The following is a 57671-nucleotide window of genomic DNA, read 5'->3' as shown; positions in this document are numbered from 1 at the left end:
CCCGCATAACGAAGGATGATCGTGTCTTCAAACGCTCGGCGCGGATCTCCCCAGTACGTTCCTTCGTCGAGCATCCCCAGATGCCCATCCGCGATGATGAAACCGTTGCCGATCACGTAGCCTTGGCGGCCTGCGCTTATGCTCAGATCTTTGTACTGGGCGCCTAGATAAAGATCTTCCCAACTGGTCTTGCCATCTCCCCCACGCGTGTATCCGCCGGCATCGCCGTCGCCACCGGTGTGGGTTGTGATGAATGATAGGCCCGAGAAAAATTTCACGGAATCATTCAGGTCGTATTTAAGTTCAAGTTTTGGTTTCAGGAATGCTTCAAACCAGTCTGCACGATCTCCGTGATTCTCTCCGTTACGGAAGTCAATCTGGCCAAGACCAAAGTTGACTCCTTTTGTCGAGAGTGCCGCTCCGCCTAGCAACACGCTGGTGCTGCCACTCAGGTCGCCGTAAGTAAAGTTGTATTCGGCTTTCGCTACTGGAAGTTGTGTTACCGCTATAGCGGTAAGCGTGACGCCACTGATATTTTTGAAAAAACTTGGCCACAGCCCGCTGCTGTTCCCCATAACACTCTCCGAACTTTTGTTGGATGGGTAGCAATACCCTTTTTATGAGAAGTGCGAGGCGACCGTTAACGCTATGTTTCAAGCCCTAGCATCTGCGAATAGCAGTTTCCTCCTTGGCGGTCGCACTAAATAACCTTACTGGAGCGATCTGGTAGGAGGACATACCCCTATCGGGGCACTTTGCTGGAAAAAGCCTCAGTTTGCGTCGGGCACTCGGGAACCCTTCAACGACTGCATTCAAGCAAGTTGATTGAAGACGGTTATTTCAACTAACCACGGCATCTACATAGGAACAATCTACACCGCTTGATGCCTCATGACTTCTATCGAGTCGGCGATGGCGCCTGCCATGAGCAGACGGTGTGAGGGGGTAAGTTCAAGGGGAAGGATGGCCTCTACCACGTACCAGGGCCCGTGTATTCGGGAAGCTTGGTACCGCCCTTCAAGGCAGCGCGGCGGGCGAGGCCAGAGGAGAGTATCGACCTGGGTGGCTTGCGGGTCCGCTTGCTGAGCGTACCAGGACAGATCAAGGACGAAGTGGCTTTGTGCGATGAGGCACAGGGCAGCCTACTGGCTGGTGAGCAAGCGCTATCGGCAGCAGAAATCGGGTCGTTAGCGCTCGCTCCATCAAGCCACGTGTTTGGCGTTTCCCACGTAAGGGGAGGGAAGTACCGTCGCGGCAAACAGGCTGCACAGTTGCAGTTCAGTATTGACGCCCAGCTTGGCATAAATGTTTCTGCGATGGACCTTGACGGTCTGTGCACTGATCTCCAGCAAACGAGCAATTTCTTTGGTGCACTTGCCTTGTAGCATCCAACGAGTGATTTCCCGCTCCCGCACGGTCAGCAGATCCTCACCGAACCTGGCCAGACGTGTTTCGATAGAATGCGGCACAAGGTCTTGCTTCGCCGATCGCTGCTTCCAGAAATTTTTCAGCAAACACTCGATCAGTGGATAGACGCTGCTCAACGTTGCCAGTTCGTCTTCATGGGCAACACCGCCACGTCGGCCAATCGATAGCACCAGGGATTGGCGAGGCGCCACTGGCAACAAGATATCGATCTCGTCATGCAGGTGTAGATCCTCATAGTAGGTTCGGTAGTACGCAGAGTTTTTCAACGCGCAAGTACTTGCATTGATTTGAATCACGCTACCCGTGCCATCGTATCGAAGCTTATCCAGCAGCGGATCTTCTTTGTATGCCGATGCGAAGTAATTTTCGAAATACTGATAATGCCGATGCGCTGGGATGTCATGAGAAATGATTATTGGCAAATCGCTGCCATGGTCGTACGCCTTGAGGATGAAAGTATCGTGTTCGATAAAATGTTTCATCGCATCGGAAAGCAATCCCGGAAGGCCATTCTCCAATTGTCTGTCAAACAGACTGGCAAGGACCATGTTCCAGTTCACAACTTCCTGGAGCGACAATATCTGATTGAGTGCCATGTTCAATACCGCTAGTTCGAGAACGATTGCAGGGAGAAATCAAGCAAAAAATACGCCAGAGGAGTTGTGTGCGGACCTTTGTGGACTGGACCACCAGAGTTGCACCATCAGGCAGGGGTCCTTGCTCACTCTGGGTCCAGCGAATCTGCCTAAATCACGTCAGGGCGTGTTGAAGACAGTGGGAATGGCTGTCCTGAATGTTACTCCACGTATCGCAGCTCTTTCTAAACAGTTGGAGAGTGTCTCGATTTTCCACACCGGTCAGTAGAGGGGCACTTCCGTTGCCGACTGGTAATGGGTTAATGACCTACCCCGATAGTTGTATGTACAGCCACCGGTCTACTTTTTACTCTTCTCTCAGTCCTGCTCCCAATGCCTGACCGTACTAGGTGTGGGGCGATTTAAACATGATTAAAGCCTTGATTACTGTGAGGGGCGCTATGGTTCCGCATGTAAGTCACTGCTCTTGTCTTTCCTGAAGGTAATAATTAGAAAGTTAGCTCACTACTCATTTACACGTCATGGTGCCGTTGCTACAGACAACGCAAGCACCATGAAAAATGCTGGCAAACGTTTACCTTTCGGATGCGAGTGCGGCGCGGCTAAAGGCGTTTTTACATAAAGGCATCGCTTTACTTGAATCAAGAATCCCGATGTAAGAACGCCCTTGGTCGAAAGCGCTTCAAGCTAGTGCTTGGGAAATTTCCTACAAGTTGCCGGGATAAATCCTTCGCTTCCAGTGAAATGGAATTGCCAGAATTTTCCCCTCAAGTCATTGGCAGAGTAACTGGCGAGATGTGCTCCCCTAGCGTCCTGGTTTTAGAAGAACAAACGTTTCAGCGTGGCGCGTTAGTTACGGCTCTCCAGCATCTGGGTGTCGACGATATTTTGCAGGCGGATGACAGCGAGCGGGCCCTGACGCAAATATACCGGGCGGGAGGCGTTGACATTGTGCTTTGTGACCTGAGCAATACGGCCGTCGACTGTCTGGACTTTCTGACCCAGGTCGCAGAGAACGGCATGGCTCGTGCTGTTGCGCTGTGCAGCGAGCTGAAGCCGGAATTGCGCCGTGCAGTCGAACAGATGACCTGCCTTTCGGGGTTGCAGATGCTCGGCGTCATGAGCAAACCCACGCAGCTGTATACATTGCAGGAAATCCTCAGTCGCTATTCTCGCCGGCGGCCGGCACCGGACGTCGAGTCGTCGCCTCACTCTAGGCTCCCGAGCGAGGAGGACGTGCGGCGGGGCCTGGCCCATAGGGAGTTCAAGGCCTGGTTCCAACCCAAGTTCGATTTGAAAACTTCCGCGGTGGCCGGGGCAGAGGCGCTGGTGCGTTGGCAGCACCCGGTCAGAGGCCTGTTGTTGCCCAAGGACTTTCTGGCGGCCGTATTGGCCTATGACCTGATCGACGAAATGCTCAAGCAGCTGCTGGAGCAAGGGATGAGTTTGCTGAATGCCTTGCGCCGATCCGGTCTGAGCCTGGAGTTGGCGTTCAACCTTCACGCCTCGCAATTGGCCCGCAACGACCTGATCGAGCACATTGAACATCTGTTGAAGCGTCACGGTTTCCCAGGATGGACGTTGTTGTTCGAAGTGGCTGAAAACGGCTTGCTGGATGTTCCTCGCACGACATGGGAAAACCTCCAACGCCTGCGCCTGCTGGGGTGCGGTCTGTCGATTGATGATTTCGGCATGGGCTTTTCATCGTTGACGTTGCTCAGCCAACTGCCGTTCAACCAGCTCAAGCTCGACGGCCAACTCGTCCGATCCATCGAGGACCCACGGACCCATGCGATGGTCACCAGCACCGTGGCACTGGCCCGCGCGCTGAACATGAGCCTGGTGATCGAAGGCGTCGGCAGCCACGTTATCCGCGACGGATTGGTGGAAATGGGGTGTTCATTTGGCCAGGGCTTCCACCTGGCGCGTCCGATGGAGGCCCAGAGGTTCCTGCGGTGGTTGCAGGAATCCGATTCACCCGTTTGAAAGCGTCAGTCTCGGTTCCTCAAACAACTCGATATAACTGCCTGATTACTGAGTGATCCGGGCGGCATAAACCGGTGATTTGTTCCATACTTTTTTGATGCATGGCCCATTTCGTCACTGGTATTTTCCTGTGCGTATTGCAGTGAGGTTCAAATGCATAAAGCGTTGATTGTAGACGATCATCCATTCATTCGGGCGACGGTGAAGGTGTTGCTTGAGCGTGAGCAATTCGAAGTCGTTGCCGAGGCCGACAATGGCGCCGATGCCGTGCAAATGGCTCGCAAGTATGAGCCGGAACTGATCCTGCTGGATATCGTCATGCCCAGCCTCGACGGTCTGGAAGTCATCAATCGGATCAGTGCTCTGAAACTGTCGAGCAAGATCCTGGTGTTGACCTCTCAGTCCGCGGCGTTTTATGCCATGCGCTGCATGAAAGCGGGCGCTGCCGGTTACATTTCGAAAACCGATGAATTGAGCGAACTGAGCAAAGCGATCAAGGCGCTGATGGCCGGCTATACCTTTTTTCCCAATCTTGCCGGAAACTCCGTGCGCCGCAGTGATATCGACTCCACCGAGCTGGAGATGATCCGCGGACTGTCTGATCGAGAATTGGTCATTTTGCAGCAACTTGCCCGGGGCCTGAGCAACAAGGAAATCGGTGATGCCATGTTGTTGAGTAACAAGACCGTCAGTACCTATAAAACCCGCCTCATTGAAAAACTCAATGTGAAGTCGGTGGTGTATCTGGCCGACTTTGCCAAGCGCAATAACCTGATTTAGATGAAAATTCTTCTGCGTTGCTTTGGGCTGACCGTCTGCCTGCTCGGTCAGTTGGGGAGTGTTTCGCCGGTACAGGCTGCGGTGCAAACCCTGAACCTCTTCGGTCGCTCGAACGGTGAACTGCCTGCGATCGTTCTGGATGAAGCGGACTGGCGCTGGTTGCGCGATAAAGGATCACTGCGCCTGGGGGTATCGCTGCCGGACAGCGCGCCCTTCGGCATGATCACCGGGGGCCAGGATTACGAGGGCATCACGGCCGATTATGCCGCGCTGCTGGCCAGCATGTTGCACATCAGGATCGAAGTGCTTCGTTATGATTCCCGGGCCGAGGCGATGCAGGCGCTCAGGGACGGTGAGCTGGATCTGGTGGGCACCGTCAACAGTTTCGATGGGACAGATCCGGAGCTGGCGCTCACCAGTCCCTATGTGCAGGCACCGTCGGTGCTGGTGACGCGCTGTGGCACCAGCAAGGTGTTGGCGCCTGACCTGGCTGGCAATCGCCTTGCCGTCGTTGATCACGTTCAGCCGACGGATGCGGTCACCGCGAACTACCCCAAGGCAGCGCTACAGCTGCACCCATCGGCCCAGAGCGCGATCGGTGCCGTGGCATTCCATCAGGCGGATGCGTATCTGGGCGATGCCGTCAGTACCCATTATCTGGTCGGCAAATACTTCCACAATGACGTCTACCTGACGACGTTGTCGGGGGTGTTCAGCACACATTTCTCGTTCGCCCTGAATCAGCGCAACCGTCAGCTCCTGCAGATCATCAATGCGGCGCTGGAGGTGATCCCGATCAGCGATCGCATGACGATCCTGCGTCGGTGGGGAGCAGGGGACCTCAACGTTGCCGGCCTTGACCCGCTCCAGTTCACAGAAGCCGAACAACGCTGGATGCACAAGCACCCTCGACTGACAGTGGCCGTCAACGACGGTCTTCCGCCGGTCTCCTTTTTTGATGGGCAGGGTGAATTCCGGGGTATCGGCGCCGAGGTGCTGGCCAAGGTCAGCCAGCGCACCGGTCTGAAATTCGATGTCCTGCGCAGCAGCTCGATGGAGAAATTGATCGAGCAGGTCCGGGCCGGCAATGCGGATCTGATCGCGGCCTTCACCCCCAGTGCCGTCCGGGAAGGCGAGCTGCGGTTCACCCGGCCTTATCTGACCAGCCCGTTTGTCCTGATCACGCAGGAGGGGGCAGACAGGCCGCAATCGCTGGAAGGCATGGTCGGCAAACGACTGGCGATGCGGCGCGGCAATGCGCTGAGTGAGTATATTCGTGGGACATTCCCGGGTATTCAACTGGTCGAGACAGCGACGTCGGCCGAAGCCTTGGCGTTGCTGGACAAAGGCGAAGCGGACGGTGCCCTCAATTCGCTGATCAACGGGCGCTACATGATTCTGCGGCAGTACCGCGACCGTCTGCGGGTGGCCAGTGTTGTCGGTCCTCTGTCGGCACCGACTGGGTTCGCCACCGATCGTGGGGCGTTGGAGCTGTACTCGATTCTGGACAAGGCCCTGCAAAGCATTCCTCCGGAAGAACTGGATGAACTGACGAGCCCTTGGCGCCACGACGTGGTGATCGATAACGACAGCTGGCTGCACCATCGCTCGGCGGTCATCCAGGGGTTTGTCATTTTCGCGCTGTTGCTGATTCTGGCGCTGGTGTGGATCGCTCATCTGCGCAAACTGGTGTCTATCCGTGTGAAGGCCGAACGGGCGCTCAACGATCAGATGGAGTTCATGAGGGCCTTGATCGATGGCACGCCCCATCCGATTTACGTGCGCGACCGCGAAGGGCGACTGATCAGCTGCAACTCGGCCTACCTGGACGCGCTGGGCCTGCCGCGCGAAGCCGTGATGGGCAAGCGTCTGATCGACAGCCCGGTGGTTGGGCGTTCCGATGCTCAGACGTTCCAGGCCGAATACGTCAAGGTCATGGAGAGCGGCACGCGATGGCTCCAGGATCGCACCTACATCCACACCGATGGCGTGGTGCACACGGTGTATCACTGGATGCTGCCGTATCACACCAGTGAAGGCGTGGTGATGGGCATCATTGCCGGCTGGATCGACATCAGCGACCGTCAGCGCCTGATGGAGCAATTGCAGAATGCCAAGAAAAGCGCCGACGACGCCAACCGGGCGAAAACCACCTTTCTGGCGACCATGAGCCATGAAATCCGCACGCCGATGAATGCCGTGATCGGCATGCTCGAACTGGCGATGAAGAAGGCCGATCAAGGCATCATGGACCGGTTCGCAATCGAAGTGGCCTCAGGTGCGGCCCGGGGGTTGCTGGATCTGATCGGCGACATTCTCGACATCGCACGAATCGAATCCGGCCGCCTGTCCCTGACCCCGGAACGGGCCAGCCTGCGTGAGTTGGTCGAATCGGTGGTGCGCATGTTCGAAGGGGTGGCACGGCAGAAGGGGGTGCGGCTGTTGCTGGATTTCGACCTCAAGGCCTGTCGCGATGTCCTGATCGATCCCCTGCGTTTCAAACAGATCCTGTCCAACCTTCTGAGCAACGCGATCAAGTTCACCGACGAAGGCGAAGTGCGCTTGAGTGTTCAGACGGTACTCGGCGTGTGCGGCGAGCGCCTGGCGATTCATGTCCAGGTGAAGGATTCGGGCATTGGCATTTCGGCCGAAGATCAGGCGCTGTTGTTCAACCCGTTCGGCCAGGCCCGCAGTAATCATCAGTCGGCGCGGGGTGGTTCGGGGTTGGGGCTGGTCATCAGCCGTACCTTGTGTGAAATGATGGACGGGCAATTGCACCTGACCAGCGTGCCGGGCAAGGGCACACAGATTGATATCCGCCTCGATCTTCTGATCCTGCAACCTGTGCCCGCCGCCGAGTCGCCTGCGGCCGTGCTCACGGATCAGGCGAGTGTGCTGAATATTTTGGTGATCGACGATTACCCGGCCAACCGATTGCTGCTCTCTCAGCAACTGTCTTACCTCGGTCACAGCGTCAGCGACGCCGAGGACGGCGCCCATGGCCTGCGCGCCTGGCGCAATGGCCATTTCGATGTGGTGATCACCGACTGCAACATGCCGGTCATGAACGGTTATGAATTGACGCGGGCCATCCGTGACGAAGAAAAGTCATCGGGGGCCGAGCCTTGCTTGATCCTCGGCCTGACCGCCAATGCCCAGCCAGAGGAAAAAGACCGCTGCCTGGCAGAGGGGATGGACGATTGCCTGTTCAAACCGACCAGCCTGGGTGACCTGAGTGCCCGACTTGCCTCGGTGCAGTCCGGTTCGGAATCATCTACGCATGGCGCCCTGAGCCCTGTTGTCGAGGGCGACATCGATCTGAGCAGCCTGCAGCAACTGACCAGCGGCGATCACCGCGCGATCAGGAAGTTGCTGGGGGATCTGGCCTGCAGCAACGAAGAGGATATGTTGCGGCTCATCAAACTGTTCGGCGAGCACGACTTGTCGGGGCTTTCCGATCTGGCCCACCGGGTCAAGGGCGGGGCGCGGATCATCAAGGCAGACAGTCTGATCCTGTGCTGCGAGCAGTTGGAAACCGTCTGTATGGGGGCTGACGCTGCCGCGCTGACAGAGGCGGTGGATGCGTTGCAACAAGCGATGGAGCGATTGGCGCAGACGCTGGAGCAACGTATCAGTGAGCCGGCATTGTAGTTTTTTCAATCACTACCGTATTTGTCGGGGTAATGGTTCCACACCGAATGCAGTTGGCCGACCAGGTCGAGGTAGCTTCCGTTGTCGGCATAACTAATGTGTGTGATACGCACCCAGAGCGGCCATCTGGCGTCCAGATTCAGGTGTTGTGCTTCCGTACCCATGCCTGCTCTTCGGACGCTTTCGCATCGCAGCCGCAGCCATCCCATTTGAGCGTCTGTTGCTCGCCCATCCGCGGGGGCAACGTGCCGGGCAGGCCCGAGCCCGCCACGGCGGGGCGCAATATGAGGGTAGGAGAGGGGCGCGGTGCTGTGGGTATCGAGGACTGTGGCGTCGACGGTGTCGTCGCCGGATAGATGCTGCTCAGATAGACGCTGTTGGCATCGCCGGCGTGCAGTTGACCGTCGCGCCGGCTGCGGCAGTGCAGCCAAACTTCAAAGTTTTAATAAAGTTGTGTGATCAACGAGGCCGTTGTTGATGGCGGATAGGCGTGTGAGTGGAATGTTTTCGGGGGCGCCTGATATGAAGTCATGTACTACACGCGGTTGAACATGATGTTGTTTTCCTTGGCGATCAGTTGTGCTCGATCCACTTTCAATTTCAGGGCGTTTGCAGCCGCCCGCAGGGATCGTCCGGATTCAGCCAGTTCCCGCAGGGCGGGTGCGAGTTTCGCACGCTCGGCCCGCTGGACTTTTTGATGACCCGTGACAGGCCCCTCGGAAAGGAAACCGCTGTGGCCTGACGGGATGTTCTGGATCGTTTTTCCGGCGGCAAGAAACGCCTCTTTGGATTTTTCCAGGTCAGAAATAATGGCTGCGCGTGGGTCGGACATGGGTTCGCCAATCACTGCAAATCTCCTATCGGTTTTATACCCTGCTTTTGGAGAGATAAACTTGAGGGTCTCGCCAAAATAAATATCGGAAAAGCAAGTTCAGAACGCCAAGAACGGCGTCAAGCTTCTGGTTTGCGTTCCCGTCACTTGTTAAGTTGTTTCAATAACTGTTCGATCTGTAGCGTCAGATTCTGGCGGGTGGCGCTACCCCTTTCGCAATCTTCGCCTTGCCACGATTTACTGTGCGCGATCAGTAATTCAAGATTTTTTTTGTGTCGCCTAAGCAGGATTCGTAGTTGTCTTCGATCTTTAGTCATGTCCGACCCGGTCTGGAGAGGTTGGCCGATATCCACAGTCAATTGATGCGCAAACGTTAATGAAGGTCGCAATGCACTGTCTGTAGGAAATTTCGCAACGATCAAACACGATTGCGGTGTTAGGCGTCAGTAACTCCCCGGTATTGTGTTCGGAAATTTCCTACTTTCAGAAGGAAGTTTCCTAGAGATACCTGCTGATCAAGTCCGGACAATTGGCTCATTCCTTTCAGAGTGAGCTGCTTCCATGCCCATGCTCCCGCTACGCATTCTGGTTCTTGGCGACATGGCCTCCCATTGTTTGAGGGTGGCCAACGTGCTACGGCAATCTGGATGCCAGGAAGTCTTCGTTGCCGTGGATGAGGGGCAGGCACTCGCGAGTCTCGAACAGATCGGTCCGGTGGATGTAACGCTTTGCGTCTTGCGCAAGGAGGGCGGGGGCATCCTGGACCTTTTGCAGGCCATGGGCCGTTCCGGGCTGGCAGGGTCGATCATCATCAGCAGTACGCTGTCGGCCGATGCGCGCAGTGTGCCGGGGCAACTGATTTCGCTGTTGGGCATGGCGCTGCTGGGCGATGTCAGCAAACCTTTGCAACCCGGGGCATTGCAGCTATTGCTGGCCAAGCACTTGAACGAGCCCATCAACGAATCGGGCGTGCTGCCTGTCGTACCGGCCACTGAAGAAGAGGTTCGTCGGGCGCTCGCCGGCCATCAGTTGCACACGTACTTTCAGCCCAAGTTCAACCTGCAGACGGGGGACGTGTGCAGTATCGAAGCGCTGGCGCGCTGGCACCATCCGTTCAAAGGTGTCTTGCCGCCCTCGGTGTTCATGCCGGTTATCGAGCGTTGCGGATGGCTGGATGAGTTGCTGTTCCTTCAGCTGGAACAAGGCCTGAGGCTCCAGCGCCAGGCCCTCAATCAAGGGTTTGCCCTGAATGTCGCGTTCAATCTGCATGCGGGGCAACTGGTCAACCCGGACCTCACGGGCCGGATTCAGACCATATTGGCGGCTCATGATCTACCCGGTTCCGGGCTTACCTTCGAGTTGACAGAAACGGGGTTGCTCGAGGCACCGGCCATCAGCCTGGAAAGCCTGGTGCGCCTGCGAATGATGGGGTGCAGCCTGTCTATCGATGATTTCGGCGCCGGTTTTTCATCACTGCAGCGGCTGTGCCAGTTGCCGTTCAATGAAATAAAACTCGATGGCGAGTTCGTGCGTGGTCTCAAGCACGAGCCGCGCCGTCGCGCAGTTATCAGCAGCACATTGGCACTGGGCGAGGCGTTGGGCATGTCGGTGGTGGTGGAAGGAATCGAAACCGAAGAACAACGCAAAGTGCTGCTGGAACTGGGTTGTAAACAAGGGCAGGGCTACTTGTGCGCGCGACCGATGTCGGCGGCCAGTTTGTTGAATTGGCTGGATCTTCAACGGGGGGCAGAGGCCAGTTATTGAGAGGCTTATTCAAGTGCGCAATGCATGGGTTCATTTGGAAAACGCATAACGCCAAAGACATTGATTACATGTTCTTTGGCGTTTTTTTTATGGGCGTCGGGAGGGACTTTATTGATGTTTGTTGGTTGGGAAATTTCCTACAAACAGCAGGAAATTTCCTAACTTAATCCGCAGAGGCAGTCGAGAAAATACGCTCACTTGATTCCATTGTGATGCCTGTTCGCTACGTCAAGCGAAGTTCGATTCTCGCCGTTTACGGACGGGATTCGATGTTTGTCGGCGAGGTTCTGTATCCGTAATCGAATTAAAGGCGGAAGTCATCACGCCATGGATGACGCAGATTTCGGAGGTTGGCTCAATGCCAGTTGAGTGATGAATAGAATATTTTCGGTTGTCTGGAACACGTCGTTACGCTGCTGGGTAGTAGCGTCAGAACTTGCTGATAAAAAGACCAGGTGTGGCACGATAGGGCGGCAGGAAGTTGGTTTTAAACCACTTATCGCTATACAGGGCTGCACGCATACGCTGAGTGTATTGGCGGTGGGGTTAAGTCTGACCCTCGGATGGTCTGAGTCAGGGCATGCATCCCTCTTTATACCAAATAGTGCTTGCGGTCCAAGTGGTCACAATGACGTAGGCCGAATAACTGATCCTGGTAGTACTGCTGATGCAACGGGCAACGCTGGTACTTATTCGAGTATTGCCGGTTGCAGTGCTAACGGTGGGAGCGTCAGTGCGGCCACTGTTTTTGGGGCTTTTGGCAAAGTTACGGGAGAAGGCGGATCGGCGTTCGGCTTTTTTGCCAGCTCCGTGAAGTGGGGTACGGCATTGGGATTGAATACCGTTGCATCGGGTATCTCAAGTACTGCTGTGGGGTACGGTAGCAATGCGCAGGGGGTCAATAGCGTGGCCATCGGTGGTTCGGCCGCCAACTCTGCCGGCACTGCATCGCTTACTGTGGCCAACTCCACCACTGCGTCCGACGAAGGTGCTATTGCCATCGGGAGTAATACAACCCGCGGAGCCCAGGCCGGAGCGAAAAATTCCATCGCTCTTGGTGCCGAATCAACGGTGGCGGCTGCTGCCAGTTCCGCTGTTGCAATCGGGCAGTTGGCATCCGCGACCGTCGCCAATAGCGTGGCACTGGGTTCGAACTCATCAGCCACCGGCTCCACGCTGAGTACTCTCGCTTATGGTGTCGGTGGCTCGGCGACGGCGGGCGGTGAAGTGAACATCGCCAACGGCGCCAGCGGTCGTCGTATTACCGGTCTTGCCGCCGGAGCCAATGCGACTGACGCTGTCAATGTCAGCCAACTGAATAAAACTGGCCAGGACACGGCAACGGCCCTGGGCGGTGGCGCGGCGGTCAACGCGATAACCGGTGCATGGACGGCGCCGAGCTATTCGACCAACAGCATCAACGCGACCGGTGCCAACACCGGCCCATTGGTCAGCAACAACGTCGGTGCAGCGCTGACCAATCTCAACACCAGCGTGACCAACACGGCAGCCGTGGCGGTGAAGTACGACGATGCCGCGACGAAGAATCAGGTGACCTTCAACCCGGCGGGTACGGCGGTCAAGTTGACCAATGTCGCGGCTGGAACCTTGAACGCCACCAGTACCGACGCGGTGAATGGTTCGCAGTTGTTTGCGAGCAGCCAGAACACTGCGGCGGCCCTGGGTGGCGGCGCGGCGGTCAACTCGACAACCGGTGCGTGGACGGCGCCGAGTTATTCCACCAACAGTATCAGCGTGACCGGCAGCAACACTGGCCCGCTGATCAGCAATGACGTTGGCGCAGCACTGACCAACCTCAATACCAGCGTGACCAACACGGCGGCTGTGGCGGTGAAATACGACGATGCGACGACTAAAGCTCAGGTGACTTTCAACCCGGCGGGCACAGCGGTGAAGTTGACCAATGTCGCGGCCGGTGCCTTGAACGCTACCAGCACCGACGCGGTGAACGGCTCGCAATTGTTCGCGACCAACCAGACCGTCGACAACATCGTCAACAACGGTGCCGGCATCAAGTATTTCCACAGCAATTCGGTTCTCGCCGACAGCACCGCGACGGGCCAGGACAGCGTGGCCATCGGCCCGCTCGCGAGCGCGACCATTGCCAATGGTGTGGCGCTCGGCTCCAACTCGTCCGCCACGGGCGCGACATTGGCCAACGCGGCTTATGGTGTCGGCGGGGCGGCGACAGGTGGTGAAGTGAACATCGCCAACGGCGCTGATGGCCGGCGCATCACCGGTTTGGCGGCCGGCAGTTCGGCGACAGACGCAGTCAATGTCAACCAACTGAACAAAGCAGGCCAAGATACCGCGATCGCCCTGGGCGGCGGCGCAGCACTTGATGCGACCACCGGAGCATGGACAGCCCCCAGCTATTCCACCAACAGCATCGGCGCAACCGGTGCCAACACCGGTCCATTGGTCAGCAACAACGTTGGCGCGGCACTGAGCGACCTCAACACCAGCGTGACCAACACCGCTGCTGTGGCGGTGAAGTACGACGATGCTTCCACCAAAACTCAGGTGACCTTCAACCCGGCGGGCACGGCGGTGAAGTTGACCAATGTCGCGGTGGGTGCCTTGAGCGCCACCAGCACTGACGCGGTGAATGGCAGCCAGTTGTTTGCGAGCAGCCAGGACACAGCAGCGGCATTGGGTGGCGGTGCGGCGGTCAACGCGACAACCGGGGCATGGACGGCACCGAGTTATTCGACCAACAGCATCAGCGCAACCGGTGCCAACACCGGCCCATTGGTCAGCAGCGACGTCGGTGCAGCGCTGAGCAATCTCAACACCAGCGTGACCAACACGGCGGATGTGGCGGTGAAGTACGACGATGCTTCCACCAAAACCCAGGTGACCTTCAACCCGGCGGGCACGGCGGTGAAGTTGACCAATGTCGCAGCCGGTGCGTTGAACAGCGCTAGCACCGATGCAGTTAACGGCTCGCAACTGTTCGCCACCAACCAGACCGTCGACAACCTCGTCAACAACGGTGCCGGCATCAAGTATTTCCACAGTAATTCAGTTCTCGCCGACAGCACCGCGAGCGGCCAGGACAGCGTAGCCATCGGCCCGCTCGCGAGCGCGACCGTTGCCAATGGTGTGGCGCTGGGCTCCAACTCGTCCGCTACAGGCACAACGTTGGCCAACGCGGCTTACGGCGTCGGTGGCGCCGCGACGGGTGGTGAAGTGAACATCGCCAATGGCGCTGATGGCCGTCGCATCACCGGTCTTGCCGCCGGTTCCAGCGCAACGGATGCGGTGAACGTCAGCCAGCTCAATCTGATCGGGCAAAGCGCGGCACTGGCTTTGGGCGGTGGTGCTCAACTCGATCCAGCCACCGGTGTGTGGACGGCACCGAGTTATTCGACCAACAGCATCGGCGTGACCGGCAGCAACGCTGGCCCGCTGGTCAGCAACAACGTCGGCGCGGCACTGAGCGACCTCAACATCAGCGTGACCAACACCGCTGCCGTGGCGGTGAAGTACGACGATGCTTCCACCAAGACCCAGGTGACCTTCAACCCAGCGGGTACCGCGGTGAAGCTGGCCAATGTCGCGGCCGGTAACTTGAACAGCACCAGCACCGACGCGGTGAACGGCTCGCAGCTGTTCGCAACCAACCAGACCGTCGACAACCTCGTCAACAACGGCGCTGGGATCAAGTATTTCCACGGCAATTCGACCCTCGCTGACAGCAGCGCGACGGGTCAGGACAGCGTGGCCATCGGCCCACTCGCGAGTGCGACCGTTGCCAATGGTGTGGCTCTCGGCTCCAATTCGTCCGCCACTGGCACAACTTTGGCCAATGCGGCTTATGGTGTTGGCGGTGCGGCGACAGGTGGTGAAGTGAACATCGCCAACGGCGCCGATGGTCGTCGTATTACTGGCCTTGCCGCCGGTTCCAGCGCGACCGATGCCGTCAACGTCAGCCAACTGAACAAAGCAGGCCTAGACACCGCGACCGCCCTGGGCGGCGGTGCAGCGCTTGATTCGAACACCGGTGCATGGACGGCGCCGAGTTATTCGACCAACAGCATCAGCGTGACCGGCAGCAACACCGGCCCGCTGGTCAGCAACAACGTCGGAGCAGCGCTGACCAACCTCAATACCAGCGTGACCAACACGGCGGCTGTGGCGGTGAAATACGACGATGTCACGACTAAAAATCAGGTGACCTTCAATCCGGCGGGTAGCTCGGTGAAGTTGACCAATGTCGCGGCCGGAACCTTGAATGCCACCAGCACCGACGCCGTGAACGGTTCGCAGCTGTTCGCGACCAACCAGACCGTCGACAACCTCGTCAACAACGGTGCTGGGATCAAGTATTTCCACAGCAACTCGACCCTCGCCGATAGCAGTGCTACCGGCCAGGACAGCGTGGCAATGGGGCCGGCCGCTGTTTCCGGGGGCATCAACAGCGTTGCGTTGGGCAATGGCGCCACGGCCGGTGTCGATAACAGTGTTGCTCTGGGATCTGGCTCGTCCGCCACGGGCGCGACACTGGCCAATGCGGCTTATGGTGTCGGCGGGGCGGCGACGGGGGGCGAAGTGAACATTGCCAACGGCGCCGACGGCCGTCGCATTACCGGTCTTGCCGCCGGTTCCAGTCCGACGGATGCGGTCAACGTCAGTCAGCTCAATCTGATCGGCCAAAGCGCAGCAATAGCTCTGGGCGGCGGCGCACAACTCGATCCAGCCACTGGCGTATGGACGGCGCCCAGTTACTCCACTAACAGCATCGACGCGACAGGCAGCAACACCGGGCCTTTGGTCAGCAACAACGTCGGTGCAGCGCTGACCAACCTCAACACCAGCCTGACCAACACCGCTGCCGTGGCGGTGAAATACGACGATGCCGCGACTAAAACCCAGGTGACCTTCAACCCGGCGGGTACGGCGGTCAAGTTGACCAATGTCGCGGCCGGAACCTTGAACGCTACCAGCACCGACGCGGTGAATGGCTCGCAGCTGTTCGCGACCAACCAGACCGTCGACAACCTCGTCAACAACGGTGCCGGCATCAAGTATTTCCACAGCAATTCGGTACTGGCCGACTCGCAAGCCACAGGTCTGGACAGCGTAGCCATCGGCCCACTCGCGAGCGCGACCGTTGCCAATGCTGTGGCGCTGGGCTCCAACTCGTCCGCCACGGGCGCGACATTGGCCAATGCGGCTTACGGCGTCGGTGGCGCCGCGACAGGTGGTGAAGTGAACATCGCCAATGGCGCTGATGGTCGTCGTATTACTGGCCTGGCCGCCGGTTCCAGCGCGACCGATGCCGTCAATGTCAGCCAACTGAATAAAGCAGGGCAGGACACGGCGACCGCTCTGGGCGGCGGTGCAGCACTTGATGCAACCACCGGCGTATGGACAGCGCCCAGTTATTCCACCAATAGCATCAGCGCAACCGGTGCCAACACCGGCCCGCTGGTCAGCAACAACGTCGGCGCGGCACTGAGCAACCTCAACACCAGCGTGACCAACACGGCAGCCGTGGCGGTGAAATATGACGATGCCGCGACTAAAAATCAGGTGACCTTCAACCCGGCAGGCACCGCAGTAAAGTTGACCAACGTCGCGGCCGGAACCTTGAACGCCAGCAGCACCGATGCCGTGAATGGCAGCCAGCTGTTCGCGACCAACCAAACCGTCGACAACCTCGTCAACAACGGTGCGGGCATCAAGTACTTCCACAGCAACTCGGTACTGGCCGACTCGCAAGCCACAGGTCTGGACAGCGTTGCCATCGGGCCACAGTCCATTGCCGCCGGCGCCCATTCGTTCGCCGTCGGTTCGGGTGCCAATGTGACGGCTGATGGCGGTCTCGCGCTGGGGCATCTGAGCCAGGCTCAGGTGGCGGGTGGTATCGCACTGGGTGAAGGTTCGGTTGCCGACCGTGTCCTGGCGCCGACGACAGGGTCGATTGCAGCCGGCAGCGGGGCGATCATCTACGACACTTCGGATGCCACCTTGCTTGGCTCGGTTTCGGTGGGCAAGGCCGGCAGCTACCGGCAAATCACCAACGTGGCGGACGCCACCGACGATCACGATGCCGTGACCCTGCGTCAACTGACCGGTGCGATGGGCTCGTTGAGCTCAACCGGCACCCTGTACTTCCACGCCAATTCGACGAACCCGGTGGACTCGCTCGCCAGCGGCGCGGAGTCGATCGCTGTCGGTCCGGGCACCGTGGTCAATGGCGACAACGGCATTGGTCTTGGCAATCAGGCCAAGGTCGGTCAGGCCGCCGCCGGTGGCATCGCCATCGGTCGCGATACCCAGGTGTTACTGGCGTCCGGCATCGCTGTGGGCAGCGCGGCTCAGGCAGCGGCGGAGCAATCGGTTGCGTTGGGCGCCGGGGCCAATGCCAGCCACGCCATGAGCGTGGCGCTGGGTTCGAGTGCGCTGACCACGGTCGGCGCCGAGACGGATTACAGCGCCTATCGACTGGCAGCACCGCAGACCTCAGTCGGTGAGATCGGCATCGGCACGGCACTGGGCAATCGCAAGCTCACCGGGCTGGCGGCTGGCTCGCAGGACAACGATGCGGTCAACGTGGCTCAACTGAAAGTGGTCGGCGATCAGGTGGATCAGAACACCACGGACATCACTAACCTCGGCGGTCGGGTCGGAGGGCTTGAAACCCTGATCGGCGCGGGCGGTGGCATCAAGTATCTGCACGTCAACTCGACCAAGGCCGACTCCGCCGCCACCGGCACTGACGCCATGGCGTTGGGTGCCCAGGCCCAGGCCTCGGGCAATGGTTCGGTGGCGATGGGCACCAGTGCTACGGCGTCCGCCGATGGCAGCGTCGCGGTGGGCAGCGGTTCCAGCGATGACGGTCGCGGCGCAGAAACCTACAGCGGCAAGTATTCGGGGGCGAATAACGCGACTGCGGGCACGGTGTCGGTGGGCAATGCCACCACCGGTGAAACCCGAACGGTCAGCAACGTTGCCGACGGCAAGGACGCCAAGGATGCGGTCAACGTGCGCCAACTCGACGGTGCGGTGGCTGAAGCCAAGCAATACACGGACGACTCGATTGCCAATCTGGGGGCGAATGCAGGTCAGCAGGAGGGCCGCATTATCGCCGTCGAAGACGATGTCTCCAACATCAAGAAGGGGACCGACGGCATGTTCCAGGTGAACAACCGCAGCGCGGCGGCCAAACCGAAAGCCACAGGTGTCGACTCGATCGCCGGGGGGGCGGGGGCGGTGGCTTCGGGCAAAAACAGCGCGGCGGTCGGCACAGGGTCTCAGGCCAGTGGGGAAAACTCGGTTGCCCTGGGTAACGGGGCCAAGGCTTCGGCCAGGAATGCCACGGCACTGGGTGCCAACTCGGTGGCGGATCGCGACAGCAGCGTGTCGGTCGGCAGCACTGGCAATGAGCGGCAGATCACCAACCTCGCGGCGGGTACCCACGGCACGGATGCGGTGAACCTCGACCAGTTGACCCAAAGCGTGGCGGACATCACCACCAGTGCCAATGCCTACACCGACCAGCGCTATAGGGAGCTGAAAAACGACCTCAAGCAGCAAGACGAAATTCTCAGTGCGGGGATTGCCGGTGCGATGGCCATGGCCAGTCTGCCGCAGTCGTACTCTCCGGGTTCCAGCATGACAGTGGCGGCGGTAAGCAGTTACCGCGGTCAGTCGTCGCTCGCTTTCGGTGTATCGCATATGTCCGGCAATGGCCGGTGGGTGACCAAGTTGCAGGGCAGTACGGATACCCAGCGCAAAGTGGGGGTGGCGGTGGGGATCGGTTATCAGTGGTGATCCGCAGATGGGTCTTGTGCAGTCTTAATCCAACTTTTTCGGGCAAAAAACCATGAACATGAAATCCATTTCCGTCGCTCTCCTGATCATGCTGGTGGCGCTGGCCGGTTACGACAGATTCCTGGCAGACAAGCCGACGGATACCCCGCGAATCTGGTTGCGCGTTCCCGCGCTACCCGTAATACAGGACGCGATTTTCCAGCTGTCGCCCAGGTTCGACGAGCCGCGTAAAACACTCATGATGGAACAGCTTTGCGCGTTGGCGCGAGGCGAAGTGAAACAGGAACAGGTCAACGCCTTTCTCAAGCAGCAGGGGATCGACGCGCAGACGTTGCCTCGACAGGGCAGTCCGTACTCGTTGTTGGTCAATGCTGATCAGCCTGGGCAAGCTTCGGCCTGTGCGGCGTATCTGGCGACGACGGTACTGTCGACTGTCAATGTGGCCGAGTTCATGCGCCCCATCACCGAACCCGCCGCCAACGGCCAGCCAGAGAAATCGTCGTTGCAGATTGATAACGCTTTGCTGGCGTCGGCGCTGTCGGCCAAGTTGGCCGTGGCGCGTGCCAACGCCGATGTATTCGCCTTGATCGCCGTCGAGTTGCAACGCAGTCCAGGTCTGACGATACCGCAATACCGTGAACAGGCCGGGCAGTTGTTTACCCGTCTGGCCCCGACTTACCTGCAGCGCATCAAGGAGCAACTGCCGCCCGCGAACACGCAGTACAAGCTGCTGCAAATGGACGACAGCCGCTTCGTCTTCAGCAGTTCCGTCGGCAGCGTATTCGAGTTCGGCCGCAACGGTCTGGTCCTGAGTCAGGGCGGTATCGTCTGGTATGGCAAAGGCCGGTTGATGGGGCAGGAATACCCGCTGCAGGTGGAGTGTTTCTCGGCGGCCGTCAAAGGGTTGCTGACATCGCCTGCGCCGCAACTGACCACCTCTATCCAGTGAAGGCGGGATGACACATATCAAGGCCACCGCTCCCCGATCTGGCGACCGCCGTCGGGGAGCGGCGTTTTTATTGCTTTATCTTCAGGCGCATCGCCAGCACCACCCCTAGCACTGCGGCGGCCAGCACCAGCGCCGCCGGGGCGGACCAGCCGGCATAGGCGACGGCGGCGCTCAGGGCGATGGGCGCGAGCACCTGGCCCAGATAGTTGCCTTGCATCACCAGGCCCAGGCACAGCGGGATCAGCGCGGGTTCCGGCGAGGTCAGCGAGGTGCTGGCGAGAAGGGTGGCGGGCAGCATGCCGGCCACCGCGCAAAAGAAGAAACACAAAGGGATTACCAGGCCGGTCGGCGTGACCGAAAGAAAGATCCCCATCCCGAAAAGCCCCATGACGATACTGGTGCCGGCGAGCAGGGCTTGTGGGCGGACGCCCCGTGACAGCAGCAGGCCGGCGCTGAGGTTGCCGACGATATTGACCGCCACCACCGCGGCGCTGACCACCCCGGCGCTGGCGATCGACAGCCCGACCCGCTGCATCAGGAACACGGGCAGGAAGGCCATCACCGCGAAGAACTGCAGGTTGTAGGCGGTGAAAATCAGCGCCATCAGCAGCGGCTGGCGGGCGCGCAGCACGCTGCTCAGCGAGTGGCGCAAAGCGGATTGCGCCTGGCGGCGCAGCGCCAGCGGGTCCCTGGGCGTGGTCAACGGCAACAGCAGCGCCGCCAGCAGGGTCAAGGCCGCGCCGGCGATCCAGCTCTGTTGCCAGCCGCCCAGCAGCGGCCCGATAAGCATCGAGGTGCCGATACCGAACGCCATGAAGGTGCTCCAGATGCCGAACGCCAGGTGGCGTTTGTGCGCCGGGACCAGGCGATTGAGCACTGCCGGCGCCGCGACCACCACGATGACGAAGCCCAGGCCTTCGACAAAGCGCGTGGCCAGCAGCCCATGGAAGTCGTGCAGGCTGGAGCCCAGCGCGCTGGCGGCGCACATGATCAGCAGGCCGAGGGCCAACAGGTAGCGGTCGCCCCAGCGCTGCACGAGGATGCCGGCGGCGATGCCGCCGAACACCCCGATAAAGGGGAAGGCCGACATGATCCAGCTCAGGGACTCCAGGGGCCGGCCGAATTCCTGCTGCAGCTGCGGCAGGGCGATGGTGGCCTTGCCGATATGCAGCGCCGCGGCAATGCCGGCAAACAGCACGTTGAACACGGCGGGCCAATACCCGGTATCGGCGACGGCGTAGCTGAGGGTGTCGGGCTTGGTTGAGGTCATGGGCTTCTCCGAAAGCAGGCGGGCGGGCGAGGATCGCCGGGGTGAGGCGCGCCAATGGGTCGGAGCCGACTCTAAAAGTTAAAGTTAACTTCAAGTCAATCGGTAAAAACGGGATGCAGCGTTCTACCCATAGCACCATTGAGCCGTTGATCTCGCTGGACGAAGGAGCCAGGCGAACGGTGCTGTCGGGGTTGGCGTGGCGGCGCCCGGTGGGGCGCCGTGGGTGAGGGAGGGCGTCTGCCGTCAGATGAGCTGCGTATTCTCCGGCAGCAGGGCGCCGCCATCGACGATCAGGGTCTGCCCGGTGATATAGCCGGCCTGCTCGGACGCCAGGAACAGCATGGCGTGGGCGATGTCCTGTGGGCTGCCCAGGCGCTTGAGCGGGATGCTGGCGGCCAGGGCCGGGGAGTCGCCGAGGTTGGCCATGGCCTGGGTGGCGATCAGCCCGGGTTCGACGCCATTGACGGTGACCCGGTGTTCGGCCAGTTCCAGGGCCGCCGCGCGGATGAAACCGTTGACCCCGGCCTTGGACGCGGCGTAGTGGGACAGCCCGGGAATCGCCGTGCGCGGCCCGGTCACCGAGGAGGTGATGACGATGCGCGGATGCTCGGCCCGGCACAACGCCGGCAGCGCCGCCTGGGTCAGCCAGAAACAGCTCTTGAGGTTCACCGCCAGGGTCGACTCGAGGATTTCATCCCTCAGGTCGCGCAGGTTTTCCATCGGGAACACCGCGGCGTTGTGGATCAGCAGGTCCAGCCCGCCAAAGGCCCTGAGCGTGGCGGCCACCGCCTGGTTGGCCGCGGCCCGGGTGCTCAGGTCCACGACCAGCAGCTCGGCGCTGCCGCCGGCTTCACGGATCAGGCGCAGGGTTTCGGCGCCCGAGGCTTCGCTGCGAGTGGCGAGCAGCACCTTGGCGCCCTGGGCGGCGAAGACTTGCGCGATGGCGCGGCCAATGCCCTGGCCGGAGCCGGTGACCAGGGCGATACGGCCGCTGAGGTCGAGGATCATGGATGTTCTCCTTGAGTGACGGTGCCCAGGCATTCGTCCAGCAGGCGGTTGTGCAGGTCGACGTCGTCGGTGGTGGCCGCCGGGCAGATCAGCGCCATGTTGTGGAACGGGGTCAGCAACACCCCGCGGTTGAGCAGGTAGAGATGCAGGTAGGCCTCGATCAGGCCATGACGAGCATGGTGGGCTTCGCCGCCGTTGCGCGGCGCGTGGTCCATGAACAGGTATTCGACCCGGGCGCCGATCCGCGTCACGTGCCAGGGCAGGCGATGCTTGGCGATCAGCGCCTGGACCCCGGTCCGCAGGCGTTCGGCCAGGGCAATCATGTGCGCGTAGTTGGCCGCGCTCATGACCTCGCTGAAGGTGGCGCGCATGGCGGCCATCTGCAGGGCGTTGCCGGCCAGGGTGCCGCCGAAGCCGAAGTGGTTGATCGCCTGGCCGGGCTGGAAATGCGGCAGTACCTGCCAGATGCGCTCGGCCATGGCCTGGCTGGCGCCCCACACCGCGGTGGGGATGCCGCCGGCGATGCACTTGCCGAGTACGAAGAAGTCCGGTTGCAGGCCGTGTTCGCCGCTGTAGCCGGCGGGGCCGCAGGAGATGGTGTGGGTTTCGTCGATGATCAGCGGCACAACGAAACGCCGGGTCAGTTCGCGCAGGCCGTCGTGGAAGCCGGGGGCGGGCGGGACCATGCCGACGTTGGTCATGAAGGGCTCGGTCAGTACCGCGGCCACGTCGCCGTGGGCCAGCGCCGCTTCCAGCGCTGGCAGGTCGTTGAACTCCACCAGCCGGGTGGTGGCGTCGTGTCGCAGGCCATTGGCGTGCACGCCTTCGCGGGGAATCATCTGACCGCTGGCGTCGAATTCGACCTGAGACTCGTCGACGCTGCCGTGGTAGTTGCAGTTGAACACCAGCACTTTCTCCCGGCCGGTGATCATCCGGCACAGGCGCAGCACAAAGCGGTTGGCGTCGGTGGCCGAGGTGGTGACTTGCCAGAACGGCAGGCCGAAGCGCCGCACCAGTTCCTGGCCGACCCACAGGCTGTCGGCGGTGGGCAGCATCAGGGTCGAGCCGTGCCGGGCCTGATGCGCGATGGCCTCGGCCACGGCGGGCTGGCCATGGCCGAACATGGCGCCGGTGTCGCCCAGGGCGAAGTCGACGTAGCGGTTGCCGTCGCAGTCGGTCAGCGTCGCGCCCTGGGCGTCGGCCACCAGGATCGGGTACAGCCCCGGCCATTGCTGCATCCAGTGCAAAGGCGCGCCGTACAGCCAGTGCTTGAGGTTTTCCCGGTAGAAGCCGGCGGAACGCGGATGGCGTTCGGCGAACAGTTGCAGCTCGGATTGGTAACAGCTGGCGACGCGATCGAGGTTGAGGCCGAGGGTCATGGTCGAAGTCCTGGGATAGAGGGTTGTCGCTGACAGGTTTTTTGTAGCCGCTGGCGAAGGCTGTGATCGGCCCCAAGGGCCGTAAAGGCAGCGTCTGCTACGCAGCCGATCGCAGGCTGCGCCAGCGGCTACAGGAACAAGTGTCTGGGTAGCCGCTGCCGAGCAACGCGAGGCTGCGATCGGCAACGCAGTTGCCGCGAAACCTGCGCTTGCGGTGTGTCAGGCGGAACGTGGTGCCCGGATCGCGACCGCTGCGTCGCAGTGCCGCCCGGATCGAACGCAGCCTCGCTGTCGCTCGGCAGCGGCTACAGGTCTGCATCAGACATACGCGGTGCGGTTCAGCACATGGGCGAGGGCGCCCACCGGGAAATTGCTGGGCGCGGCGAAGTCGCTGCCCTGGTAGCCGAAGATCTTGCCGTCGGTCCTGCCCGCTTGCAGGTCGATCAGCACCAGGCCCAGGGTCGGCACGATCTTTTCGCGCCAGACGAACAGGTACAACTGTTCGGCGAGCTTGTAGTAATGGCAGCGGTCGGTGTCCGCCAGGCCCTGCTCGACGCCCTTGAGGCACTGCCAGCTGTAGAAGTTGCGGTTCAGGTAGACGTGCTCGTAGGCCTCGGTGGCGCTGTAGACGTACTGATTGCGCAGGCCGACCAGCTCTTCGGTCAGCGCGTGTTGCGGGCTGCTGGCGGTCAGTGGCGTGTCGATGCTGCCGTGGATGAACTGGGCCTGGACGCTGGTCAGCTCGCGGCCGGACAGGGCACGGCTGAACAGGTCGACTCGGGTTTCGGCCTGGCTCGGCATCTGCCCGATCACCGCGGTGAAGATGTTCCGGCCCAGGTCGAGGATCAGGCTTACCGAGTGGATCTGGTGGTTCTCCGACTTGAGAAAGTCCACCAGGTAAATGCCGGAACGTATTGAGGTGGCTCGATAAGTTGTCTCGCCGCTGGCTTGGCTTTCAGTGTCCTGCCAATGCAGCGACCGTGAGCCGAAAAGGTGTTCGATGCGCCAGCCATTGGCGAAATGCAGGGTCAGGCTGCGGCCGTTGAGGTCATCCAGGCTGGGCAGGATATGGTTATCGGCGGCAAAGCCTTCGGCCAGGGCGCCAACGGTAATCCATTCGGGTTGCAGGTTCATGAGGGCGGACCTTGTCGATGAAGGAGAACCTCATGTTCATCGCGCAAGCCGTTGTTGCCCATCAACCGAATGGTTGAGGCGCGGCGGTTTTTTACAGGAACAGCGCGCTCACCAGTTCGGTGCGGTTGTTCACCCCGACCTTGCGGAACAGGTTGATCAGGTGGGTCTTGACCGTCGGCAGGCCCAGCGCCAGCTGTTGGGCGATGGTCTTGTTGCAGGCGCCGTCGCGCAGCAGTAAGGCGATCTGCCGTTCCCGGGGAGTAAGGGGCTGCAGGCGTTCGTCGTGGCGCGAATAGGGTGCCTGGGCGGCGATTTCCAACAGGCCTTGCAGCGCCTGCAGGGTGCTCAGCTCGTCTGGCCGGAACGGGCCCAGGCTGGCATCGCGCAGCAGGGACAGGCCGGCGATTGGGCTGCCATCGGCATTGCGCGCGAGGATTTCCACCACATCCAGCACCCCATGGCGTTGCAGGAAACCCTGGTAGACCTCGGTTTCATGCCGCCCCTGCTGGGCCATGCCCATGTGCAGCGACAGCACCGGGCGGCCCGCCGCCACGCAGTTGCGCGGCCGCAGCGGGTCGTAGTGCCGGTAGCGTTGCAGGTAGGCCTCATGCATCTGCGGGCTCATGTGGTACAGCGAGAAATGCTCGGCCTGTAGCTGCGCGTCAATGCGGTAGAAGGCGCACAGGGTCGCCGGCACCACCCGGGTAAAGGCGCTGATGCAGCGTTGGCCAAGCTGTTGGGCATCCGGCTGGGCGGTTGGCGTATGCATGGGATAGCTCCCTCTTCATGAACGGCCGGTAAAGAGGGCCGTAACCCTCTGATGCCACGGTATTTCAGACAGATCGCGAGCCCAGGTTTTGCGGCCACTGCGTTGCCGATCGCAGCCTCGCGGGCTCAGCAGCGGCTACACGGACACCGCGCTCCTTGTAGCCGCTGCCGCAGGCTGCGAACGACCGCGTAGCGGGCGCCAAACCTGATGCCACGGTATTTCAGACAGATCGCGAGCCCAGGTTTTGCGGCAACTGCGTTGCCGATCGCAGCCTCGCGAGCTCAGCAGCAGCTACGTAGACACCGCGTTCCTTGTAGCCGCTGCCGTAGGCTGCGAAAAGCCCCGCAGGGGCTTCCCGCTATCACGCAGACCGCGCTGATATCGGCTCCAGCGCGGTCCAGGCTTCAAGGCTGCGGCGTCAGGCTCAACGGGCCTGGGTGAAACCCAGCTCCAGGGCAGTGACTATGGCGTCGATCTGCGGCGGCTGGATCACCAGCGGCGGCGACAGGATGATCTTGGTCCCCACCGGACGCACCATCACCCCGTTGTCGCGGGCGATCTGCGCCACCTGGTTGGCATAGCCGCCCATGGGGTCGATCGGCTCGCGGGTGGTTTTGTTAGCTACCAGGTCGAGGGCGATCATCAGGCCCTTGCCGCGCACTTCACCGACGCTGTCGAAGCGCTCGGCGAACGGCAGCAGCTTGTTCAGCATGTAGTCGCCCATCTTCGCGGCGTTGGCTGGCAAGTCTTCCTTGACCACGATGTCGAGGCTGGCCAGGGCCGCCGCGCAGGCCACCGGGTGCCCGGAGTAGGTGTAGCCGTGCATGATCGCGCCAGTGAAGTTGGCGTTTTTGCTGAACGCCGACTCGATCCGTTCGTTGACCACCGTGGCGCCCAGCGGGATGTAGCCGGAGGTGATGCCCTTGGCCAGGCACATGATGTCGGGCTTCACGCCCCACAGGCGGCTGCCGAACATCGAGCCGCTGCGGCCGAAGCCGGTCACTACTTCGTCGGCGATCAGCAGCACGCCGTACTTGTCGCAGACCTCGCGGATCAGCGGCCAGTAGTTGGCCGGCGGCACTATCACGCCGCCAGCGCCCTGGATCGGCTCGGCGATAAAGGCCGCGACGGTGTCGGGGCTCTGGAACTGGATTTCCCGCTCGAGCAGGTCGGCGCAGATCTTGCCGAGCTCTTCCGGGTCCTGGCTGTAGGGGTTGCGGTACAGCCACGGGGTATCGACGTGGAAGCAGCCGGGCAGCAGGGGCTCGTAGTTGCGCCGGAATACCGTGTTGCCGTTGACCGAAGCACCGCCGAAGTGGGTGCCGTGGTAGCCCTGGCGCAGCGAGATGAACTTGGTGCGGTCGGCCTGGCCTTCGAGCTTCCAGTACTGGCGGGCCAGTTTCAGCGCGGTTTCGATGGCATCCGAGCCGCCGGAGCTGAAGGCCACGCGGCGCATGCCCTCGGGCTCCAGCAGGTTCATCACCACCCGCGACAGCTCTTCGGCGCGCGGATGGCTGACGCCGTCGAACAGCTGGAAGTATTCCAGTTCATCCAGCTGGGCGGTGATCGCCGTCTTCACTTCCTTGCGGTTGTGGCCGACGTTGACGTTCCACAACCCGGCGACGCCATCCACCAGCTGGTGGCCCTGGTCGTCGTACACGTAGCAGCCATCGCCACGGACAATGCGGATCGGCTCGCGTTGTTGCATTTCGTTGGGGTGCAGCATGGGATGCCAGAAACGGCTTGGTTCGCTCACGTTGAATCTCCTGAAAACGCACAGACAGCGTGGGACATAGTAGTGCGCCCTTTGCCGGATGCCTGCTTGCCTCTGTGTGCCAGGCATTTGACCGCCACTGCCATCGACCCGGCGTCCCGCGCATTGCCGATCTGCCTGTAAAAATGCGTTCGCAGGCTTGGCGACGGCTGCGCCGCCGATCGCAGGCTGCGCCAGCGGCTACCGGGCACGCGGTGTTTTTGTAGCCGCTGCCGAGCCCGCGAGGCTGCGAACGGTTGCGAAGCAACCGCAAATACTGAGTCCGCGGTTTATCTGGATAGACGCGCCAGCGGCGGCAAAAGCGTGTGTCGCGGTTCCCTGGCAGCCAGTGGCAAGTTTTGCGGCAGCCAGGATCAAGACGCTGGCCGGCATTGGTCTCAGAGTTCGATCCATGAGGCCAACTAGCGAGGATTGCCCATGAGTATTGCCATCGACCCACGTGTCGCCGCCTTTATCGACAGCCAGCACGGCCTGTTGATCGACGGGCGCAGCCAGCCGGCCTTGTCCGGCGCGCAGATGCCGGTGTTCAACCCGGCCACCGGCGAAGAACTGACCCGCGTCGCCGCCGGTGCAGACGCCGATATCGACCTGGCCGTGGCCGCCGCGCGACGGGCCTTCGAGGGCCCCTGGGCGGCGCAGCGTCCGGCGGATCGCGAGCGCCTGCTGTTGAAGCTGGCCGATCTGCTGGAAGCGCACGGCGAAGAGCTGGCGCAGTTGGAAACCCTCAACAACGGCCAGTCGATCCACCTGGCCCGGGCCCTGGAAGTCGGCGCCGCCGCCGAGTTCACCCGCTACATGGCAGGCTGGGCGACCAAGATCGAAGGCAAGAGCCTGGACCTGTCCATCGCCGCCGTTCCGGGCGCGCGGTACCGTGCCTACACGGTGCCGGAGCCGGTGGGCGTGGTCGGCGCCATCGTGCCGTGGAATTTCCCTTTGTTGATGGCCATCTGGAAAATCGTCCCGGCCCTGGCCTGCGGCTGCACCGTGGTGCTCAAGCCGGCCGACGAAACCCCGCTGACCGCCTTGCGCCTGGGCCAGTTGTGCCTGGACGCCGGGATCGCCCCGGGGGTGGTCAACGTGGTCACCGGCAGCGGCGCCCAGGCCGGTGCTGCCCTGGCCGAGCACAAAGGCATCGACAAGCTGGCCTTCACCGGCTCGACCCAGATCGGCAAGGTCATCGGCCATGCGGCGGTGGACAACATGACCCGGTTTTCCCTGGAACTGGGCGGCAAGTCGCCGGTGATCGTGCTCGACGACTGCGACCCGCAGGCCGCGGCCGCCGGTGCCGCCGGGGCGATCTTCTTCAACCAGGGCCAGGTCTGCACCGCCGGTTCGCGCCTGTATATCCAGCGGGCGATCTTCGACCAGGTGCTGGAGCGTTTGTCGGCCATCGCCGGCTCCCTGAGCATCGGCCCCGGGCTCGACGAACAGGCGCAGATCAACCCGCTGATTTCCGCCAAGCAGCAGAAGCGCGTGCTGGACATGATCGGCCAGGGCGTGGCCGACGGCGCCCGGGTGCTGTGCGGCGGGGTCGCCTATGGCGAGCAGGGTTTCTACGTGCGCCCGACGGTATTGGCCGACGTGCACGCGGGCATGCAGGTGGTGCGCGAGGAAATCTTCGGCCCGGTGGTGGTGGCCACGCCATTCGACGAAATCGACGAGGTGGTGGCGCTGGCCAACGACAATCAGTACGGGCTGGGGGCGAGCATCTGGTCCAACGACCTGGCGAAGGTCATGGACCTGATCCCGCGGATCAAGGCCGGTACGGTCTGGGTCAACACCCACAATATGCTCGACCCGTCGATGCCGTTTGGCGGCTACAAGCAATCGGGCATCGGCCGCGAGATGGGCCACTCGGCGATAGAGGCGTATACCGAGAACAAGTCGGTGTGCATCGCGTTCTGATCCCGTAGCCGCTGCCGCAGGCTGCGATCGGCCGGAACGGCCGTGGCGTACTTAAGGTCGCCGAAGGCCTTCGGCCTTATCGCAGCCTGCGGCAGCGGCTACAGTCGGATGCAACCGGCCAGGCTGCGCAGACAGCCAGGTAAAACACGCCCGCCCGGCGTGCCCTTGAAATGCCTAGAACAACAACATCACCCATGCTTTCGAGGTCCAGCACCATGTCTTTCAACGACAGACTCACCCGCCACCTGAACCAGGGCGTGGTCGGCTTTCCCACGGCCCTGGCCAGCGCCGTCGGCCTGATCATGGCCAGCCCGGTGATCCTCACCGCCACCACCGGCTTCGGCATCGGCGGCGGGGCGTTCGCCGCGGCCATGCTGATCGCCATGCTGATGATGCTCGCGCAATCGACGACCTTCGCCGAAGCAGCCTGCATGATCCCCACCACCGGCTCGGTGTACGACTACCTGGCCTGCGGCCTGGGACGCTTCTTCGCGATCACCGGGACCATCTCCGCCTACCTGATCGTGCATGTGTTCGCCGGCACGGCGGAAACCATCCTCAGCGGCGTCATGGCCCTGGTGAACTTCGAGTCCCTCAACACCCTGCTGGAACAGAGCGGCAGCGCCTGGCTGGTGGGTGTCGGGCTGGTGATCTTCTTCGGCCTGCTGAACGCCGTGGGCATCACCGCGTTCAGCCGCGCCGAGGTGATCCTGACTTTCGGCATGTGGACCACCCTGATCATCTTCGGCGTGGTCGGGGTGTTCAAGGCGCCGGCGGTGGAACTGAGCGGCTGGTTCGGCGAGTCGATGGTCGGCACCGACCTGACCACCATCCTCTCGCTGGTGGGCATGGCCATGTTCATGTTCGTCGGGTGCGAGTTCGTCACCCCGCTGACGCCGGAGGTGCGCAAGGCAGCGAAAACCATTCCCCGGGCCATGGCCCTGGGCCTGGTGGGGGTAGCCACCTGCATGTTCATCTATGGCGCGGCGATGAAACGCCAGGTGGCGAACATCGCGCTGAGCGAAGACGGCAGCGTGCACCTGTTGGACACGCCCATGGCCATCCCGCAGTTCGCCGAGCAGGTGATGGGGCCCTACGGGCGGATCTGGCTGGGCGTCGGCCTGCTGTTCGCCGGGGCGGCGACCATCAACACGCTGATGGCCGGATTGCCGCGCATCCTCTACGGCATGGCGCTGGACGGCGCGCTGCCCAAGGCCTTCACCTACCTGCACCCGCGCTTCAAGACGCCGCTGCTGTGCATCGCCGTGGCGGTATTGATCCCATGCCTGCACGCCTGGTGGCTGGGCGGCAGCACCGACAACATCATGCACCTGGTGCTGGCCGCGGTCTGTGCCTGGAGCACCGCCTACCTGCTGGTGACCCTGGCGGTGGTGGTGCTGCGCATCCGGCGCCCGGACCTGCCGCGGGCCTACAAGTCGCCCTGGTTCCCGCTGCCGCAGATCGTCTCGTCCATCGGCATCCTCCTGGGCATGTGGTTCATCACACCGCCGGGCATGAACCCGCGGGACATCTACGTGCCCTTTGGCAGCATGCTCGGCCTGACGGCGATCTATGCGCTGGTCTGGACGGTCTTCGTGCAGAAGGTCAACCCGTTCCGCCCGGTGCCGGTGGAGGAGGTGCTGGAAAACGCCTTCAACCTGCAATCCCCCACTGAAACCCAAGCGCAGACCCTGCCTGGAGCCAAGCCCGATGAGCAGTACAAGCTGGCGGCAAAACCTCTCTGAGTTCTGGCGGCGGCCACCCTCGGGCTATCGCCCGGGGGTGACCCTGAACCAGTTGCGTCGCGACCTGCCGGGGCTCGACTGTGCGCCGCAGGCCCCCGGGCTGGTGCGGTTCACCTGGACCGAGGAGGGTTTGGACTTCGAGGTCGAGGAGCTGCCACAGGCGCAGTTCCTGATGCACCTGGTGGTTTGCGAGTTTCGCCTGCGGGTTCCCGGTTCGCCGGGGCCGCAGGCACAGATCGACATTCGCCATACCGGCGCGATCCGCCGCCAGGGCGTCGCCGCCGGCCTGAAGCAGGGCGCGCAGGATGAGTGGGCGGGGCTGTTGCAGCACTTGCACAGCGACCCGCAGCTACTGGCGGCGTTGCTGCCGCTGGACTTCAAGCGCCTGCAATTGCAGCGCGACGAGCAGGGCTGGCGGGTGCGCCTGGAGCATTTCGGCGCCAGCGAGGTGGTCAACCGGCTGCCCGGCTTCCGCCGTTATATCCGCCTGAGCGCCGAGCAACGCGGCGCCTTGCTGGCAACATTCAAGCGCCTGGATTCACTGTTGCGCGATCACTGAACTATTCCCACCCGTGCTGGCACAACCCGTGCTTAGGCTATAACGGACTATCCATTGCGCCGCGCTTCCTTGCCCGGCAAATAGATAACATGTTAATGATATCGCCATAACAACAAAGGCGGTCTCAGCCGGCTTCTGGAGGTGCACAGTGCTTGCTTCGCAAAGTTTCGGTTCCTGGATCGGCGCATTACAGGAGGTTTGCGGTCGCTTCGACGCCCGCCAGGCGTTGAACTCGGCGTTGTTCATCGGCGAAGTCGGCTTGCGCGACTACGCCGGCCTCGAGGTGGCGCAGATCCGCACCAATGCCGGACTGATCTCGCGCAAAGGCACCAGCGTCGATCATGAAGACGACCGGCACTGTTTCCTGATCATGCAGCGCAGCGGCCATGCCCAGATCAGCCAGGGCGGCGAGTGCATCGAACTGGCACCGGGGGAAATGGCCTTGCTGGACTCCGCCGGGGCCTGCGAAATCGTCCCCCACGGGCTGATCGAACATGCCTCCCTGCACCTGTCCCGCGACGAGGTGTATCGCCATCTGCCGGCGCAGCAGCGCAAGTTCGGCAAGCTCTCGCAGCAGTGCGCCAGTGGCCGCTTGATGCGCCTGCTGGTGGAACAGATCTGCGGCGAGCCGTTGCCAGGTTGCGCCGACCCGCAGGAAGGCCAGGCGTTGCAGGAAGCGCTGATCGCCTTGCTCGGCCCGACCCTGCGCCAGACGCCCGGCGCCCATCTCGACGGCTACGACAACCAGCACGGCGGTTGCCTGCGCAGCCAGGCCCGGCAGTTGATCAACCAATCCCTCACCGAGCCCAGCCTGACCCCGGTGTCACTGGCCAGCCAGATGAATATCTCGGTGCGCCAGCTGTACCGGCTGTTCGAAGAGCAGGGCGACAGCGTCTGCCGTTTCATCCAGCGCGCGCGCCTCGACCGCAGCGCGGCGGACCTGAGCAACCCGCGCCTGCGCCACGCGTCGATCACCGAGATTGCCTTCAAGTGGGGGTTCACCGACTCGGCGCACTTCAGCCGTACCTTCAAGAAGCATTTCGAGCAGTCGCCGCGGGATTACCGCGCCCGTTCGCTGAACGCCTGAGCAGCCCTCAGGGGTTTTCCAGGTCGTGCCCCAGGGACTGGATGAACAGCGAGAACAGCTCCGGCTGTGAGGAGATGTCCAGCTTGGCGTAGAGATGGCGCCGGTGCACCTTGATGGTGTCCGGCGAGATCTTCAGCCGCTCGGCCATGGCCTTGGAGGAGAACCCACGCAGGATCAGCCGGGCGATTTCCACTTCCCGATCCGACAGCACGCCGCAGCCGAAATGGCTCAGGGCGTCGCGGATCTGGCTGGCCATTTCTTCCGCGGCGGGCGCTGACGGGCGTTGGTGACTTTGCTGCCAATGCTGCTGCATCAACGGCAGGACCCAGGCCGAGAAGGTGGTGAGCTGGCCGATCTCCTCGGCGCTGAACGGTCGCTGCATGCCCAGCGACAGGGACAGGGTGCCGGTCTCCGGGATCTGCAGGATGAACTGCAGTTCGTCCTCCAGCACGTTGTCGTGGAAGTAGCTGGAGAAGTACTCGGTCTGGCGGAAATGGTCCGGCGCCACTTCCTCCAGGCGGTACAGGCCGTTGGGATAACCCTCGCGGCAGGCCTGGAAAAACGGGTCCAGCAGGTACAGGCCATTGAGGTAGGTGAGCATCGACGCCGGCTTGTCCGAGGGCTCGGCGTCGTATTCCTCGAGGGCGATGGGCAGGCCGTTGCGCGGGTAGAAGATCGCCAGGGCGTTATCGAACGGCAAGGCCTGGTGCAGCAACAGCACCAGTTGCTTCCAGAAGCGCTCGCCGCCGATCTGCGAGAGGGTGCGGCCGAGTCCGGCATGCATGCCGATTTCCCTGAACAGAGTGATCAAATAGGTGGCTCCGCGTCGATGCCGCTGTGGTCTGGCGGGTTGCTTTCTCGCCAGGTGGCAGCAAGGTTTCGGCGATTTGCCCGGCGACGTCAAGGGGGAGTACTCCAATAGGGGAATTGGCCCTGTACCCCCGGCTGCCTAAAGTGGCCTCCATCAAGTGCGCCCCAGAGCGCATCCACCCGACGTTCTTCGTTTCTGCCTCAAACCAAAAATAACCACGAGGATAACGACATGAGCTCTCCCTGCGCGCCGCAAGGCGCCCTGAAACCCACGCTGAGCGTGTTCGATGTGGTGGCCATTACCGTGTCGGGCGTGACCCCGGCCAGTTCGGTCTTCGTCATCGCCCCGTTCGCCATTCACCAGGCCGGCAGCGGGGTGTTCCTGGCCTTTGTCATGGCGGGGCTGCTGGCGCTGATGTTCGCCTTCTGCTACGCCGAACTGGGCCGCGCCCACAACAGCGCCGGCGGCGAGTATGTGTACGCCAAGCGGGTGTTCGGCGGCATGGCCGGGTACGCGACCTTTCTCACGGTACTGGTGATGTTGCTGTTCATCCCGCCGGTGCTGGCCACCGGCGCGGCGACTTACCTGAACAATGCCCTGGGCACGCGCTTCGATTCGCAGACCGTGGCCCTGGTGATCGTTATCTGCAGCTATGCGCTGGGCATCCTCAACATCAAGCTGAATGCCTGGATCACCGGCACCTGCCTGCTGCTGGAAATTGCCGCGTTGCTGGTGATCGTGTTCCTGGGCTTTGGCAATGCCTCGCAGCCGGCGAGCATCCTGCTGCAACCGCAGATCGTCGAAAACGGCGTGCTGCACATGGCGCCCTGGGCCCTGGTGATCGGCGCGGTGGGCATCGGCCTGTTTTCCTACAACGGTTACGGCCCGGCGGTGCTGTTGGCCGAAGACATGAAATGCAAGGGGCAGGGCGTGCACAAGGCGGTGCTCTGGTCGCTGGTGCTGGTGGTGATCATCGAACTGGTGCCGTTGACCGCGCTATTGATCGGCGCGCCGTCCCTCAGCGCCATGCTCGAAAGTCCCGACCCCATCGGCTACCTGCTCACCAGCCACGGCAACGAAACCCTGTCGCGAGTGGTCAGCGCCGGGATCTTCCTCTCGGTGTTCAACGCCATCGTCGCCATCGTGATCCAGATTGGCCGGGTAGTGTTCTCCAGCGGCCGCGATGCCTTGTGGACGCCGGGCATCAACCGTCTGTTCACGCGGATTCATCCGCGCTGGGACTCGCCGTGGCTGGCCACGCTGTTCCTGGCCATTCCCTCGGCGGTGCTCAGTTTCAGCTCGAACCTGGCCGACCTGACCTCGTTCAGCGTGCTGCTGATCATGCTGGTGTACCTGATCGTCGCCCTCAGCGCGCTGATGAGCCGGGTGCTGCTGCGCGACCGCGCCCACCCGTACCGCATGCCGCTGTGGCCGTTGCCGGCGCTGCTGGCGGTGATCGGCGCCGGGTATCTGTTGTTCAATCTGTTCCTGGACGCTTCGCTCAGGGACATCATGGTGATCGTCGGCCTGCTGGCGCTGTCGGTGATCCTGTATGGCACCAACGGCCGGTTCAGCCCGGCGTTCCAGAAACTCTAAGGAGAAGTCATGCGCGCACGTCAATTGGGGATCAGCCTGGGCCTGGGTACTCCCGGCCCCTTCAATGCCATCACCGACGTTCCGGGGGTACGGGTAGGCCACAGCACCCTCAGGACCACGGTCGACGGCAAGCAGGTACGTACCGGGGTGACCCTGATCCAGCCCCGCGAGGGCTTTGCCCGGCTGCAACCCTGTTTCGCCGGCTGCCATGTGCTCAACGGCAACGGCGATGCCACCGGCCTGGAGTGGATCCGCGAAGCGGGCCTGCTGACCACGCCGCTGGCCATCACCAACACCCACAGCGTCGGCGTGGTGCGCGACGCACTGATCGCCGAGGAGCACGCAAGCCTGGCGGACCCCGCGGAATACTGGTGCATGCCGGTGGTGATGGAGACCTATGACGGCCTGCTCAACGATATCTGGGGCCAGCATGTCGGCCCGCAGCAGGTGCGCGAGGCGCTGGCCAATGCCGAGTCCGGACCGGTGCGCGAGGGCGCGGTGGGCGGCGGCACCGGCATGATCTGCCATGAGTTCAAGGGCGGGATCGGCACGGCTTCGCGCCAGGTGCCGGGGGAGCAGGGCGGCTACACGGTCGGCGCGCTGGTGCAGGCCAACCACGGCAAGCGCGAGGAGCTGCGGGTCGACGGCTACCCGGTGGGGCGACAACTGAGCGGCATCCCGTCGCCTTTCGCCCGGCGCGGTACGCCGGGCATGGGCTCGATCGTGGTGATCCTGGCCACCGACGCGCCTTTGTTGCCGCACCAGTGCCAACGCCTGGCGCAGCGCGCGTCCATCGGCATCGCCCGCACCGGCGGCGGCACCGAGGACTCCAGCGGCGATATCTTCCTGGCCTTCGCCACCGGCAACCGCGACCTGCCGCCTTGCGCCTACGGGCGCCAGGGCGTGCCCTTCAGCACACCCCTGGCGATGCTCAACAACGATTACATCTCGGCCCTGTTCAGCGCCGCCGCCGAAGCGGTGGAGGAGGCCATCGTCAATGCCTTGCTGGCGGGCGAGCCGATGACCGCGGACAGTGGCGCGAGCGTTCCGGCGCTGACCGGGGAAACCCTGCTGCAAGCGATGAAACTAACCGGATGGAACAAACTTGCATGAACTAAAAACTGCGACGTAGTCGGCAAAACTATCTGTACTGTTATTTAATATTTAAATTCGAGATTGTCCGACAATTATCAGCGGGTATTGAAGCTTAAAGAATATTTCGACTCACCAGTCATTGTTTTCGGGAGTTTGCTGGAACAGCGAAAATCAGGCGTCAAAAAGTAGTGGACGCCTGATTTCAAATTGTGTCAGGTTGCTTACGCCCGGATAGGGCGAGTGATAGGACGATCTCGCCAGGGATTGTCGCTATCGGACAAAAACTGTTCCATTGATTACAAGGAAGTGTGTTTATGTCGAAAGTTAAAGCGAAAGCTATTGTGACCGCCGAACAAGAACTCGTGCCCTTGGCCGCGGCAAGTTCGGCTTACAACCAGATCAATAGCTTCAGCCATCAGTATGACCGGGGTGGCAATCTGACGGTCAATGGCAAACCCTCCTACTCGGTCGATCAGGCAGCCACCCAGCTGCTGCGCGACGGTGCCGCGTACCAGGATCTCAACGGCAACGGCAAGATCGAACTGACCTATACCTTCCTGACCTCGGCGTCCTCGAGCACCATGTACAAGCATGGCATCTCCGGGTTCAGCCAGTTCAACGCCCAGCAGAAAGCCCAGGCCGCGCTGGCCATGCAATCCTGGGCCGACGTGGCCAATGTCACCTTTACCGAAAAGGCTTCCGGTGGTGACGGTCACATGACCTTCGGCAACTACAGCGGCGGCCAGGACGGCGCGGCGGCCTTCGCCTACCTGCCGGGCACCGGTGCTGGCTACGACGGTACGTCCTGGTACCTGATCAACAGCAGCTACACCCAGAACAAGGCCCCCGATCTGAACAACTACGGCCGGCAGACGCTGACCCACGAGATCGGCCACACCCTGGGCCTGGCCCACCCTGGCGACTACAACGCCGGGAACGGCAACCCGACCTACAACGACGCGACCTATGGAGAGGATACGCGCGGCTACAGCATCATGAGCTACTGGAGCGAAAGCAACACCGACCAGAACTTCAGCAAGGCTGGCGTCGAAGCCTATTCGTCCGGCCCGCTGATGGACGATATCGCGGCGATCCAGAAGCTCTACGGGGCCAACACCACCACCCGTACCGGCGACACCACCTACGGCTTCAACTCCAATACCGGGCGCGACTTCCTCAGCGCCAGTTCGTCGGCCGACAAGCTGGTGTTCTCGGTATGGGACGCGGGCGGCAAGGACACCCTGGACTTCTCAGGTTTTACCCAAAACCAGAAGATCAACCTCAATGATGCCTCGTTCTCCGACGTTGGCGGCATGGTGGGCAACGTGTCCATCGCCAAGGGCGCGATCATCGAGAACGCCATCGGCGGTTCGGGCAGCGACCTGCTGATCGGCAACAAGGTGGCCAACGAGCTCAAGGGCGGTGCCGGCAACGACATCCTCTACGGTGCCGGCGGTGCGGACAAACTCTGGGGTGGCGCGGGTGCCGACACCTTCGTCTTCGGTGCGAGCTCGGACTCCGCTCCGGGTGCGGCCGACCAGATCCTGGATTTTGTCAGCGGCCTGGACAAGATCGATCTGACCGGTATCACCAAGGGCGCCGGGCTGCACTTCGTGAACGCATTCACCGGTAACGCCGGCGACGCGATCCTCAGCACCTCGGCTGGCAACAGCACCTTGTCGGTGGACTTCTCCGGGCACGGCGTGGCGGACTTCCTGGTCAGCACCGTCGGCCAGGCGGCCTACACCGACATCGTCGCCTGAGTCATTGCGGTAAGGTAAAAGAAGGAGGGTGGCGCCCAGGCGTCGCCCTCTGACCTTGCATTGACAGGCGAACTGCCTGAGGCTGTGGCCCGGAGCAACCCCCTATGATTCGAACTGCCTTGATCGCTAAGGCCGGCGCGTACCTGATCGCAACACTGATGATGTTTTATGGAGAGACAAGCATGGCAAGCAGCCTGAGATTGGCGGACCCCGCGGAACTGGCCGGGCACTGGCAACTGTCGCAGCCGGCGCAACCTGCCAACCACTGTGCCCTGGACCTCGAGCTGAACGGCACCCTGGGCGCCGGCGCCGAGTGTTTTTCCGCCTGGCTGGGCGATTCGGCCATCGGCTGGTTTCCCGAGCCGGACGGTATTGCCGTGACCGGCAAAGAGGGTTCGAAGATCATCTTTCTAAGTCGTCAGAAAGAAGGCTTATATCAAGGCACTTTGAAATCAGGCATCACGATTATATTGCAGCGTACACCCTGAATAATCGCGGCTGTATGCATCTTTAAATGTATCTGTATGGATAAGCGTATAAGGCAGTGCCATATACGCGATGTCCTTCGTTCGATTAAAGACAACTAAATAACTAGAACTCCGTTTCGTCTGACGGTAGAGTTCTTTCGCCTGTCCGCCGCAATAAATCCAATAATGTCCCGACTCAAGTACGGGCGGTTTATTTGTCCTGCGCCCCTGGCACGGGATATTACAGCTCAGGAAAGACCAATGAAGATGGCGAAGACCACTGCACCGCTGTTCAAGGCACTGGGCGATTACAAAGGCATTCTGATCAGCGTCGGGTGTTTCACCGCCCTGATCAACGTGCTGATGCTGGTCCCCTCGATCTACATGCTCCAGGTCTACGACCGGGTCCTTTCCTCGCAGAACGAAACCACCCTGGCGATGCTGTCGCTGATGGTGGTCGGGTTCTTCGCATTCATCGGCCTGCTGGAGGTGGTGCGCAGCTTCATCGTCATTCGCATCGGCAGCCAGCTGGAGCGGCGTTTCAACCTGCGGGTCTACCAGGCGGCGTTCGAGCGCAACCTGTTTCGCGGCGAAGGCCACGCCGGGCAGTCCTTGGGCGACCTGACCCATATCCGCCAGTTCGTCACCGGTCCTGCGCTGTTCGCCTTCTTCGACGCGCCCTGGTTCCCCATCTACCTGTTCGTGATCTTCCTGTTCAATACCTGGCTGGGGGTGTTCGCCACCGCGGGCGCGGTCTTGCTGATCGCCCTGGCGTACCTCAATGAGGCCATGACCAAGAAGCCTCTGGGCGAGGCCAGCGGTTATTCGCAGAAATCCACGCAACTGGCCACCAGCCACCTGCACAACGCCGAGACCATCCAGGCCATGGGCATGCTCGGCGCGCTGCGCAAGCGCTGGTTCGAGGTGCATTCGCGTTTTCTCGGCCTGCAGAACCAGGCCAGCGACACCGGCGCGGTCATCAGCTCGCTGAGCAAGACCCTGCGCCTGTGCCTGCAATCGCTGGTGTTGGGCCTGGGGGCCTTGCTGGTGATCAAGGGCGACATGACCGCCGGGATGATGATCGCCGGCTCGATCCTGATGGGCCGGGTGCTGAGCCCGATCGACCAGTTGATCGCCGTCTGGAAGCAGTGGAGCTCCGCCAAGCTGGCCTATCAGCGCCTGGACTCGCTGCTGCAAGCCTTCCCGCCGAGCGACACGGCGATGTCGCTGCCGGCGCCCAAGGGCCAGGTGAGCTTCGAGCAGGTCAGCGCCGGCCCGCCGGGCAAGCGCATGGCGACCTTGCAGCAGGTCAGTTTCAACCTCGGGGCGGGGGAGGTGCTGGGGGTGCTCGGCGCTTCCGGCTCCGGCAAATCCACCCTGGCCCGGGTGCTGGTGGGCGTATGGCCGACCCTGGCCGGCACGGTGCGCCTGGACGGCGCCGATATCCATCGCTGGAACCGCAACGAACTGGGGCCTCACATCGGTTATCTGCCCCAGGACATCGAGCTGTTTTCCGGGAGCATCGCCGAGAACATCGCGCGCTTTCAGGAAGCCGACCCGCAGCAGGTGGTGCAGGCCGCGCAACAGGCCGGCGTGCACGAACTGATCCTGCGCCTGCCCCAGGGCTACGACACCCTGCTGGGCGATGACGGCAGCGGCCTGTCCGGCGGCCAGAAGCAGCGCGTGGCCCTGGCCCGGGCGCTGTATGGCCAGCCGCGCCTGGTGGTGCTCGACGAGCCGAACTCCAACCTCGACACCGTGGGCGAAAGCGCCCTGGCGTCGGCCATCGCGCAGATGAAGGCCCAGGGCACCAGCGTGATCCTGGTCACCCATCGCTCCTCGGCGCTGGCCCAGGCCGACAAGCTGCTGGTGCTCAACGAAGGGCGCCTGCAGGCCTTCGGCCCGAGCCAGGAAGTGCTCAAGGCGCTGTCCAGTGGTGCCCAGGCCCAGGCGCAAAATCAAAACCAGGCGCAAAACCAGGAACAGCAGCAGCGGGAAAAAACCTCGGCCCCGACGGCCCCGGGCGGCTTGAGCATGAGCCGCCAGTATCAGGCCCCGACACGGAACCCAGGCGCATGAGCAAGGACAGCGAAATGATGATCGAACAAGGTTACGCGCCGGAGCGTCCCGAGCGCGATGCGCGGTTTTTCGCGCGCATGGGCTGGGTCCTGGCACTGGCCGGCGCCGGCAGCTTTTTTCTCTGGGCGGCCTTGGCGCCGCTGGACCAGGGCATCCCGGTGCAGGGCACGGTGGTGGTTTCGGGCAAGCGCAAGGCCGTGCAATCCATGAGCGGCGGGGTGGTCAGCCGGATCCTGGTGCGTGAAGGCGAGGCGGTGAAGCAGGGCCAGCCGCTGTTCCGCCTGGACCAGACCCAGGTCGAAGCCGACGTGCAGTCGCTGCAAGCGCAGTACCGCATGGCCTGGGCCAGCCTGGCGCGCTGGCAGAGCGAACGCGACAACCTCAAGCAGGTGAATTTCCCCGAGGCCCTGAGCGCCGATCCCGATCCACGCCTGGCCCTGGTGCTGGAAGGCCAGCGGCAACTGTTCAGCAGCCGGCGCGAAGCCTTCGCCCGCGAGCAGGCGGGGATCCGCGCCAATATCGAAGGCGCCACCGCGCAACTGGCCGGGATGCGCCGCGCGCGTACCGACCTCAACAACCAGGCCGAGTCCCTGCGCCAGCAACTGGCCAACCTGCAGCCCCTGGCGGACAACGGCTACATCCCGCGCAACCGCTTGATGGAGTACCAGCGCCAGCTGTCCCAGGTGCAGCAGGAACTGGCGCAGAACACCGGCGAAAGCGGGCGGGTGGAGCAGGGCATTCTCGAGTCGCGGCTCAAGTTGCAACAGCACGGCGAGGAGTACCAGAAGGAAGTGCGCAGCCAGTTGGCCGAAGCCCAGCTGAAAAGCCTGACCCTGGAACAGCAACTGACCTCGGCCGGTTTCGACCTGCAGCACAGCGAAATCCTCGCCCCGGCCGACGGCATCGCGGTCAACCTCGGGGTACACACCGAGGGCGCCGTGGTCCGCCCCGGGGAAAACCTGCTGGAGATCGTGCCCCAGGGCACTCGCCTGGAAGTGGAGGGGCACCTGCCGGTGAACCTGATCGACAAGGTCGGCAGCCACCTGCCGGTGGACATCCTGTTCACCGCCTTCAACCAGAGCCGCACGCCGCGGGTGTCCGGCGAGGTCAGCCTGATCTCCGCCGACCAGATGGTCGATGAAAAGACCGGCGTGCCGTACTACGTGCTGCGCAGCAGCGTCAGCGACCAGGCCATGGAAAAACTCCACGGCCTGGTGATCAAGCCGGGCATGCCGGCGGAGATGTTCGTCCGTACCGGCGAGCGCTCGCTGCTCAACTACCTGTTCAAACCCCTGCTCGACCGGGCGGGTTCCGCATTGACCGAGGAATAAGGATGTTCCGTCGCATGAGTCAGTTTTCCATCTTCGGAGCCACAGTCGCTTTACTGGTATGCACCCACGCCCAGGCCATGGGGCCGTTCCAGGTCTATGAACAGGCCTTGCGCAACGACCCGGTGTTCCTCGGCGCGATCAAGGAGCGCGATGCCGGCCTGGAGAACCGCATCATTGGCCGCGCCGGGCTGCTGCCGAAACTCAACTACAGCTACAACAAGGGTCGCAACAACTCCCAGGCCACCGTGCCCGACGGTCGCGGCGGCACCAGCCACGATGACCGCAACTACGACAGCTACGGTTCCACCTTCACCCTGCAACAGCCGCTGATCGACTACGAGGCCTATGCCTCCTACCGCAAGGGCGTGGCCCAGGCGCTGTTCGCCGACGAGAACTTTCGCGGCAAGAGCCAGGAGCTGCTGGTGCGGGTGCTGACCTACTACACCCAGGCGCTGTTTGCCCAGGACCAGATCGAGATCGCCCAAGCCAAGAAGAAGGCCTTCGAGCAGCAGTTCCAGCAGAACGAGCACATGTTTCGCCAGGGCGAGGGCACCCGCACCGACATCCTCGAAGCGGAGTCGCGCTACGAGCTGGCCACCGCCGAGGAGATCGAGGCCCGCGACGAGCAGGACGCGGCGCTGCGCGAACTGGGCGCGCTGATCGGCGTGCCGACCGTGGACATCCGCGAACTCGACCCGCTGCGCGAGCGTTTCGAGTCCTTCACCCTGTCGCCCGCCAACTACGATGCCTGGCATGAGCTGGCGATCAGCAACAACCCGAACCTGGCCTCCCAGCGCCACGCCGTGGAAGTGGCGCGTTACGAGATCGAGCGCAACCGCGCCGGCCACCTGCCGCGGCTCAGTGCCTATGCCACCTCGCGCCGGGTCGAGTCGGAAAGCGGCAACACCTACAACCAGCGCTACGACACCAACACCATCGGCATCGAAATCAGCATGCCGCTGTACGCCGGTGGCGGCGTCTCGGCGGCCACCCGCCAGGCCAGCCGGACGATGGAGCAAGCCGAGTACGAGCTGGATTCGCAGACCCGCACCACCCTGATCGAGCTGCGGCGCCAGTTCAGCGCTTGCTTGTCCGGGGTCAGCAAGCTGCGGGCTTATCAGAAGGCGCTGACCTCGGCCGAGGCCCTGGTGGTCTCGACCAAGCAGAGCATCCTTGGCGGTGAACGGGTCAACCTCGACGCGCTGAACGCCGAACAGCAGTTGTACACCACGCGCCGCGACCTGGCGCAGGCCCGTTACGACTATTTGATGGCCTGGACCAAGTTGCACTACTACGCAGGCACCCTGCGTGAAGACGACCTGGCCCGGGTCGACGAAGCCTTCAGGCCCGGCTCATGAACTGACAAAAAGGCGGCCGCGGGCGGCCCGACCTGACATTTTCGACAAAAACAAAAAACGAGAAGTCATCACATGGATAGACGCTTTTATCAGCTCAAGGCGCTGAGTCGCCGCTCGTTGCTCGCTTGCTCCACGCTGTCGGCGGTAGCACTGCCCGGTATGGCCCAGGCGCAGTACCAGGAAACCGGCCAGTTGGGGGTGCCGGCCAGCTGGCAATCGGCCGAATACACCCAGGACTGGGGCCTGGAGCGCATGCGCGCCAGCTCCGCCTATGCCGCCGGCATCACCGGCAGCGGGGTGAAGATCGGTGCCCTCGACTCGGGCTTCGACGCCAGCCATGGCGAAGCCTCGCCCGAGCGCTTCCACGGGGTCACCGCCACCGGCAGCTATGTCGATGGCACGCCGTTCAGCGTCTCCGGGGTACTCAACGGCAACAACGACAGCCATGGCACCCATGTCACCGGCACCATGGGCGCGGCCCGCGACGGCGTTGGCATGCACGGCGTGGCCTTCAATGCCCAGGTCTACGTGGGCAACACCAACAAGAACGACAGCTTCCTGTTCGGCCCGACCCCGGACCCGCAGTACTTCAAGGCGGTGTACGGCGCCCTGGCGGATGCCGGGGTGCGCGCCATCAACAACAGCTGGGGCAGCCAGCCGCCGGGTGTCAGCTACCAGACCCTGGGCGACCTGCACGCCGCCTATGCCCAGCACTATGGCCAGGTCACCTGGCTGGACGCGGCGGCCGATATCTCGCGCCAGGGCGTGATCAACGTGTTCAGCGCCGGTAACAGCGGTTACGCCAACGCCAGCGTGCGCGCGGCGCTGCCGTACTTCCAGCCGGAGCTGGAAGGCCACTGGCTGGCGGTGTCCGGCCTGGATGCGAACAACCAGCAGCGCTACAACCAGTGCGGCATCGCCAAGTACTGGTGCATGGCCGCGCCCGGGCGGCTGATCTCCAGCACCGTGCCCGGAGGCGGTTACGCCACCAAGTCCGGCACCTCGATGGCCGCGCCCCATGCCACGGGCGCGCTGGCCCTGGTGATGGAGCGTTATCCCTACATGAATAACCAGCAGGCCCTGGAGGTGCTGCTGACCACCGCCACCCAGCTGGACGGCTCGATCACCGAGGCGCCCACCAGCCTGGTCGGCTGGGGCGTGCCCAACCTGGAGCGGGCCATGCACGGTCCCGGGCAGTTGCTGGGATCGTTCGACGCCAACCTGGGCGCCGGGCAGGGCGATGTCTGGAGCAACGACATCTCGGACAAGGCGCTGCTGCAGCGCCAGGGCGAGGACGCCGCCGAACACGCGGCCTGGCAACAGACCCTGAAGGACAAGGGCTGGGAAAACGGCCTGGGCGCCGGCGCCAGCCAGCAGGACAAGACCGACTACGCCGTCGGCATGGCCCGCGACGCGGCCGCCGCGCAGCGGGTGTACGAGGGCAGCCTGATCAAGTCCGGCGCCGGCTGGCTGGTGCTCAGCGGCAACAACAGCTATCGCGGCGCGACCACGGTCAACGGCGGCTTGCTGACAGTCAATGGCTCGCTGGCCTCCAGTGTCACGGTCAATGACGGCGGCACCCTCGGCGGTTCCGGACGGATCGGCGCGCTGCTGGCCAACAGCGGCGCCACCGTGGCGCCGGGCAACTCCATCGGCACCTTGCAGGTGGCGGGGGACGTGACCTTCCAGCCGGGCTCGACCTATGCGGTGGAGCTGTCGCCCACCAGCAGCGACCGCATCGTCGCTGGCGGCAAGGCCACCCTCAACGGCGCCGGGGTCACCCTGGCCCTGGAAAACAGCCCGCAGCTGCTCAGCCTGCAACAGACGCAAAGCCTGATCGGCAGCCAGTACCAGATCCTCCAGGCGGCGAACGGCATCGACGGGCGCTTCGGCTCGGTGGAGCCGAACTACCTGTTCCTTGGCGGCAGCCTCGATTATTCGGCCAGCAGCGTGCAACTGAGCATCGGGCGTAACGCCACCTCGTTCGCCAGTGTCGGCCTGACCCCGAACCAGCGCTCGGTGGCGGCCGCCGCCGAGCAGCTGGGGGCGGGCAACCCGGTGTATGAAAGCCTGCTGCGCTCGCCGAGCTCCGGCGTGGCGCAACAGGCGTTCCAGCAGCTGTCCGGGGAAATCTACCCGGCGCTGGGTTCGATGCTGCTCAACGACAGCCGGCAGCTGCGCGATGCGGTCGGCGAGCGTCTGCAGGTCCCGGGCGCGGTAGTGCAGAGCGAGGGCAACCTCTGGCTCAAGGTGCTGGGCGCCTGGGGCAAGAATGACGGCAGCCACGACACCGAGGGCTACAACACGTCCATCGGCGGGTTGCTGCTGGGGGCCGACGGCGCGCTCAGCGACAGCACGCGCCTGGGCGCCTTCGCCGGCTACAGCGACAGCTCCCTGAGCATGGGCGGCGGCACCCATTCCAAGGCCTCGGTGGACAGCTATCACCTGGGCACCTACCTCGGCCACGAGCTGGGCGCCTGGCGCCTGAGCGCGGGCGCGGCCCACAGCTGGCATCGCGCCGACGTCAAGCGCGACCTGCAGTTCGGCGAAGTCAGCGGCAAGCAGAAAGCCAAGGTCGATGCCCGCACCAGCCAGGTCTTCGGCGAGGCGGCTTATCGCCTCGACCTGCCGGCGCTGGCCCTGGAACCGTTCGCCAACCTGGCCTACGTGCACCTGCACCGCGACAGCTTCAGCGAGAAGGGCGACGCCGCGGCGTTGAAAGGCGGCAGCGACAGTCGTGAAGCAGCACTCAGTACCCTCGGCCTGCGTGCCCTGAAAAGCCTCGAGCTGTCCGGGCAAACCCGCCTGGACCTTTCCGGCTCCCTGGGCTGGCAGCACAACCTGAGCAATACCCGGGCCGAGGAACACCTGGCCTTTGCGTCCGGCGGCACGCCGTTCAGTGTCGAAAGCACCTCGCTGCCGCGCAATGCCGCGCTGGTCGGCGCCCATGCCAGCCTGGCGCTGAGCCGGGACCTGCGCCTGAGCCTGGATTACAACGGCCAGCTGGCCAGCCGTGAGAAGAACCACGGGGCGGGGCTGAGCCTGAACTGGCAGTTCTGAACCGGCTTTTGACAGCGCCGTGTCGATGCAAGGTCGCGTCGACACGGCAGCCGCTATCGGTACAGCACGGCTCGCCGTTGGCGGGCCGGCTGTTCGGTAAAACCACCCGCGCCGGGTCTGGCGCGGCGTTTCCTCTAGCAAGGCAACTATTTCCAGCAAGGCAACTATTTCTAAGCAAGGCAACTAAGGAAGGTACCGATGAAATACAGATTTACGGGGGCTGCTCCGGCGGCCAACAGCCTGGTGCGCGCCTCCTGCGGCGCTTTGATCTGTGGCCTGGCCGTGGCGGGTAACGCCCAGGCCGCGCCTTATGTCGAAAGCGGCCAGCCGGGCGATCCCGGCAGTTGGCGCAGTGCCGAGTTCAACGCCGAATGGGGCCTGGGGGCGATCCATGCCGAGCAGGCCTATGCCGCCGGTTATACCGGCAAGGGCGTCAAGCTGGGGATCTTCGACCAGCCGGTGTATGCCCAGCACCCGGAATTCAGCGGCAGCAACAAGGTGATCACCCTGGTCACCAGCGGCATCCGCGAATACACCGACCCTTACATTCCGGTCAAAGCCGGCGATGCCTTCCGTTATGACGGCACGCCTTCGGTGGGCTCCGACGGCAAGCTCGGCTCCCACGGTACCCACGTCGGCGGGATCGCCGCCGGCAGCCGCGACGGCGGGCCGATGCATGGCGTGGCCTTCGACGCGCAGATCATCAGCGCCGAAAACGGCGACCCGGGCCCCGAGGACGGGATCATTCTCGGCAACGACGGCGCGGTCTACCGGGCCGGCTGGGATGCCCTGGTGAACAGCGGCGCGCGGATCATCAACAACAGCTGGGGCATCGGCATCACCGACCGCTTCGACCAGGGCGGTCGCGACCCGGCCTTCCCGCATTTCACCGTGCAGGACGCGCAGTTGCAGTTCGACCAGATCCAGCCGCTGCTGGGCACCCGCCAGGGTGGCGCCTACAGCGGGGCGATCGACGCGGCCCGCGGTGGTGTGCTGACCATCTTCGCCGCCGGCAACGACTACAACCTGAACAACCCGGACGCCATCGCCGGCCTGGCCTATTTCGTGCCGGAAATCGCGCCGAACTGGATGACGGTGGCGGCCTTGCAGAAGAACCCGGACACCGCCAGCCCCAATCCCTACACCCTCAGCACCTTCTCCTCGCGCTGCGGCTACACCGCGAGCTTCTGCGTCTCGGCGCCGGGTACGCGGATCTACAGCGCGGTGATCGGCGGCACCAACCTGGACGACATGACCATCGGCTACGCCAACAAGAGCGGCACCTCGATGGCCGCGCCCCATGTGGCGGGCGCGGCGGCGGTGCTGATGGAGCGCTTTCCCTACATGAGCGCTTCGCAGATCGCCACGGTGCTGAGGACCACCGCCACCGACATGGGCGATCCGGGCATCGACGCGTTGTACGGCTGGGGCATGATCAACCTGCAAAAGGGCATCGACGGTCCGGGCATGTTCGTCACCGAAGCGGACATTCCCCAGGAGTTCCGGGTCGAAGGCGCCTACGGCTCCGGCCAGTTCGTGGTCGACCTGCCCGGTATCGGCGCCGTGGTGGATGCCGGCAAACCCACCGAGCGCCTGTGCACTGGCCTGTCTTGCGGCCTGGATGTCTGGCGCAACGACATTTCCGGACACGGCGGCCTGACCAAGCAGGGCATCGGCACCCTGGTGCTGACCGGCAACAACAGCTACAGCGGCCCGACCCTGGTCAATCAGGGACGCCTGGCCATCAACGGTTCGCTGGCCTCGGCGGTGACGGTCAATGACAGCGGCATTCTCGGCGGCAACGGGCGCATCGCCGCGCTGACCGCCAACCGTGGCGGTACCGTGGCGCCGGGCAACTCGATCGGCACCTTGCAGGTGGCGGGCGACGTGACCCTGCAACCGGGCTCGACCTACGCGGTGGAGCTGTCGCCCACCAGCAGCGACCAGATCGTCGCTGGCGGCAAGGCCACCGTCGAAGGGGCCAACGTGACCCTGGCCCTGGAGAACAGCCCGACCCTGCTCAGTGCCCGCGAGGCGCAAAGCCTGCTCGGCCGGCAATACAACATCCTGCAGGCGGCCGGTGGCATCGAAGGGCGCTTCGGTTCGGTGGCGCCGAACTACCTGTTCATTGGTGGCAGCCTCGACTACTCGGCCAGCGGCGTGCAGTTGCAGGTCGCGCGTAACGCCACATCCTTCAGCGACGTCGGCCTGACCCCGAACCAGCGTTCCGTGGCGGCTGCCGCCGAGCGACTGGGGGCGGGCAATCCGGTGTACGAAAGCCTGCTGCTGTCGGAGAACGCCGCCAGCGCGCAACAAGCCTTCCAGCAACTGACCGGGGAGATCCATCCGGCCATCGGCACGCTGCTGATCAACGACAGCCGCCAACTGCGCGATGCGGTGGGCGACCGTCTGCGTCAGGACGGCCTGCTCGATTCGTCGGCGCCCGCGGCCAGCGACAACAATGTGTGGTTCAAGGTGCTGGGGGCCTGGGGCAAGGCCGACGGCGGTTATGACCATGCCAACTACAACACTTCGATCGGCGGCCTGCTCGCCGGGGTCGATGGCTTGATCGCCGAAGACACCCGTCTCGGCCTGTTCACCGGCTACAGCGACAGTTCCCTGAGCATGGGCGATGGCACCCATTCCTCGGCCTCGGTGGACAGCTATCACCTGGGTGCCTACCTGGGCCATCAACTGGATGCCGTGCGCCTGAGCGTCGGCGGTTCCTACAGCTGGCATCGCATCGATGTGAAGCGCGACCTGCAATACGGCGAGTTCTCGGACCGGCAAAAGGTCAAGCGTGACGCCCAGACCGCTCAGCTGTTCACCGAAGCGGCGTGGCAAGTGGCGCTGCCGGGCGTGGCGCTGGAGCCCTTCGTCAACCTGGCCTACGTGCATGTGGGCAGCGACAGCTTCCGCGAAAAAGGCGGGGCTACCGCACTGCGCAGTGGCGATGACAACCGCGACGCGGTGCTCTCGACCCTCGGCCTGCGGGCCAGCAAACGCTTCGCCTTGTCCGATGCCCGGCAGCTGGAACTGGCCGGCACCCTCGGCTGGCAGCACAACCTGAGCGATACCAATTCGGATCAGCACCTGGCTTTTGCCAATGGTGGTTCGTTCAACATACAGAGCGTTGCGCTGGACCGTAACGCCGCTGTGGTCGGGGCTCGCGCCGGCCTGTTGCTGGGGCGCGATACCCGGGTAAACCTGGACTACAACGGCCTGCTGGGTTCTCGGGACAAGAGTCACGGGGTCGGCCTGACCCTGGACTGGCAGTTCTGAGGCCTGCGGGCCAATGACCATAAGAGTGAGACACAACATGGGTGTATTCGATTACCGGAGTTTCAAGGGCGAGGCGGGCAAGGCGCTGTACAGCGATGCCCTGGCGTTGACGCTCTACGCCTACACGCCCACCGGGCAGCCGCTGGCGTCGGGCTGGACGGCGATTGGTGCCGAGCGGCTGGGGTATCAGGGCAAGGTCGGGCCCCAGGGCACCTTCTTCGGCGAGCAGCCAGGCTTTACCAGCGCCGAAGTGGAGGTGCTGGGGCGTTACGACGAGGCTGGCAAGTTGCTGTCGATCGGCATCGCCTTTCGCGGCACCGGCGGCCTGGGCTTCAGCGATACCCTGGGCGACATCAAGAACAACCTGCTGGCGGCGGTCGGGCCGGTGGGCTACGCGGCGAATTACAGCAAGAATGCCTTCGACAAGCTGTTCGCCAGCGTCGCCGAGTTCGCCAAGGCCCAGGGCCTGAGCGGCCAGGATGTGCTGGTCAGCGGCCACAGCCTGGGCGGTCTGGGGGTCAACAGCCTGGCCGAATTGAGCGGCGAGCACTGGGGCGGTTTCTACGCTGACGCCCGCTATGTGGCGTTCGCCTCGCCGACCCAGAGCCCGGGGGACAAGGTGCTGAACATCGGCTACGAAAACGATCCGGTGTTCAGGGTGCTTGACGGCACCACCTTCAACGCTTCGTCCCTGGGCAGCCATGACCAGTTCCAGGCGTCGGCGACCAACAACATCGTCAACTTCAACGAGCACTACGCGTCGACCCTGGAGAACCTGCTGCCGCAGAGCATCCTCAACCCGCTGTCGTGGAAGGCCCACGGTTCCGCGGGTTACGCCGATGGCTTGAACCGGGTGGTGGATTCGGCGTTCTACGACCTGACCAGCAAGGACTCGACCCTGATCGTCTCCACCTTGTCCGAGGCCAATCGGGGCAAGACCTGGGTCGAGGACCTCAACCGCAACGCCGAACCGCACAAGGGCAGCACCTTTATCTTCGGCACCGACGGCAGCGACCTGCTCAAGGGCGGACGCGGCAACGACTTCATCGAGGGCCGCGACGGCAATGACACCTTCCGCGACGCGGGTGGCTACAACATCCTGCTGGGTGGCAAGGGGCATAACGTCTTCGACCTGCAGCAGTCGCTGGGCAAGTTCAGCGTGGTCAACGATGGTGACGGCACCTTGTACGTGCGCGATGCCTATGGCGGCATCAGCATGACCCGCGATATCGGCGCGCTGGTGAGCAAGGAGCCGGGTTTCGCCTGGGGCCTGTTCAGCAAGGAGGTGACCCACAGCGTGACCGACCAGGGCCTGCTGGCCGGCAACCAGTTGACCCACTACAACCATTCGCTCAATGGCGATGCCTACGGCAATGCGCTAGTGGCCAGCGTCGACGGCGACTGGCTGTTCGGTCACGGCGGCGACGATGTGCTGCGCAGCGACAAGAGCGACGTGACCTTTGTCGGCGGCGCCGGCAACGATGTCATGTATTCCAGCGGCGGCGGGGCCAACACCTTCCTGTTCAGCGGCGCCTTCGGCTTCGACGCGATCCATGGCTACCAGGGCAGCGACAAGCTGGTGTTCATGGGCGTGGCGGGCGCGGGGCAGGGCTACGACTACACGCAGCACCTGTCACAGAGCGGCCAGGACACCTTGCTCAGCGTCGGCGACTACGCCGTGACGCTGGTCGGGGTCGCGCCGGACAGCCTTTCCGCAGGGGGGATCGTCTTTGCATAGATAAGTAGCAAAAAGCATTGCACTAAGGATGGGGCGCCAGCGGAGGGCGCTCCGTCCGCGTGAGCTATCTCGAACAAGTTCAACAACAAAGAGAGGCAATACCATGGGTGTGTATGACTACAAGAACCTCGGCACAGAAGACTCAAAGGCGCTGTTTTCCGATGCGCTGGCGATCACGCTGTATTCCTACCACAACCTCGACAACGGGTTTTCCGCCGGTTATCAGCAGTACGGTTTCGGCCTCGGCCTGCCGGCGACCCTGGTGACGGGGCTGATCGGCAGCAGCGATTCGCAAGGGGTGATTCCCGGGCTGCCCTGGAACCCCGACTCGGAGAAGGCCGCGCTGGAGGCGGTGCAAAAGGCCGGCTGGACACCGATCGGCGCTGCCCAGCTGGGCTACGACGGCAAGACCGACTTCAGGGGCACCTACTACGGGGAAAAGGCCGGCTACACCACCGCCCAGGCGGAAGTGCTCGGCAAGTACGACGATCAGGGCCACCTGACCTCCATCGGCATTGCCTTTCGCGGCACCAGCGGCCCCCGTGAATCGGTGATCGGCGACTCCATCGGCGATGTGATCAACGACCTGCTGGCGGCGTTCGGGCCCAGGGACTACGCGAAAAACTACGCCGGCGAAGCCTTCGGCAAGCTGCTCGCCGATGTCGCGGCCTTCGCCCAGGCCAATGGCCTGACGGGCAAGGACATCCTGGTCAGCGGCCACAGCCTCGGCGGCCTGGCGGTCAACAGCCTGGCGGACCTGAGTGGCGATCACTGGTCGGGGTTCTACCAGGATGCCAGCTACGTCGCCTACGCCTCGCCGACCCAGAGCGCGGGGGACAAGGTGCTGAATATCGGCTACGAAAACGATCCGGTGTTCCGAGCCCTCGATGGCTCTTCGTTCAACCTGGCGTCCCTCGGCGTGCATGACACGGCGCAGGAGTCGGCGACCAACAACATCGTCAGTTTCAACGACCATTACGCCTCGGCGGCCTGGAACCTGCTGCCGTTCTCCATCCTGAATATCCCGACCTGGCTGTCACACCTGCCCACCGGCTACGGCGACGGCATGACACGGATCCTCGAGTCGAAGTTCTACGACCTGACGAGCAAGGACTCGACCATCATCGTCGCCAACCTGTCGGACCCGGCGCGGGCCACCACCTGGGTCCAGGACCTCAACCGCAATGCCGAAACCCACAAGGGCAGCACCTTTATCATCGGCACCGACAGCAACGACCTGATCCAGGGCGGCCAGGGCAATGACTACCTCGAAGGCCGCGCCGGCAACGATACCTTTCGCGACGCCGGCGGCTACAACATCCTGCTGGGCGGGCAGGGCCACAACACCCTGGACCTGCAGCAGTCGGTGAAGAACTTCAGCTTCGCCAACGACGGCGCCGGCACCCTGTATGTGCGCGATGCCAATGGCGGCATCAGCATCACCCGCGATATCGGCGCGATCACCAGCAAGGAGCCGGGGTTCCTCTGGGGCCTGTTCAAGGACGATGTGACCCACAGCGTCACCGACAAGGGCCTGCTGGCGGGGAGCAACCTGACCCAGTACGCCGCTTCGGTGAAGGGCGACGCCGCGGCCAATACCCTGACCGCCCACGCCGGCGGCGACTGGCTGTTCGGCCTGGACGGCGATGACCACCTGATCGGCGGCCAGGGTAACGATGTGCTGGTCGGCGGCGCGGGCAACGACCTGCTGCAGGCGGGCGGAGGCAGCAATACCTTGCTGTTCAGCGGCAACTTTGGCCAGGACCGGGTGCTGGGTTACCAGAGCAGCGACAAACTGGTGTTCCTCGGCGTCGCAGGCGTGGTCGCCAACGACGACTTCCGCGCCCACGCCAGCACCGTGGGCAACGATACCCTGCTGACCTTTGGCGGCGACTCGGTGACCCTGGTAGGGGTGAGCCTGGACAGCCTCAACGGCGCGAGCATCACCATCGCCTGAAGCCTGACCGCGCGGGGCGAGGTCTTGGCCTCGCCCCGCGCGGTCACGGGTTTGCCTTTGCGTGTCCCTCGACCGCACTTTTTTCGCCAAAACCAAGGGTATTTGCCCAAAGGGTGACCCGCCAGCCTGGAAATGACTCCAATACCTGCCCCCTGTGACACAGCGCTCGATTAAACATCGGCCTGTCGCCAGGCGGGTGGATGCCGCGCGTGCGCTCCGGGCCCTTAAAGTCCGCAGGAGCTTGCGCGTTATCAAGGCAGGCAGCCGCTGCCGAGGCTCATTCAATGGCAACAGTGAACAGTAGGAGAAACACAAGGTGAGTGATAACCAGAGGTATGGCACTGGTCTGGCGCTAGTCCTGATGGCGGGCAGCGCAATGGCCGAGGACTTGCCTCAGCAGTCGATCCTCAAGCGCTACGGCGTGACCCCGGACCAGCTACCGGCTGCCGTGCAGGCTACCGAAAAAGAAGTGCAGCCCGAACCGGGCAGCCGCTTTCATATCGACGCGGAGCGGCCTTGGGCGAGCGTGACCCTGGGGGAGGGTAAAAAGCCTGAAACCACCGGCAATATCAGCATCGATAATGCGGCGGCCCGGGAGTTCGAGCGGTGTCAGCGGGTGCGTGGCGAACTGCAGAAGCGCGGGGAACAGCACTACATTTCCTGCGATAACAGCGTGCCGGGGCAGAATTCGGCACCCTGGTCGCCCTGAGGGCGACCGGGTTCGATCGGTCAGTCTTCTTGGCGGACGGTGGCGACATCGGCCGCCTTGATGCGGATTTTCTTGCCGGCGATGTCTTCGAATTCGTAGAACCCGTCGGCGGTCTTGGCGTTAGGCATGTCCTTGGTCAGGTATTGCGTGCCGTTCTGCAGCGTCACCACGGTTGGCGAGGCACAGCCGCCCAGTGCCAGGAAGGCTGCGACGGCCAACGGCAGGCCCAGGTATTTGACGTTCATAGACAAACCTCTCTTCATGAATCCCGTGAGTCCACCATGATTGGCGGCTCGCGACTATATGGCTATCCGCCCTTGGTGTGATTAACCGCAAGAAAGTTCTGCGGCCCCGTAAAAAAACCTGTAACGCCACTTATCCAATAGTGTTTGCCAGGGCAGGTCGGCAGCTGTTATCTGTATGCATAACCAGTATCAACCTCTTTGCGGCGCGCTTGTCCTGTGACTTCCAACCCTCTGGAAAACCCTCTTTATTACCTGCACAACTTTCAGCAGGTGCTGGCGTGGCTCAAGCTGCGCTACGCCGATGTGCTGTCACCCGAAGAGCGTAGCTTCATCGACGACTTCTCGGCGCTGGCCCAGCCATCCCAGGCGTTGCTGGTGCGCATGATCATGCGCAAGGGCTGTCATTTTCGCACGTCCCGGCTGGTCTATGAAGAAATCGGCGATACTCGCGCGGCCGTCGCACCGCTGGTGCGCCTGGGCTGGGTCGACGAGCAGGCGCCGCTGACCCTGGAAGAGCTGTTCAACCTGTTGCAGAAGGCGGAAATCCTCCACGTTTTTCGCGCGCAAATCGAGCAGCCGAAGGCCCGCAAGTCCGACTGGCTGGCCGCCTTGGCGCCGTTGTTCGACGAGCCGCGAAGCCTGGGCCAGTGGTGTCCGGGGCTGGAAGACGGGGTGTGCAGCCTGACGGTCATGGCGCTGTGCGACCGCCTGCGCCTGATGTTCTTCGGCAACCTGCACCAGGACTGGTCGGAGTTCGTGCTGGCCGACCTGGGCATCTTCACCTACGAAAAGGTCGAGTTTCGCGACGACGCCCGGGCGCTGCGCAGCCGCGCCGACGTCGAGGGTTTCCTGTACCTGGAGGATTGTCGGCAGCATTTTGAAAGCGGCGCGGCGCTGGAGGAGGTGCTGGCGAGCATCCAGGCGTTCGCCAGCGACAATCCCTGGTTGCAGCGGCGCCGGGCCAAGCTGCTGTTCCTGCTGGGGCAGCATTGCGAGCGGCTAGCCGAATGGCCGCTGGCGGCCGCCATCTACCAGGCCTGCGCCGATCCCGGGGCGAGAGCGCGGCTGATCCGCGTCTTCGAGCGCAGCGGCGATTACCCGCAGGCGCTGGTCCTGGCCGAGGCGGCGGTGCTGGCTCCGCACAACGCGGCCGAGCAGCAGCAACTGCTGCGGCTGCTGCCCAGGTTGCGGCGCAAGCTCGGCGGCCCGGCCACGCCGCGTGGCGGCACCCAGCCGACGCTGCGCCTGGACCTCAGCCTGCCGCGGGTCGATCCGGCGCTGTCGGTGGAACTCCATGTGCAGGCCCATCTCCACGAGGAGCAGGCGCCGGTGCATTACGTGGAGAACAGCCTGATCAATTCGCTGTTCGGGCTGCTCTGCTGGCCGGCGATCTTCGCGCCGCTGCCCGGGGCGTTCTTCCACCCGTTCCAGCGCGGCCCGGCCGACCTGTTGAGCGAGGACTTCCACAGCCGTCGCGCCGAACTGTTCCAGGCCTGCCTGGCGGAACTGGATGACGGGCGTTATGCGCAGACCATCCGCCAGGGCTACCTCGACAAGTGGGGCGTGCAGTCGCCTTTCGTGTTCTGGGGCGCCCTCGACGAAGAATTGCTGGAGCAGGCACTGGCCTGCCTGCCGGCCGAGCACCTCAAGCACTGGTTCGAGCGCCTGCTGCAGGACATCAAGGCCAACCGCGCCGGCATGCCGGACCTGATCCAGTTCTGGCCGCAGCAGAAAACCTACCGCATGATCGAGGTCAAGGGCCCTGGCGACCGCCTGCAGGACAACCAACTGCGCTGGCTGGAGTTCTGTCGGCAGCACCAGATGCCGGTGGCGGTCTGCTACGTGCAATGGGCGGAGCAGGACGGGTGAACTACCGCATCGCGGTACGGGCGCTGTGCGAATTCACCGCCAAGGTCGGCGACCTCGACCTGCGCTTCACCCCGTCGCCCACTGCGCTGGAAGGCATCCAGGGCCACCGCACGGTGGCGGCGCGGCGCGGCGCGAACTATCGGAGCGAAGTGTCCCTCGAAGGCAGCTTCGGCGCGTTGACGGTCAAGGGCAGGGCGGACGGCTACGACCCGGACGCCAACCTGCTGGAAGAGGTCAAGACCTACCGCGGCGACCTGGAGCGCATGCCGGCCAACCATCGCCAGCTGCATTGGGCCCAGGCGAAGATCTATGGCTGGCTGCTGTGCCAGCAGTTGCAGTTGAGCAGCATCCGTCTGGCGCTGGTGTATTTCGACATCCTCAGCGAGCGCGAGACGTCGCTGGTGGAAGAGCACGGGGCCGAGGTCCTGGAGCAGTTCTTCAACCAGCAATGCAGCCTGTTCCTGCAGTGGGCTGAGCAGGAGCTGGCCCACAGGCACGCCCGCGACCAGGCCATGGCGGCGCTGGGCTTCCCCCATCCCGACTTCCGCCCCGGGCAGCGCGCGCTGGCCGAGTCGGTGTACAAGGCGGTGAGCACCGGGCGCTGCCTGATGGCCCAGGCGCCGACCGGGATCGGCAAGACCCTGGGCACGGTGTTTCCCATGCTCAAGGCGATGCCGGGGCAGCAGCTGGACAAGCTGTTCTTCCTCACCGCCAAGACCCCGGGACGCAAACTGGCGCTGGATGCCGCCGAGGTGCTGTTCGAAGGCAGCCCCGGGCTGCCGTTGCGGGTGCTGGAACTGGTGGCGCGGGACAAGGCCTGCGAGCACCCGGAGCTGGCCTGTCATGGCGAGTCCTGCCCGCTGGCCAAGGGTTTCTACAACCGTCTGCCGGCGGCGCGGCAGGCGGCAAGCCAGCGGTCCTTGCTGGACCAGCAGGCGCTGCGCGAGATCGCCCTGGCACATGGGCTGTGCCCGTATTACCTGAGCCAGGAAATGGCCCGCTGGAGCGATCTGCTGGTGGCGGACTACAACTACTACTTCGATTTCAGCGCCTTGCTGTTCGGCCTGGCGCAGGCCAATCAATGGAAGGTCGCCGCGCTGGTGGACGAAGCGCATAACCTGGTGGAGCGCGGGCGCTCGATGTACAGCGCCAGCCTCGACCAGTACCAGTTGAACGCCGTGCGCCAGGTTGCCCCGGAGCCGCTGAAGAAGCCGCTGCAACGGCTCAACCGCGAATGGAATGCCCTGCACAAGGAACAGCTGCGGCCGTACCAGGCCTACGACCAGGCGCCGGCCCCGTTGCTCAAGGCGCTGTCGCTGTGTATCTCGGCGATCGGCGATTACCTCAACGACCACCCGCAAGGGCTGGACAGCCGGTTGCAGGGCTTCTATTTCGATGCCCTGCAATTCGCCCGGGTGGCCGAACTGTTCGATGGGCAGTTCCTGTTCGATATCAGCAAGCGCGAACTCAATGCCCGGCGCAGCCTGTCCGAGCTGTGCCTGCGCAACGTGGTGCCGGCGGGTTTCCTCGCGCCGCGACTGAGCGCGGCGCGCAGTACGGTGCTGTTCTCGGCGACCCTCAACCCCTGGCATTACTACCGCGACCTGCTGGGGCTGCCGGAGACTACGGTGTGGGTGGACGTGGAGTCGCCGTTCAGTGCCGCGCAGCTGGACGTGCACATCGTCAGCCGGATCTCCACCCGTTTCGCCCATCGCCAGGCGTCGCTGGCGCCCATCGTCGAGCTGATCGCCAGCCAGTTCCGCCGGCGCCCCGGCAACTACCTGGCGTTCTTCAGCAGCTTCGATTACCTGCAGCAGGTGGCCAGCCTGCTGGCCGAACAGCACCCGGATATCCCCCTGTGGCAACAGTCGCGCGGGATGGATGAAGGGCAA

At 63.1% G+C, this 57671-nt stretch carries 35 protein-coding genes (1 of these 35 running past the window's edge); 24 read left to right on the top strand and 11 right to left on the bottom strand.

The features are described from left to right. Both J4E58_RS27075 and J4E58_RS27070 read right to left on the bottom strand, forming a co-directional pair. A protein-coding gene (locus tag J4E58_RS27075) for an alginate export family protein (RefSeq protein ID WP_087090749.1) crosses the window boundary here: on the bottom strand, positions 1–575 show its beginning. 781 nt of this gene lie to the left of the window's left edge; the window shows 575 of its 1356 coding nt (coding positions 1–575); it begins with the start codon at positions 573–575; its stop codon lies beyond the left edge, outside the window. 627 nt (positions 576–1202) lie between these two features. After that, positions 1203–2024: a helix-turn-helix transcriptional regulator gene (locus J4E58_RS27070; protein ID WP_087090752.1), complete on the bottom strand. Its 822-nt coding sequence runs from the start codon at positions 2022–2024 to the stop codon at positions 1203–1205. Between the two features lie 636 nt (positions 2025–2660). Between J4E58_RS27070 and J4E58_RS27065 the strand changes: the two genes are divergently transcribed. The 3 genes from J4E58_RS27065 to J4E58_RS27055 all read left to right on the top strand — a co-directional run bounded on the left by J4E58_RS27065 (position 2661) and on the right by J4E58_RS27055 (position 8441). Continuing rightward, positions 2661–4010, top strand: a complete 1350-nt coding sequence (locus tag J4E58_RS27065) for an EAL domain-containing protein (protein ID WP_256583113.1) — start codon at positions 2661–2663, stop codon at positions 4008–4010. A gap of 153 nt (positions 4011–4163) precedes the next feature. Further along, positions 4164–4790, top strand: a complete 627-nt coding sequence (locus J4E58_RS27060; RefSeq protein WP_087090756.1) for a response regulator transcription factor — start codon at positions 4164–4166, stop codon at positions 4788–4790. Continuing rightward, the gene (locus J4E58_RS27055; RefSeq protein WP_087090758.1) at positions 4791–8441 is read left to right on the top strand and encodes a transporter substrate-binding domain-containing protein; all 3651 of its coding nucleotides are present in this window, start codon (positions 4791–4793) and stop codon (positions 8439–8441) included. A gap of 535 nt (positions 8442–8976) precedes the next feature. Here J4E58_RS27055 and J4E58_RS27050 read toward each other — a convergent pair. After that, positions 8977–9288, bottom strand: a complete 312-nt coding sequence (locus J4E58_RS27050) for a hypothetical protein (RefSeq protein ID WP_087090761.1) — start codon at positions 9286–9288, stop codon at positions 8977–8979. Positions 9289–9834: 546 nt separating this feature from the next. Between J4E58_RS27050 and J4E58_RS27045 the strand changes: the two genes are divergently transcribed. The 3 genes from J4E58_RS27045 (at position 9835) to J4E58_RS27035 (ending at position 19789) form a co-directional block, all read left to right on the top strand. Next, the gene (locus J4E58_RS27045) at positions 9835–11037 is read left to right on the top strand and encodes an EAL domain-containing protein (protein ID WP_087090763.1); all 1203 of its coding nucleotides are present in this window, start codon (positions 9835–9837) and stop codon (positions 11035–11037) included. A 372-nt stretch (positions 11038–11409) separates the two neighbouring features. Next, positions 11410–18840, top strand: a complete 7431-nt coding sequence (locus J4E58_RS27040) for a YadA-like family protein (RefSeq protein ID WP_102673007.1) — start codon at positions 11410–11412, stop codon at positions 18838–18840. Positions 18841–18892: 52 nt separating this feature from the next. Further along, the gene (locus tag J4E58_RS27035) at positions 18893–19789 is read left to right on the top strand and encodes a hypothetical protein (protein ID WP_143481886.1); all 897 of its coding nucleotides are present in this window, start codon (positions 18893–18895) and stop codon (positions 19787–19789) included. 67 nt (positions 19790–19856) lie between these two features. Here the strand turns inward: J4E58_RS27035 and J4E58_RS27030 are convergent, their stop codons facing one another. The 6 genes from J4E58_RS27030 to J4E58_RS27005 all read right to left on the bottom strand — a co-directional run bounded on the left by J4E58_RS27030 (position 19857) and on the right by J4E58_RS27005 (position 27105). After that, entirely contained in the window at positions 19857–21059 is a 1203-nt protein-coding gene (locus J4E58_RS27030) for a CynX/NimT family MFS transporter (protein WP_087090767.1), read from the bottom strand. A gap of 243 nt (positions 21060–21302) precedes the next feature. Then, positions 21303–22067, bottom strand: a complete 765-nt coding sequence (locus J4E58_RS27025) for an SDR family oxidoreductase (RefSeq protein ID WP_087090769.1) — start codon at positions 22065–22067, stop codon at positions 21303–21305. Further along, on the bottom strand, positions 22064–23446 hold the full coding sequence (locus J4E58_RS27020) for an aspartate aminotransferase family protein (protein WP_087090771.1): 1383 nt from the start codon (positions 23444–23446) through the stop codon (positions 22064–22066). Before J4E58_RS27020 ends, J4E58_RS27025 begins: the two co-directional genes overlap by 4 nt. Positions 23447–23764: 318 nt before the next feature. Further along, on the bottom strand, positions 23765–24580 hold the full coding sequence (locus J4E58_RS27015) for a molybdenum cofactor biosynthesis F family protein (protein ID WP_087090773.1): 816 nt from the start codon (positions 24578–24580) through the stop codon (positions 23765–23767). A gap of 91 nt (positions 24581–24671) precedes the next feature. Then, positions 24672–25349, bottom strand: a complete 678-nt coding sequence (locus tag J4E58_RS27010) for a LuxR C-terminal-related transcriptional regulator (RefSeq protein ID WP_087090775.1) — start codon at positions 25347–25349, stop codon at positions 24672–24674. Between the two features lie 424 nt (positions 25350–25773). Beyond that, on the bottom strand, positions 25774–27105 hold the full coding sequence (locus J4E58_RS27005) for an aspartate aminotransferase family protein (RefSeq protein ID WP_087090777.1): 1332 nt from the start codon (positions 27103–27105) through the stop codon (positions 25774–25776). A 435-nt stretch (positions 27106–27540) separates the two neighbouring features. Between J4E58_RS27005 and J4E58_RS27000 the strand changes: the two genes are divergently transcribed. From J4E58_RS27000 to feaR, 4 genes are all read left to right on the top strand, one after another. Further along, a complete protein-coding gene (locus tag J4E58_RS27000) occupies positions 27541–29028 on the top strand; it encodes an aldehyde dehydrogenase (RefSeq protein ID WP_087090779.1) in 1488 nt (495 codons plus the stop codon). A 215-nt stretch (positions 29029–29243) separates the two neighbouring features. After that, positions 29244–30773, top strand: a complete 1530-nt coding sequence (locus tag J4E58_RS26995) for an APC family permease (protein ID WP_085530724.1) — start codon at positions 29244–29246, stop codon at positions 30771–30773. Next, positions 30739–31332 (top strand): DUF3156 family protein, encoded by a 594-nt coding sequence (locus J4E58_RS26990; protein WP_219735349.1) that lies wholly within the window; start codon positions 30739–30741, stop codon positions 31330–31332. Before J4E58_RS26995 ends, J4E58_RS26990 begins: the two co-directional genes overlap by 35 nt. Before the next feature lie 148 nt (positions 31333–31480). After that, positions 31481–32419 (top strand): transcriptional regulator FeaR, encoded by a 939-nt coding sequence (feaR, locus tag J4E58_RS26985; RefSeq protein WP_087090783.1) that lies wholly within the window; start codon positions 31481–31483, stop codon positions 32417–32419. A gap of 7 nt (positions 32420–32426) precedes the next feature. On the opposite strand, the gene J4E58_RS26980 is transcribed toward feaR, so the two are convergent. After that, positions 32427–33230, bottom strand: a complete 804-nt coding sequence (locus tag J4E58_RS26980) for a helix-turn-helix transcriptional regulator (protein WP_087090785.1) — start codon at positions 33228–33230, stop codon at positions 32427–32429. Positions 33231–33461: 231 nt separating this feature from the next. Here J4E58_RS26980 and J4E58_RS26975 point away from each other — a divergent pair, with 231 nt between their 5' ends. The 12 genes from J4E58_RS26975 (at position 33462) to J4E58_RS26920 (ending at position 53665) form a co-directional block, all read left to right on the top strand. Continuing rightward, on the top strand, positions 33462–34826 hold the full coding sequence (locus J4E58_RS26975; RefSeq protein ID WP_009044076.1) for an APC family permease: 1365 nt from the start codon (positions 33462–33464) through the stop codon (positions 34824–34826). Between the two features lie 9 nt (positions 34827–34835). Then, positions 34836–35939 carry a P1 family peptidase gene (locus J4E58_RS26970; protein ID WP_087090787.1) on the top strand — a complete coding sequence of 368 codons (1104 nt, stop codon included), beginning with the start codon at positions 34836–34838 and terminating at the stop codon, positions 35937–35939. 296 nt (positions 35940–36235) lie between these two features. Further along, the gene (locus J4E58_RS26965) at positions 36236–37684 is read left to right on the top strand and encodes a serralysin family metalloprotease (RefSeq protein ID WP_053261373.1); all 1449 of its coding nucleotides are present in this window, start codon (positions 36236–36238) and stop codon (positions 37682–37684) included. Between the two features lie 104 nt (positions 37685–37788). Continuing rightward, complete coding sequence (locus tag J4E58_RS26960; RefSeq protein ID WP_007922782.1) at positions 37789–38172, top strand: AprI/Inh family metalloprotease inhibitor; 384 nt, start codon at positions 37789–37791, stop codon at positions 38170–38172. Between the two features lie 240 nt (positions 38173–38412). Further along, positions 38413–40230 (top strand): type I secretion system permease/ATPase, encoded by a 1818-nt coding sequence (locus tag J4E58_RS26955; protein WP_087090789.1) that lies wholly within the window; start codon positions 38413–38415, stop codon positions 40228–40230. A gap of 14 nt (positions 40231–40244) precedes the next feature. Continuing rightward, positions 40245–41561 (top strand): HlyD family type I secretion periplasmic adaptor subunit, encoded by a 1317-nt coding sequence (locus tag J4E58_RS26950; RefSeq protein ID WP_370686821.1) that lies wholly within the window; start codon positions 40245–40247, stop codon positions 41559–41561. Positions 41562–41563: 2 nt separating this feature from the next. Beyond that, a complete protein-coding gene (locus J4E58_RS26945) occupies positions 41564–42919 on the top strand; it encodes a TolC family outer membrane protein (RefSeq protein WP_087090791.1) in 1356 nt (451 codons plus the stop codon). Between the two features lie 159 nt (positions 42920–43078). Beyond that, positions 43079–45979 carry an autotransporter domain-containing protein gene (locus J4E58_RS26940; RefSeq protein ID WP_370686822.1) on the top strand — a complete coding sequence of 967 codons (2901 nt, stop codon included), beginning with the start codon at positions 43079–43081 and terminating at the stop codon, positions 45977–45979. A 198-nt stretch (positions 45980–46177) separates the two neighbouring features. Further along, entirely contained in the window at positions 46178–49261 is a 3084-nt protein-coding gene (locus J4E58_RS26935; protein ID WP_087090795.1) for an autotransporter serine protease, read from the top strand. Positions 49262–49298: 37 nt separating this feature from the next. Then, positions 49299–50999 (top strand): polyurethanase, encoded by a 1701-nt coding sequence (locus tag J4E58_RS26930; RefSeq protein WP_087090797.1) that lies wholly within the window; start codon positions 49299–49301, stop codon positions 50997–50999. Between the two features lie 103 nt (positions 51000–51102). Beyond that, positions 51103–52956 carry a polyurethanase gene (locus tag J4E58_RS26925; protein WP_087090799.1) on the top strand — a complete coding sequence of 618 codons (1854 nt, stop codon included), beginning with the start codon at positions 51103–51105 and terminating at the stop codon, positions 52954–52956. Positions 52957–53272: 316 nt separating this feature from the next. Beyond that, entirely contained in the window at positions 53273–53665 is a 393-nt protein-coding gene (locus J4E58_RS26920; RefSeq protein ID WP_087090801.1) for a hypothetical protein, read from the top strand. Between the two features lie 20 nt (positions 53666–53685). On the opposite strand, the gene J4E58_RS26915 is transcribed toward J4E58_RS26920, so the two are convergent. Continuing rightward, positions 53686–53910: a YgdI/YgdR family lipoprotein gene (locus J4E58_RS26915; protein ID WP_007922767.1), complete on the bottom strand. Its 225-nt coding sequence runs from the start codon at positions 53908–53910 to the stop codon at positions 53686–53688. Positions 53911–54126: 216 nt separating this feature from the next. Between J4E58_RS26915 and J4E58_RS26910 the strand changes: the two genes are divergently transcribed. Beyond that, on the top strand, positions 54127–55779 hold the full coding sequence (locus J4E58_RS26910) for a VRR-NUC domain-containing protein (protein WP_087090803.1): 1653 nt from the start codon (positions 54127–54129) through the stop codon (positions 55777–55779). Continuing rightward, the coding region (locus tag J4E58_RS26905) for an ATP-dependent DNA helicase (protein WP_207255341.1) at positions 55776–57671 on the top strand (1896 nt) is incomplete at its 3' end. The genes J4E58_RS26910 and J4E58_RS26905, both read left to right, overlap by 4 nt.

It is taken from the genome of Pseudomonas sp. FW305-25, from assembly GCF_017351415.1.
Taxonomy (GTDB): Bacteria; Pseudomonadota; Gammaproteobacteria; order Pseudomonadales; family Pseudomonadaceae; genus Aquipseudomonas; species Aquipseudomonas chlororaphis.
This window is presented reverse-complemented; position numbering and strand designations above follow the sequence as displayed.

Bases quoted from the DNA above. Each gene is read 5' to 3' on its own strand.
- J4E58_RS27070 (WP_087090752.1), bottom strand. From the start codon at position 2,024: ATGGCACTCAATCAGATATTGTCGCTCCAGGAAGTTGTGAACTGGAAC.
- J4E58_RS27060 (WP_087090756.1), top strand. From the start codon at position 4,164: ATGCATAAAGCGTTGATTGTAGACGATCATCCATTCATTCGGGCGACG.
- J4E58_RS27055 (WP_087090758.1), top strand. From the start codon at position 4,791: ATGAAAATTCTTCTGCGTTGCTTTGGGCTGACCGTCTGCCTGCTCGGT.
- J4E58_RS27045 (WP_087090763.1), top strand. From the start codon at position 9,835: ATGCCCATGCTCCCGCTACGCATTCTGGTTCTTGGCGACATGGCCTCC.
- J4E58_RS27040 (WP_102673007.1), top strand. From the start codon at position 11,410: ATGAATAGAATATTTTCGGTTGTCTGGAACACGTCGTTACGCTGCTGG.
- J4E58_RS27035 (WP_143481886.1), top strand. From the start codon at position 18,893: ATGAACATGAAATCCATTTCCGTCGCTCTCCTGATCATGCTGGTGGCG.
- J4E58_RS27030 (WP_087090767.1), bottom strand. From the start codon at position 21,059: ATGACCTCAACCAAGCCCGACACCCTCAGCTACGCCGTCGCCGATACC.
- J4E58_RS27025 (WP_087090769.1), bottom strand. From the start codon at position 22,067: ATGATCCTCGACCTCAGCGGCCGTATCGCCCTGGTCACCGGCTCCGGC.
- J4E58_RS27020 (WP_087090771.1), bottom strand. From the start codon at position 23,446: ATGACCCTCGGCCTCAACCTCGATCGCGTCGCCAGCTGTTACCAATCC.
- J4E58_RS27015 (WP_087090773.1), bottom strand. From the start codon at position 24,580: ATGAACCTGCAACCCGAATGGATTACCGTTGGCGCCCTGGCCGAAGGC.
- J4E58_RS27010 (WP_087090775.1), bottom strand. From the start codon at position 25,349: ATGCATACGCCAACCGCCCAGCCGGATGCCCAACAGCTTGGCCAACGC.
- J4E58_RS27000 (WP_087090779.1), top strand. From the start codon at position 27,541: ATGAGTATTGCCATCGACCCACGTGTCGCCGCCTTTATCGACAGCCAG.
- J4E58_RS26995 (WP_085530724.1), top strand. From the start codon at position 29,244: ATGTCTTTCAACGACAGACTCACCCGCCACCTGAACCAGGGCGTGGTC.
- J4E58_RS26990 (WP_219735349.1), top strand. From the start codon at position 30,739: ATGAGCAGTACAAGCTGGCGGCAAAACCTCTCTGAGTTCTGGCGGCGG.
- J4E58_RS26975 (WP_009044076.1), top strand. From the start codon at position 33,462: ATGAGCTCTCCCTGCGCGCCGCAAGGCGCCCTGAAACCCACGCTGAGC.
- J4E58_RS26970 (WP_087090787.1), top strand. From the start codon at position 34,836: ATGCGCGCACGTCAATTGGGGATCAGCCTGGGCCTGGGTACTCCCGGC.
- J4E58_RS26965 (WP_053261373.1), top strand. From the start codon at position 36,236: ATGTCGAAAGTTAAAGCGAAAGCTATTGTGACCGCCGAACAAGAACTC.
- J4E58_RS26960 (WP_007922782.1), top strand. From the start codon at position 37,789: ATGATTCGAACTGCCTTGATCGCTAAGGCCGGCGCGTACCTGATCGCA.
- J4E58_RS26955 (WP_087090789.1), top strand. From the start codon at position 38,413: ATGAAGATGGCGAAGACCACTGCACCGCTGTTCAAGGCACTGGGCGAT.
- J4E58_RS26950 (WP_370686821.1), top strand. From the start codon at position 40,245: ATGATGATCGAACAAGGTTACGCGCCGGAGCGTCCCGAGCGCGATGCG.
- J4E58_RS26945 (WP_087090791.1), top strand. From the start codon at position 41,564: ATGTTCCGTCGCATGAGTCAGTTTTCCATCTTCGGAGCCACAGTCGCT.
- J4E58_RS26940 (WP_370686822.1), top strand. From the start codon at position 43,079: ATGGCCCAGGCGCAGTACCAGGAAACCGGCCAGTTGGGGGTGCCGGCC.
- J4E58_RS26935 (WP_087090795.1), top strand. From the start codon at position 46,178: ATGAAATACAGATTTACGGGGGCTGCTCCGGCGGCCAACAGCCTGGTG.
- J4E58_RS26930 (WP_087090797.1), top strand. From the start codon at position 49,299: ATGGGTGTATTCGATTACCGGAGTTTCAAGGGCGAGGCGGGCAAGGCG.
- J4E58_RS26925 (WP_087090799.1), top strand. From the start codon at position 51,103: ATGGGTGTGTATGACTACAAGAACCTCGGCACAGAAGACTCAAAGGCG.
- J4E58_RS26915 (WP_007922767.1), bottom strand. From the start codon at position 53,910: ATGAACGTCAAATACCTGGGCCTGCCGTTGGCCGTCGCAGCCTTCCTG.